Annotated in this window: 53 protein-coding genes and 1 pseudogene (2 of these 54 cut by a window edge); 35 read left to right on the top strand and 19 right to left on the bottom strand. The window is 59.7% G+C overall.

The features are described 5' to 3' along the window. Positions 1-831 carry the 5' portion of an MBL fold metallo-hydrolase gene (locus ACF8R4_RS04230; protein WP_060499870.1) on the bottom strand. It extends 54 nt beyond the left edge of the window, so only the first 831 of its 885 coding nucleotides appear in the window; its start codon is at positions 829-831; the stop codon falls past the left edge of the window. Between the two features lie 222 nt (positions 832-1053). Here ACF8R4_RS04230 and ACF8R4_RS04225 point away from each other — a divergent pair, with 222 nt between their 5' ends. Together ACF8R4_RS04225 and ACF8R4_RS04220 are read left to right on the top strand one after the other, a co-directional pair. Further along, positions 1054-2346 (top strand): sigma-54-dependent Fis family transcriptional regulator, encoded by a 1293-nt coding sequence (locus ACF8R4_RS04225; RefSeq protein WP_060499871.1) that lies wholly within the window; start codon positions 1054-1056, stop codon positions 2344-2346. Positions 2347-2475: 129 nt separating this feature from the next. Continuing rightward, complete coding sequence (locus ACF8R4_RS04220; protein ID WP_060499872.1) at positions 2476-2883, top strand: RcnB family protein; 408 nt, start codon at positions 2476-2478, stop codon at positions 2881-2883. A 61-nt stretch (positions 2884-2944) separates the two neighbouring features. On the opposite strand, the gene gyrB is transcribed toward ACF8R4_RS04220, so the two are convergent. From gyrB to dnaA, 4 genes are read right to left on the bottom strand one after another with little or no spacing between them, the layout of a single operon-like run. After that, entirely contained in the window at positions 2945-5365 is a 2421-nt protein-coding gene (gene gyrB / locus ACF8R4_RS04215; RefSeq protein WP_060499730.1) for a DNA topoisomerase (ATP-hydrolyzing) subunit B, read from the bottom strand. Between the two features lie 4 nt (positions 5366-5369). Then, positions 5370-6473: a DNA replication/repair protein RecF gene (gene recF / locus ACF8R4_RS04210; RefSeq protein WP_060499729.1), complete on the bottom strand. Its 1104-nt coding sequence runs from the start codon at positions 6471-6473 to the stop codon at positions 5370-5372. A 15-nt stretch (positions 6474-6488) separates the two neighbouring features. Continuing rightward, positions 6489-7592, bottom strand: coding sequence for a DNA polymerase III subunit beta (dnaN, locus tag ACF8R4_RS04205; RefSeq protein ID WP_016712777.1), 1104 nt, complete (start codon positions 7590-7592; stop codon positions 6489-6491). A 40-nt stretch (positions 7593-7632) separates the two neighbouring features. Then, a complete protein-coding gene (gene dnaA / locus ACF8R4_RS04200; protein ID WP_060499728.1) occupies positions 7633-9162 on the bottom strand; it encodes a chromosomal replication initiator protein DnaA in 1530 nt (509 codons plus the stop codon). Between the two features lie 594 nt (positions 9163-9756). Between dnaA and rpmH the strand changes: the two genes are divergently transcribed. The 21 genes from rpmH to glmS all read left to right on the top strand — a co-directional run bounded on the left by rpmH (position 9757) and on the right by glmS (position 30029). Continuing rightward, complete coding sequence (gene rpmH, locus ACF8R4_RS04195) at positions 9757-9891, top strand: 50S ribosomal protein L34 (protein ID WP_003253163.1); 135 nt, start codon at positions 9757-9759, stop codon at positions 9889-9891. Between the two features lie 13 nt (positions 9892-9904). Beyond that, positions 9905-10309, top strand: coding sequence for a ribonuclease P protein component (gene rnpA / locus ACF8R4_RS04190; protein WP_016712775.1), 405 nt, complete (start codon positions 9905-9907; stop codon positions 10307-10309). Further along, the gene (yidD, locus tag ACF8R4_RS04185; RefSeq protein WP_082426416.1) at positions 10302-10547 is read left to right on the top strand and encodes a membrane protein insertion efficiency factor YidD; all 246 of its coding nucleotides are present in this window, start codon (positions 10302-10304) and stop codon (positions 10545-10547) included. Before rnpA ends, yidD begins: the two co-directional genes overlap by 8 nt. Before the next feature lie 2 nt (positions 10548-10549). After that, positions 10550-12232 (top strand): membrane protein insertase YidC, encoded by a 1683-nt coding sequence (gene yidC, locus ACF8R4_RS04180; protein WP_060499726.1) that lies wholly within the window; start codon positions 10550-10552, stop codon positions 12230-12232. 87 nt (positions 12233-12319) lie between these two features. Next, positions 12320-13690: a tRNA uridine-5-carboxymethylaminomethyl(34) synthesis GTPase MnmE gene (mnmE, locus tag ACF8R4_RS04175; protein ID WP_060499725.1), complete on the top strand. Its 1371-nt coding sequence runs from the start codon at positions 12320-12322 to the stop codon at positions 13688-13690. A gap of 546 nt (positions 13691-14236) precedes the next feature. After that, entirely contained in the window at positions 14237-16129 is a 1893-nt protein-coding gene (mnmG, locus tag ACF8R4_RS04170) for a tRNA uridine-5-carboxymethylaminomethyl(34) synthesis enzyme MnmG (RefSeq protein WP_060499724.1), read from the top strand. Further along, positions 16126-16776 carry a 16S rRNA (guanine(527)-N(7))-methyltransferase RsmG gene (gene rsmG, locus ACF8R4_RS04165; protein WP_104833712.1) on the top strand — a complete coding sequence of 217 codons (651 nt, stop codon included), beginning with the start codon at positions 16126-16128 and terminating at the stop codon, positions 16774-16776. Before mnmG ends, rsmG begins: the two co-directional genes overlap by 4 nt. A gap of 18 nt (positions 16777-16794) precedes the next feature. Continuing rightward, positions 16795-17586 (top strand): ParA family protein, encoded by a 792-nt coding sequence (locus ACF8R4_RS04160; protein WP_060499722.1) that lies wholly within the window; start codon positions 16795-16797, stop codon positions 17584-17586. Positions 17587-17595: 9 nt separating this feature from the next. Further along, positions 17596-18468, top strand: coding sequence for a ParB/RepB/Spo0J family partition protein (locus ACF8R4_RS04155; RefSeq protein WP_060499721.1), 873 nt, complete (start codon positions 17596-17598; stop codon positions 18466-18468). 149 nt (positions 18469-18617) lie between these two features. Then, positions 18618-19025 (top strand): F0F1 ATP synthase subunit I, encoded by a 408-nt coding sequence (locus tag ACF8R4_RS04150; RefSeq protein ID WP_008092225.1) that lies wholly within the window; start codon positions 18618-18620, stop codon positions 19023-19025. 16 nt (positions 19026-19041) lie between these two features. After that, a complete protein-coding gene (gene atpB, locus ACF8R4_RS04145; RefSeq protein WP_003260030.1) occupies positions 19042-19911 on the top strand; it encodes a F0F1 ATP synthase subunit A in 870 nt (289 codons plus the stop codon). 142 nt (positions 19912-20053) lie between these two features. Further along, a complete protein-coding gene (gene atpE / locus ACF8R4_RS04140) occupies positions 20054-20311 on the top strand; it encodes a F0F1 ATP synthase subunit C (RefSeq protein WP_003097235.1) in 258 nt (85 codons plus the stop codon). Between the two features lie 56 nt (positions 20312-20367). Continuing rightward, positions 20368-20838 carry a F0F1 ATP synthase subunit B gene (locus ACF8R4_RS04135; RefSeq protein WP_010955888.1) on the top strand — a complete coding sequence of 157 codons (471 nt, stop codon included), beginning with the start codon at positions 20368-20370 and terminating at the stop codon, positions 20836-20838. 12 nt (positions 20839-20850) lie between these two features. Next, positions 20851-21387: a F0F1 ATP synthase subunit delta gene (locus ACF8R4_RS04130; protein WP_003253191.1), complete on the top strand. Its 537-nt coding sequence runs from the start codon at positions 20851-20853 to the stop codon at positions 21385-21387. Between the two features lie 21 nt (positions 21388-21408). Continuing rightward, entirely contained in the window at positions 21409-22953 is a 1545-nt protein-coding gene (gene atpA / locus ACF8R4_RS04125; RefSeq protein ID WP_060499720.1) for a F0F1 ATP synthase subunit alpha, read from the top strand. A 48-nt stretch (positions 22954-23001) separates the two neighbouring features. Beyond that, positions 23002-23862 (top strand): F0F1 ATP synthase subunit gamma, encoded by an 861-nt coding sequence (atpG, locus tag ACF8R4_RS04120; RefSeq protein ID WP_003253195.1) that lies wholly within the window; start codon positions 23002-23004, stop codon positions 23860-23862. 27 nt (positions 23863-23889) lie between these two features. Beyond that, a complete protein-coding gene (gene atpD, locus ACF8R4_RS04115) occupies positions 23890-25266 on the top strand; it encodes a F0F1 ATP synthase subunit beta (RefSeq protein ID WP_016502294.1) in 1377 nt (458 codons plus the stop codon). Positions 25267-25309: 43 nt separating this feature from the next. Continuing rightward, complete coding sequence (locus ACF8R4_RS04110; protein ID WP_010955886.1) at positions 25310-25729, top strand: F0F1 ATP synthase subunit epsilon; 420 nt, start codon at positions 25310-25312, stop codon at positions 25727-25729. 127 nt (positions 25730-25856) lie between these two features. Continuing rightward, positions 25857-27224: a bifunctional UDP-N-acetylglucosamine diphosphorylase/glucosamine-1-phosphate N-acetyltransferase GlmU gene (gene glmU, locus ACF8R4_RS04105; protein WP_392491729.1), complete on the top strand. Its 1368-nt coding sequence runs from the start codon at positions 25857-25859 to the stop codon at positions 27222-27224. Between the two features lie 189 nt (positions 27225-27413). After that, entirely contained in the window at positions 27414-28190 is a 777-nt protein-coding gene (locus ACF8R4_RS04100; RefSeq protein WP_016712766.1) for a DeoR/GlpR family DNA-binding transcription regulator, read from the top strand. A 3-nt stretch (positions 28191-28193) separates the two neighbouring features. After that, positions 28194-30029, top strand: a complete 1836-nt coding sequence (gene glmS / locus ACF8R4_RS04095) for a glutamine--fructose-6-phosphate transaminase (isomerizing) (RefSeq protein ID WP_060499717.1) — start codon at positions 28194-28196, stop codon at positions 30027-30029. A 54-nt stretch (positions 30030-30083) separates the two neighbouring features. On the opposite strand, the gene lpdA is transcribed toward glmS, so the two are convergent. Next, positions 30084-31484 (bottom strand): dihydrolipoyl dehydrogenase, encoded by a 1401-nt coding sequence (lpdA, locus tag ACF8R4_RS04090; RefSeq protein WP_156866886.1) that lies wholly within the window; start codon positions 31482-31484, stop codon positions 30084-30086. A gap of 207 nt (positions 31485-31691) precedes the next feature. Here lpdA and cfaB point away from each other — a divergent pair, with 207 nt between their 5' ends. Further along, positions 31692-32876, top strand: coding sequence for a C17 cyclopropane fatty acid synthase CfaB (gene cfaB / locus ACF8R4_RS04085; RefSeq protein ID WP_156866885.1), 1185 nt, complete (start codon positions 31692-31694; stop codon positions 32874-32876). 36 nt (positions 32877-32912) lie between these two features. Here cfaB and cls read toward each other — a convergent pair whose 3' ends face one another. Next, entirely contained in the window at positions 32913-34352 is a 1440-nt protein-coding gene (gene cls, locus ACF8R4_RS04080) for a cardiolipin synthase (protein WP_392491727.1), read from the bottom strand. 132 nt (positions 34353-34484) lie between these two features. Here cls and ACF8R4_RS04075 point away from each other — a divergent pair, with 132 nt between their 5' ends. Continuing rightward, complete coding sequence (locus ACF8R4_RS04075; RefSeq protein ID WP_016712761.1) at positions 34485-35012, top strand: DUF3617 domain-containing protein; 528 nt, start codon at positions 34485-34487, stop codon at positions 35010-35012. On the opposite strand, the pseudogene folE2 reads toward ACF8R4_RS04075, so the two are convergent. Together folE2 and ACF8R4_RS04065 are read right to left on the bottom strand one after the other, a co-directional pair. Beyond that, positions 34996-35900 (bottom strand): annotated as a pseudogene (gene folE2, locus ACF8R4_RS04070) (GTP cyclohydrolase FolE2). The gene ACF8R4_RS04075 and the pseudogene folE2 overlap by 17 nt on opposite strands. A gap of 25 nt (positions 35901-35925) precedes the next feature. Further along, a complete protein-coding gene (locus ACF8R4_RS04065) occupies positions 35926-36306 on the bottom strand; it encodes a hypothetical protein (protein ID WP_060499713.1) in 381 nt (126 codons plus the stop codon). 114 nt (positions 36307-36420) lie between these two features. Here ACF8R4_RS04065 and zigA point away from each other — a divergent pair, with 114 nt between their 5' ends. The 3 genes from zigA to ACF8R4_RS04050 are packed head-to-tail and all read left to right on the top strand — an operon-like array spanning position 36421 to position 39264. Continuing rightward, positions 36421-37629: a zinc metallochaperone GTPase ZigA gene (gene zigA, locus ACF8R4_RS04060; RefSeq protein WP_164525212.1), complete on the top strand. Its 1209-nt coding sequence runs from the start codon at positions 36421-36423 to the stop codon at positions 37627-37629. Then, positions 37626-38252 (top strand): DUF1826 domain-containing protein, encoded by a 627-nt coding sequence (locus ACF8R4_RS04055; RefSeq protein WP_060499711.1) that lies wholly within the window; start codon positions 37626-37628, stop codon positions 38250-38252. The genes zigA and ACF8R4_RS04055 overlap by 4 nt, the downstream gene beginning before the upstream one ends. A gap of 40 nt (positions 38253-38292) precedes the next feature. Further along, positions 38293-39264 (top strand): CobW family GTP-binding protein, encoded by a 972-nt coding sequence (locus ACF8R4_RS04050; protein ID WP_392491725.1) that lies wholly within the window; start codon positions 38293-38295, stop codon positions 39262-39264. Here the strand turns inward: ACF8R4_RS04050 and ACF8R4_RS04045 are convergent, their stop codons facing one another. Next, entirely contained in the window at positions 39265-39657 is a 393-nt protein-coding gene (locus ACF8R4_RS04045; RefSeq protein ID WP_104833727.1) for a DUF3301 domain-containing protein, read from the bottom strand. 120 nt (positions 39658-39777) lie between these two features. Between ACF8R4_RS04045 and pdxY the strand changes: the two genes are divergently transcribed. Then, on the top strand, positions 39778-40650 hold the full coding sequence (gene pdxY / locus ACF8R4_RS04040; protein ID WP_392491724.1) for a pyridoxal kinase PdxY: 873 nt from the start codon (positions 39778-39780) through the stop codon (positions 40648-40650). Here the strand turns inward: pdxY and ACF8R4_RS04035 are convergent. Beyond that, positions 40647-41132 carry an acyl-CoA thioesterase gene (locus tag ACF8R4_RS04035; protein WP_016712753.1) on the bottom strand — a complete coding sequence of 162 codons (486 nt, stop codon included), beginning with the start codon at positions 41130-41132 and terminating at the stop codon, positions 40647-40649. The two genes, pdxY and ACF8R4_RS04035, sit on opposite strands and share 4 nt — an antisense overlap. Before the next feature lie 342 nt (positions 41133-41474). Between ACF8R4_RS04035 and ACF8R4_RS04030 the strand changes: the two genes are divergently transcribed. Continuing rightward, entirely contained in the window at positions 41475-43235 is a 1761-nt protein-coding gene (locus ACF8R4_RS04030) for a cation:proton antiporter (protein WP_060499708.1), read from the top strand. Positions 43236-43390: 155 nt separating this feature from the next. Here the strand turns inward: ACF8R4_RS04030 and ACF8R4_RS04025 are convergent, their stop codons facing one another. The 4 genes from ACF8R4_RS04025 to zwf form a co-directional block, all read right to left on the bottom strand. Then, a complete protein-coding gene (locus ACF8R4_RS04025) occupies positions 43391-43798 on the bottom strand; it encodes an SMI1/KNR4 family protein (RefSeq protein ID WP_060499707.1) in 408 nt (135 codons plus the stop codon). Between the two features lie 115 nt (positions 43799-43913). Continuing rightward, positions 43914-44768 carry a Tim44 domain-containing protein gene (locus tag ACF8R4_RS04020; protein WP_104833728.1) on the bottom strand — a complete coding sequence of 285 codons (855 nt, stop codon included), beginning with the start codon at positions 44766-44768 and terminating at the stop codon, positions 43914-43916. Positions 44769-44878: 110 nt separating this feature from the next. Beyond that, complete coding sequence (gene uvrD, locus ACF8R4_RS04015) at positions 44879-47065, bottom strand: DNA helicase II (RefSeq protein ID WP_060499705.1); 2187 nt, start codon at positions 47063-47065, stop codon at positions 44879-44881. A gap of 96 nt (positions 47066-47161) precedes the next feature. Then, positions 47162-48604, bottom strand: a complete 1443-nt coding sequence (gene zwf / locus ACF8R4_RS04010; protein WP_060499704.1) for a glucose-6-phosphate dehydrogenase — start codon at positions 48602-48604, stop codon at positions 47162-47164. Positions 48605-48707: 103 nt separating this feature from the next. Here zwf and hexR point away from each other — a divergent pair, with 103 nt between their 5' ends. Next, positions 48708-49574, top strand: a complete 867-nt coding sequence (gene hexR / locus ACF8R4_RS04005; RefSeq protein ID WP_003253273.1) for a transcriptional regulator HexR — start codon at positions 48708-48710, stop codon at positions 49572-49574. Positions 49575-49767: 193 nt separating this feature from the next. Then, entirely contained in the window at positions 49768-49986 is a 219-nt protein-coding gene (locus ACF8R4_RS04000; RefSeq protein WP_082426415.1) for a PA3496 family putative envelope integrity protein, read from the top strand. Here the strand turns inward: ACF8R4_RS04000 and ACF8R4_RS03995 are convergent. Further along, on the bottom strand, positions 49928-50890 hold the full coding sequence (locus tag ACF8R4_RS03995) for a LysR family transcriptional regulator (RefSeq protein ID WP_060499703.1): 963 nt from the start codon (positions 50888-50890) through the stop codon (positions 49928-49930). The two genes, ACF8R4_RS04000 and ACF8R4_RS03995, sit on opposite strands and share 59 nt — an antisense overlap. A gap of 189 nt (positions 50891-51079) precedes the next feature. On the opposite strand from ACF8R4_RS03995, the gene ACF8R4_RS03990 reads away from it, so the two are divergent. Both ACF8R4_RS03990 and oadA read left to right on the top strand, forming a co-directional pair. Then, positions 51080-52495, top strand: a complete 1416-nt coding sequence (locus tag ACF8R4_RS03990) for an acetyl-CoA carboxylase biotin carboxylase subunit (RefSeq protein ID WP_016712746.1) — start codon at positions 51080-51082, stop codon at positions 52493-52495. 11 nt (positions 52496-52506) lie between these two features. Continuing rightward, positions 52507-54315, top strand: coding sequence for a sodium-extruding oxaloacetate decarboxylase subunit alpha (gene oadA / locus ACF8R4_RS03985; RefSeq protein WP_060499702.1), 1809 nt, complete (start codon positions 52507-52509; stop codon positions 54313-54315). A gap of 122 nt (positions 54316-54437) precedes the next feature. Here the strand turns inward: oadA and ACF8R4_RS03980 are convergent, their stop codons facing one another. Genes ACF8R4_RS03980 through ACF8R4_RS03970 form a run of 3 tightly spaced genes read right to left on the bottom strand, consistent with a single transcriptional unit; the run spans position 54438 to position 56205 of the window. After that, positions 54438-55109 carry a GNAT family N-acetyltransferase gene (locus ACF8R4_RS03980; protein ID WP_060499701.1) on the bottom strand — a complete coding sequence of 224 codons (672 nt, stop codon included), beginning with the start codon at positions 55107-55109 and terminating at the stop codon, positions 54438-54440. 7 nt (positions 55110-55116) lie between these two features. After that, positions 55117-55563 carry a GNAT family N-acetyltransferase gene (locus tag ACF8R4_RS03975; RefSeq protein ID WP_104833729.1) on the bottom strand — a complete coding sequence of 149 codons (447 nt, stop codon included), beginning with the start codon at positions 55561-55563 and terminating at the stop codon, positions 55117-55119. A gap of 12 nt (positions 55564-55575) precedes the next feature. After that, positions 55576-56205 carry an FMN-binding negative transcriptional regulator gene (locus ACF8R4_RS03970; RefSeq protein WP_060499699.1) on the bottom strand — a complete coding sequence of 210 codons (630 nt, stop codon included), beginning with the start codon at positions 56203-56205 and terminating at the stop codon, positions 55576-55578. Between the two features lie 91 nt (positions 56206-56296). On the opposite strand from ACF8R4_RS03970, the gene ACF8R4_RS03965 reads away from it, so the two are divergent. Further along, a protein-coding gene (locus ACF8R4_RS03965; protein ID WP_104833730.1) for a PLP-dependent aminotransferase family protein crosses the window boundary here: on the top strand, positions 56297-57061 show its start. 765 nt of this gene lie beyond the right edge of the window; only the first 765 of its 1530 coding nucleotides appear in the window; it begins with the start codon at positions 56297-56299; its stop codon lies off the right edge, out of view.

Here is a 57061-nt window from a genome sequence, read left to right as displayed (position 1 = left end):
GGGGAAATGGCCGCTGCGCATATTCACCTGCACCGAAGGCAGGATCAGCACCGGCATGTCGAGGGTCTTGTCGCGCGCTTCACGCATGGCGACAAAACTGTCTTCGTCGATGCCCTGATGAATGTGGATGTTGCTGGCACGCTGTTCGGCCACGGTAGTGACATACTGCATGTCGCGGCCACCCGGTAGGTAGTCGTGGCACATGAACAGCCGTGTCTGGTCGGGGAACGCCAGCAGACGACGGATCGAGCGGTAGAGGGTGCGGGCATCAGCCCCCGGGAAGTCGCAACGGGCGGTGCCGTAGTCGGGCATGAACAGGGTATCGCCGACGAACACCGCAATTTCACCCGCGTCTTCGATCATGAAACTCATGCACGCCGGCGTGTGCCCTGGGGTGTGCAGTGCACGGGCATGCAGGTTGCCAATACGGAAACCTTCCTCGTCTACCAACAGTACATCGAACTGGCTGCCATCCCGCGCAAAGCCAGGCTCAGCGTTGAACAGCGCACCGAACACTTTCTGCACCTGGGTGATGTGAGCACCGATAGCGGTGTGGCCACCCAGCTTTTCCTTCAGGTAGGCAGCCGCCGAGAGATGGTCGGCGTGCACATGGGTTTCCAGCACCCACTGAACGTCAGCGCCAAGCGCCTTCACCCGGTCGATCAACTGGTCCGCCGAGACGGTACAGGTACGCCCTGACTTGGGATCATAGTCGAGGACACTGTCGATTAATGCACACTTGCGCGTTTCGCCATCCATGACCAGGTAGCTAATGGTTGAGGTCGCCTTGTCGAAGAAGGCTTCCACGTGAAGGTTGTTGCCGATGATCATCACGTTCTCCAGATTATCCACCGCGCCTTGTACAGGCGTAGGCAGTGAAAGGAGGTTTATCAAGATGCATGCCAGGCTTTTTACTGCGTATGGGCCAATGAAATCGGCCAGGTACCGATAACTGACAGCAATACTGACAACCCATATGGCAGTCGACTGACAGCCAATGGCAGTGTTTGGCAGTCCTTGTTACCCTGCGCCGGTAATCCATACGGTGTCGTCATGCCCCAAACCCATCCCCTCATCCTAGCGCTGGTTTCCTACCTTGAGCACGATGCCCTGCCGACCATCGTGCTGGACACCGACTACAACATCCTGGCCGCCAACGCCGCCTATCGCCGCCAGTTCGGTCACCACGAGCAGGCCCCGCTGGGCGAAAAATGCCACAAGGTATCGCACCACTACGCCGTGCCCTGCGACCAGGCCGGCGAGCATTGCCCGATGCGCAAAGCCTGGGACAGCAAGGTGCCGGAGCGGGTATTGCACATTCATCACACACCACGTGGCCCCGAGCATGTCGATGTCGAACTGCGCCCGATCCTGGATGAGCAGGGTAGGGTGGTGGCCTTTGTCGAGCGCCTGACCACCATCGCCCTCGCATCGGCTCAGCCTCAGGAACAAGGCCTGGTCGGCCGGGCACCCGCATTCAAAGTTGCCTTGTCCAGCCTGCAGCGCGCAGCGCCGGCGCAGATCCCGGTTTTATTGCAGGGTGAGTCAGGTACCGGTAAAGAGCTGTTCGCGCGCGCGCTACACATGGGCAGCCCCAGAGCCAACGGCCCATTGGTGGTGGTCGATTGCACCGGCTTGACCGAGTCGTTGTTCGAGAGTGAGTTGTTCGGCTATGAGAAGGGCGCATTCACCGGCGCCAATCAGCGCAAGATCGGCCTGGCTGAGGCCGCGCATGGCGGTACCCTGTTCCTCGATGAAATCGGCGAAGTACCGTTAGCGATGCAAGTGAAACTGTTACGCCTTATCGAGTCCGGCAGCTTCCGTCCGGTGGGCAGCTTGCGCACGGTGCACTCGGACTTCCGCCTGGTTTCTGCCACACACAAACCGCTCAAGCAAATGGTCGCGCAGGGCACCTTCCGTGAAGACCTGTATTACCGCATCAGCGGTTTCCCCATTCGCCTGCCTGCGCTGCGCGAGCGGGTTGAAGATCTGCCGCTGCTCGCGCAAAGCCTGTTACAGCGAATGGCTGGCAAGCCTACGCCCAGCCTGAGTAAGGATGCCTTGCAGCAGCTTGGGTTACATCCATTTCCGGGCAACATCCGCGAGTTGCGTAACATTCTGGAGCGCGCCCGTTTGTTTGCCGATGACGGGCTTATTCGGCCGGAGCATTTGCCGGAAGATATCGGGCCTACCCAGGTGGTCAAGGGACAAGGCCGTCGCAATGGCTTGGGTGAACTTGCGCAGGCGCTTGAGCAGTTCAAAGGCTCACGCAGCGAATTGGCCAGTCATCTTGGCATGAGCGAACGCACGCTCTATCGCCGTTTGAAGGCGCTCGGGCTGAATTGAAAGGGCGGCAGACTTTACCGGACCTTTACCTGCGCCCTGACATTAAACGTAAAAAATCGTGGTCTGATCAGTTAACCGAACCTGGCAGTCAGCACTGGCCAGGCGATAACAGGCAGAGGACCGTCTCAAATGAAGAAAACCCTAAGCGTGATCTGCGCCGCGCTCATGCTCAGCGCACCGTTGGCCAGCTTCGCACAACCGGGCCCACCCGACCGGCACGATGATGGCCCATCGCACCAAGGCAACCCGCCGCATGGCCAGCCAAAGCAGCAAGGCCGCCATGACAACGGCCGTGCACCCGATTACCGCAACCCCAACTTCCGCCCGCAACCAGGCATGCCGGTGCCTCACCAGCAGTGGCAACGAGGGCATGTGGTTGACCCCCACTACCGTGGCGACCGCTACTGGGTGACTGACTGGAAAGCACGCCACTTGTATGCGCCACCGCGTGACCATCGCTGGTTGTATGTAAATGGCGACTACGTGCTGGTGGCTATTGCCAGTGGGGTGATCGTTAACATTCTCAGCGGTTACTGATTTTCAGGCACTAAAAAGCCCGCATCAGCGGGCTTTTTAGTGCCTGGCGGATCACACCTGATCAGAAGTCCAGGTTCGACACCGACAGCGCGTTGCTTTCGATGAAGTCACGGCGCGGCTCGACCGCATCACCCATCAGGGTGTTGAAGATCTGGTCAGCTGCGATCGCATCCTCGATGGTGACCTTGAGCATACGGCGGACGGTCGGGTCCATGGTAGTTTCCCACAGCTGCTCAGGGTTCATCTCACCCAGCCCTTTGTAGCGCTGGATGGTGTGGCGCTTGGTGGTTTCGTTCATCAGCCAGTCCAGGCCTTCCTTGAACTCGACGATTGCCTTACGGCGCTCACCGCGCTGAACGTAAGCACCTTCGCCCAACAAGCTGGACAGCTTGGCACCAATGTTGACTACGGTACGGTAGTCATTGCTGCCGAAGAAGTCCCGGTTGAAGGTGACATAGCTGGCCAGGCCGTGGGAGGTAACTTCCACTTCCGGCAACCATACGTTGCGCTCTTTGTCTTCGCGCAGGCTGGCTTTGTAAACCAGGCCGGACTTCTGGCTGTTGCTCAGGCGCTCTTGGAACTTGGCCAGCCAGGCTTGCATCAGAGCGTGGTCACCCAACTGCTCCACAGCCACTTCCGGCAGGTAGATGAAGTGCTCGGTGATATCTTCCGGATACAAGCGCGACAGGCGCTTGAGTGTTTTCATCACGCCGCGGAATTCATTCACCAGGCTTTCCAGCTGCACACCGGAAACCGCTGGCGCCGACTCGTCCAGGTGCAGGCTGGCATCTTCCAGGGCCGACTGGGTCATGTACTCTTCCATGGCCTCGTCGTCCTTGATGTACTGCTCCTGCTTGCCTTTCTTCACCTTGTACAGTGGTGGCTGGGCAATGTAGATGTAGCCGCGCTCGACCAGCTCCGGCAGCTGACGGAAGAAGAAGGTCAGCAGCAGAGTGCGGATGTGCGAACCGTCAACGTCAGCATCGGTCATGATGATGATGTTGTGATAACGCAGCTTGTCGATGTTGTACTCCTCGCGGCCGATACCGCAGCCCAGTGCGGTGATCAGCGTGCCCACTTCCTGGGACGAGATCATCTTGTCGAAGCGGGCTTTCTCAACGTTGAGGATTTTACCCTTCAGCGGCAAGATCGCCTGGGTACGACGGTTACGGCCTTGCTTGGCCGAGCCACCGGCGGAGTCACCCTCCACCAGGTACAGTTCGGAAAGGGCAGGGTCCTTCTCCTGGCAGTCCGCCAGCTTGCCTGGCAGGCCGGCGATGTCCAGCGCACCTTTGCGGCGAGTCATCTCACGGGCTTTACGTGCTGCTTCACGGGCACGGGCGGCGTCGATCATCTTGCCAACGACAGCCTTGGCCTCGTTCGGGTTCTCCAGCAGGAAGTCGGCGAAGTACTTGTTCATCTCCTGTTCCACGGCGGTTTTCACCTCCGAGGAGACCAGCTTGTCTTTGGTCTGCGAGCTGAACTTGGGGTCCGGCACCTTCACCGAGATGATTGCGGTCAGGCCTTCACGGGCATCATCGCCAGTGGTTGCCACCTTGTTCTTCTTGGCCAGGCCTTCCTGCTCGATGTAGCTGTTCAGGCTACGGGTCAGCGAGGAACGGAAGCCCACCAGGTGAGTGCCGCCGTCACGCTGCGGAATGTTGTTGGTGAAGCACAGCAGGTTTTCGTTGAAGCTGTCGTTCCATTGCAGAGCAACTTCAACACCCACACCATCGTCACGCTGGACGTTGAAGTGGAACACCTGGGAGTTGACCGGAGTCTTGTTGGTGTTCAGGTACTCGACGAATGCGCGCAGGCCGCCTTCATACTTGAAGAACTCTTCCTTACCGCTGCGCTCATCCTTCAGCAGAATGCCAACGCCCGAATTGAGGAACGACAACTCGCGAATACGCTTGGCCAGGATGTCCCAGCTGAAGTGAATGTTCTTGAAGGTTTCAGCTGAAGGCTTGAAGTGGATGTGGGTACCGGTGGTTTCACTGTCACCGACAACCGCCATAGGCGCTTGAGGAACACCGTGAACGTAAGTCTGTTCCCAGATTTTTCCGCTACGGCGAACGGTCAGCACCAGCTTCTCGGACAGCGCGTTCACGACCGAAACCCCTACGCCGTGCAGGCCGCCGGATACCTTGTAGGAGTTATCGTCGAACTTACCGCCGGCGTGCAGCACAGTCATGATGACCTCGGCTGCGGAAACGCCTTCTTCTTTATGCACGTCGACCGGAATGCCGCGACCGTTGTCGCGCACACTGATGGATTCGTCCGGATGGATAATGACAGTGATGTCATCGCAGTGACCGGCGAGGGCTTCGTCGATGGAGTTGTCGACCACCTCGAAGACCATGTGGTGCAGGCCGCTACCATCATCGGTGTCGCCAATGTACATGCCGGGACGCTTGCGTACGGCATCCAAACCTTTCAGCACCTTGATGCTGGAGGAGTCGTACGTTTGATTTTCGCTCATGCCTTCACTCCCGATGGTCGTGGGTCTGGGTGATACGGCCTTGTTCCACGTGGAACAAAGCAACTGGCGTTTCCGTCTGCCAGCCTTCCCTCAGTAATTCGTGATCTACACAGGTGATGAACACCTGGCAGCGTAATTCTTCAAGCAAGCCGCACAGCGCGCGGCGATGCTGGTCGTCCAGTTCGGACGGCAAGTCATCCACGAGATAAATACAATGACCGCGGCGAGCCTGACTAACGAGGTGGCCCTGGGCAATGCGCAATGCACACACCACCAGCTTTTGCTGACCACGCGACAGGATGTCGGCTGCATTGTTGGCAGCCAGACGAAGACGCAGATCAGCACGCTGCGGACCGGCCTGGGTATGGCCCATCTGCTGATCGCGAAGGAGAGAGGAGGCGAGTACTTCTTGCAGTTCCCGGTCCTTGTCCCAGCCTCGGTAGTAGCTCAGGGTCAACCCGTCCAGCTCGACCAGTTCGCTCAGGGTTCGCTCGAAGACGGGCTTCAAGGCCTTGATGTAGTTGCGACGGTATTCATCTATTTCCGCGCTGGCCAGGCACAGTTCCCGGTCCCAGGCGGCTTGCGAAGCTGGGTCAAGTGTACCATGACGCAACCATGAGTTCCGCTGCCGCAGCGCCTTCTGCAGCCGCTGCCAGGCTGGCAAGAAGCGAGGTTCCACGTGGAACACCCCCCAATCCAGAAACTGGCGACGAATTTTCGGGGCACCTTCCAAAAGGCGGAAACTGTCGGGGTTGATGAGCTGAAGCGGTAACAACTCCGCCAGTTGCGCCGCGCTGCGCGCATTCTGCCCATCGATGCGAATAGTAAACTCCCCCTGGCGCTCCCGGGAGACGCCCAGGTTGCTGGTGCCACCCTCGGTCAACTGCACTTCACCAAACACGGTACAGGCAGCCTGTTCGTACTGGATAACCGGGTTCAGGCGTGTGCTACGGAAAGAGCGCGCCAGCCCCAGCAAATGCACGGCTTCAAGCACGCTGGTCTTGCCGCTGCCGTTGGCGCCATAAAGTATGTTGATACGGGGGGAGGGTAAGAGAGTCACCGGGTGCAAATTGCGCACCGCGGTGACCATGATACGTCGAAGGGACATGTCGCCTGCTATGGGTTACAGGCGCATCGGCATGACAACATAGGAAGAATCGTCATTGCCCGCTTCCTGCAGCAGGGCACTGCTGTTGGAATCCGAGAGGATCAGACGAACTTGCTCAGTAGTCATTACGCCCAGCACGTCGAGCAGGTAGCTGACGTTGAAGCCGATTTCCAGCGAGCTACCTTCGTAGTCCACGCTGATCTCTTCCTCTGCTTCTTCCTGCTCCGGGTTGTTGGCCTGGATTTTCAGTTGGCCAGCAGCCAGTTGCAGGCGAATGCCGCGGTACTTTTCGTTGGAAAGAATCGCGGTACGGCTGAAGGCTTCACGCAAGGCCTGGCGGTCACCGACCACCAGCTTGTCGCCGCCCTTGGGCAGTACGCGCTCATAGTCCGGGAACTTGCCGTCCACCAGCTTGGAGGTGAAAGTGAATTCACCGGTGGTGGCACGGATGTGATGCTGGCCCAGCACGATGCTGACCATGCCTTCCGGGTCCGTGAGCAAACGCGCGAGCTCCAGGATACCTTTGCGTGGCACGATGACCTGATGGCGGTCATCCTGCTCGATCGGCGCGGTCATGGAGCACAACGCCAGCCGGTGACCATCGGTGGACACTGCGCGCAGGGTGTTGCGGGACACCTCCAGCAGCATGCCGTTCAGGTAGTAGCGCACATCCTGCTGGGCCATGGCGAAGCTGGTGCGCTCGATCAGCCGGCGCAGCTTGCTCTGTTCCAGGTTGCAGGTCAGCGAGCCCGGGCCTTCTTCCACCGTCGGGAAGTCATTGGCTGGCAGAGTGGACAGGGTGAAGCGGCTACGGCCGGCCTTGACCAACAGTTTCTGCTCGTCGACCTTGATATCGATCAGGGCGTCGTTTGGCAGGCTTTTGCAGATGTCCATCAGCTTGCGTGCCGGGACAGTGATTTCGCCGGGTTCAGCCGGCTCTTCCAGTTGCACGCGGCCTACCAGTTCGACTTCCAGGTCGGTACCGGTCAACGACAGTTGCTGGCCTTGCACAACCAGCAATACGTTGGACAGGACCGGCAAGGTCTGACGGCGCTCGACGACACCGGCGACCAGTTGCAGGGGTTTCAACAGGGCTTCGCGTTGAATGGTGAAATGCATGGTCTAGTCCCTTGCCTTCAATTAGCTGCGCAGACGGCCATCAGGTCGTCAGCGTCCGCAGCAGGTTCTTGTAGTCCTCGCGGATGTCCGCGTCGGATTCCTTCAGTTCGTTGATCTTGCGGCAGGCGTGCAGCACGGTCGTGTGGTCGCGACCACCAAACATGTCGCCGATTTCCGGCAGGCTGTGGTTAGTCAGCTCCTTTGACAGGGCCATGGCCACCTGGCGTGGACGAGCGACAGAACGTGAACGCCGCTTGGACAACAGATCAGATATCTTGATCTTGTAGTACTCGGCGACGGTTCGCTGAATGTTGTCCACACTGACCAGTTTGTCCTGCAGTGCCAGCAGGTCTTTCAGCGACTCACGGATCAGCTCGATGGTGATATCACGGCCCATGAAGTGCGAGTGGGCGATCACCCGCTTCAGGGCACCTTCCAGCTCACGCACATTGGAGCGGATGCGCTGGGCAATAAAGAAGGCCGCATCATGCGGCAGCTCGACCTTGGCCTGGTCGGCCTTCTTCATCAGGATGGCCACACGGGTTTCCAGCTCGGGTGGCTCGACGGCCACCGTCAGGCCCCAGCCAAAGCGCGACTTCAAGCGCTCTTCCAGGCCTTCGATCTCCTTGGGGTAACGGTCAGAGGTCAGGATTACCTGCTGGCCGCCCTCAAGCAGGGCGTTGAAGGTGTGGAAAAACTCTTCTTGCGAGCGCTCTTTACGGGCAAAGAACTGGATATCGTCGATCAACAACGCATCCACCGAGCGGTAGAAACGTTTGAACTCGTTGATAGCGTTCAGCTGCAGAGCCTTGACCATGTCCGCGACGAAGCGCTCCGAATGCAGGTAGACGACCTTGGCGTTCGGGTTCTTCTTCAGCAGGTGGTTACCCACAGCATGCATAAGGTGGGTTTTACCCAGGCCCACACCGCCATAAAGGAAAAGCGGGTTGTAACCATGCTTGGGGTTGTCCGCGACCTGCCAGGCAGCCGCACGCGCCAACTGGTTCGACTTACCTTCGACGAAGGTTTCGAAGGTGAAGGTACGGTTCAGGTAACTGGTGTGCTTGAGCGCACCTTCAACCTGCACGGTGCGCTGTTCGGCCCGACCACCAACGGCGGGTGCCGCAGCCGTTTCGGCCATGGCATCGAAGCTGTCGCGTGCGGACGGTTCGGCAAGATCCTCGACCAATACCGGCTCGGTCACCGGCACTGCAACAGGTTCGACCGCTGCCACCGGAGCAGGCTTGTGCGCCTGGCCTTGAGCCAGCGAGGCAGCCACGGCCGCACTGACCGGTGCGTTGGGCGCGGCACGCGGAGCCGAGCTGCGACGGCTGCCTATCAACAAGGAAAGGGCAGGCGCAATACCGCTGCCGTTTTCACCTAGCAGCTCGAGCAAGCGACCCAGGTACTTTTCATTGACCCAATCGAGAACGAAACGGTTGGGCGCATAGACGCGCAACTCGTCGCCTTCGGCTTCGACCTGTAGCGGACGGATCCAGGTGTTGAATTGCTGGGCAGGCAGTTCATCGCGCAGAAGCTCCACGCACTGCTGCCAAAGTTCCACTGACACGGATATCCCCTGAGTTTGAAAGCCGGATGAGGCAAAAACAAACCGCCATTGTACCGGTCGGGCGCCCAGTTATCCACATGTGGACACGTTAGGAGCCATGACAAAACAGCCATTTATCGACCAAAACGACCTTTACGCGTTGTGAATAAGGTCTGTGGATAACCGCCCACGAGGGCTATGCACAACCCTGAGGTCAGTCCTGTTGATAACTTATCTGTGGGTAAGTAGCATTTTAATCCACAGCTTGCCCGCACGAATAAAACAGGTGCAGCACCGGTTGAGAACACGGTTGTAAAACGCTGTACATGGCGTGAATTATGGCCTTGAGTAGGTTATCCACAGAAGGTTACCCACATAAGATTTATAAGTTCTTCAGAAAAGCTTTTTATATGTCTCTTCTTTTTTTCATGTTGTCCCTGATTCGTGTGTCCGATCAAGCACCCCCTTGGGATGAATCGCCAGGCACCGTCCATCCTGTGCTCTATAGGGAAAGACTGGTTGGAAATTGACCTATGGGCTTGCTTTCTCTAGAATCGCCGGTCTCTTAAAAAGGGGGCCATCCCGGCCCGTCGTCGACAAACCAGGTAACACGCCATGAAACGTACTTTCCAACCAAGCACCATCAAGCGCGCCCGCACCCACGGTTTCCGTGCCCGTATGGCTACCAAGAACGGCCGCGCTGTTCTGTCGCGTCGTCGTGCCAAAGGCCGTAAGCGTCTGGCCATTTGATTTTTCGGCACAGGTGGTGAGTCAGGACTTCAGTCGGGAAAAGCGACTGCTTACACCCCGACACTTCAAAGCGGTCTTCGACTCCCCAACCGGCAAGGTTCCAGGGAAAAACCTGCTGATCCTTGCTCGCGAGAACGGCCTTGATCACCCACGGCTCGGCCTGGTGATTGGCAAGAAGAGCGTCAAGCTCGCCGTTCAACGCAATCGCCTCAAGCGCTTGATGCGCGATTCCTTTCGTCTGAACCAGCAAATGCTCGCCGGGCTGGACATCGTGATCGTCGCGCGCAAGGGATTGGGTGAAGTAGAAAACCCGGAATTGCACCAACACTTTGGCAAACTCTGGAAACGTCTGGCGCGCAGCCGGCCAACACCAGCAGTCACCGCCAATTCCGCAGGGGTAGACAGCCAAGATGCGTAAACTGGCCCTCGTTCCGATCCAGTTTTACCGTTATGCCATCAGCCCCCTGATGGCTAATCACTGTCGTTTTTTCCCCAGTTGCTCCTGTTACGCTCAAGAAGCCATTGAAAACCATGGCCTATGGCGTGGTGGGTGGCTAGCCGTTCGTCGCCTGGGGCGTTGTCATCCGTGGAATGACGGCGGTTTCGACCCCGTTCCCCCCGCTCCTTCCTCCCGAACTTCTTCGATAGCCGAGTAATCATGGATATTAAACGCACGATCCTGATCGCCGCGCTGGCAGTCGTGTCCTACGTCATGGTCCTGAAGTGGAACGATGACTACGGCCAGGCTGCCCTGCCGACTCAGAATACTGCTGCCAGCACCGTTGCTCCGGGCCTGCCCGATGGCGTGCCGGCCGGTAACAACGGTGCCAGCGCCGATGTACCGAGCGCCAACGCCGAATCGAGCCCTGCCGAACTGGCACCGGTCGCACTGAGCAAGGACCTGATCCGAGTCAAGACCGACGTCCTGGAACTGGCTATCGATCCGGTCGGTGGTGACATCGTCCAGTTGAACCTGCCTAAGTACCCACGCCGTCAGGACCACCCGAACATTCCATTCCAGTTGTTCGACAATGGTGGTGAGCGTGTTTACCTGGCACAAAGCGGTCTGACCGGCGCCAATGGCCCGGATGCCCGCGCCAGCGGTCGCCCGTTGTATGCTGCCGAGCAGAGGAGCTACCAGCTGGCCGACGGCCAGGAACAACTGGTGGTCGACCTGAAGTTCAGCGACAACGGTGTCAACTACATCAAGCGCTTCAGCTTCAAGCGTGGTGAGTACGACCTGAATGTCACCTACCTGATCGACAACCAGAGTGGCCAGGCCTGGAGCGGCAACATGTTTGCCCAGCTCAAGCGCGACGCCAGCGGCGATCCGTCCTCGAGTACCGCAACCGGCACCGCAACCTACCTGGGTGCTGCTCTGTGGACAGCTTCTGAGCCTTACAAAAAGGTCTCGATGAAGGACATCGACAAAGGTAGTTTGAAAGAAAATGTGTCCGGCGGTTGGGTTGCCTGGCTGCAGCACTACTTCGTGACCGCCTGGATTCCGGCAAAAACGGACAACAACGTTGTCCAGACCCGCAAGGACAGCCAGGGCAACTACATCATCGGCTACACCGGCCCAGTCCTCAGCGTTCCTGCTGGCGGCAAGGTCGAAACCAGCGCCATGCTGTACGCCGGTCCGAAAATCCAGTCCAAGCTGAAAGAGTTGTCCCCAGGTCTGGAACTGACCGTCGACTACGGCTTCCTGTGGTTCATCGCCCAGCCGATCTTCTGGCTGCTGCAACATATCCACAGCCTGCTGGGTAACTGGGGCTGGTCGATCATCGTACTGACCATGCTGATCAAAGGCCTGTTCTTCCCGCTGTCGGCTGCCAGCTACCGTTCGATGGCACGTATGCGTGCTGTTGCGCCGAAGCTCGCCGCACTGAAGGAACGCTTCGGTGACGATCGCCAGAAGATGTCCCAGGCGATGATGGAGCTGTACAAGAAAGAGAAGATCAACCCGCTGGGCGGCTGCCTGCCGATCCTGGTACAAATGCCGGTATTCCTGGCCCTGTACTGGGTACTGCTGGAAAGCGTTGAAATGCGCCAGGCCCCATGGATGCTGTGGATTACCGACCTGTCGATCAAGGATCCGTTCTTCATCCTGCCGATCATCATGGGCGCCACCATGTTCATCCAGCAGCGCCTGAACCCGACCCCACCGGATCCGATGCAGGCCAAGGTGATGAAAATGATGCCGATCATCTTCACCTTCTTCTTCCTGTGGTTCCCGGCTGGTCTGGTGCTGTACTGGGTTGTGAACAACTGCCTGTCGATCACTCAGCAGTGGTACATCACCCGCAGCATCGAGGCAGCCAGCAAAAAAGCTGCTGCTTGACAGGCTACTGCGCTAGCCTGTGAATAAAAAACGCCCCCTAGTGGGGCGTTTTTGCTATCTGTCGTTTTGTCGTAGAGGCTTTCGAGCATGAACACTGTGCGTGAAACCATCGCCGCCATCGCTACCGCCCAAGGTCGCGGGGGTGTGGGTATTGTCAGGTTGTCCGGCCCTCTGGCTGCCAAGGCCGGCCAGTTGATCACCGGCCGTACACTCACCCCTCGGCATGCCCATTACGGCCCGTTCCGCGACGATGAAGGGCTTGTACTGGATGAGGGGATCGCGCTGTTCTTCCCAGGGCCGAATTCGTTCACAGGCGAGGATGTGCTCGAACTGCAGGGCCACGGCGGACCGGTGGTCCTGGATATGTTGCTGCAGCGCTGTGTACAAGTCGGGTGCCGCCTGGCCCGCCCAGGCGAATTCAGCGAGCGCGCGTTCCTCAATGACAAACTTGACCTCGCCCAGGCCGAAGCGATTGCCGACCTGATCGAGGCCAGTTCCAGCCAGGCGGCGCGCAACGCCCTGCGTTCGCTGCAGGGGGAGTTCTCGAAACGTGTGCACAGCCTTACCGAAGCGTTGATTGCCCTGCGCATCTACGTCGAGGCGGCTATCGACTTCCCGGAAGAAGAAATCGACTTCCTCGCCGATGGCCACGTGCTGTCGATGCTCGATGCCGTACGCAGCGAGTTGTCCACTGTGCAACGCGAGGCCGGGCAAGGCGCCTTGCTGCGTGACGGCATGACGGTGGTCATCGCCGGCCGGCCGAATGCGGGCAAGTCGAGCCTGCTGAACCAGCTTGCTGGCCGGGAAGCGGCGATTGTCACCGACATTGCCGGTACCACCCGGGACATCCTGCGGGAACATATCCACATCGACGGCATGCCACTGCACGTCGTCGATACGGCCGGTTTGCGCGATACCGACGACCATGTGGAAAAGATCGGCGTGGAGCGCGCCCTGAAGGCCATTGGCGAGGCTGACCGTGTGTTGCTGGTGGTCGACTCCACCGCGCCCGAGGCCAGCGACCCGTTCGCTTTGTGGCCGGAATTTCTCGACCAGCGGCCAGACCCAGCCAAGGTCACGCTCATCCGTAACAAGGCCGACCTGAGTGGTGAACGGGTCGCGCTGGAGCAGTGTGATGACGGCCATGTGACGATCACCCTCAGCGCCAAAGGCGACGATGCAGGGCTGAAACTGCTGCGCGACCATCTGAAGGCCTGCATGGGTTACGAACAGACTGCAGAGAGTGGTTTCAGTGCCCGTAGGCGCCATCTGGATGCCTTGCGCCAAGCCAGCGAACACCTTGAGCACGGCCGTGCTCAGTTGACCCTGGCGGGTGCAGGAGAGCTGCTGGCTGAGGACTTGCGCCAGGCACAACATGCCCTGGGCGAAATTACCGGGGCATTCAGCTCGGATGATTTGTTGGGGCGGATTTTCTCCAGCTTCTGCATCGGCAAATAATCCACAGCAGGCGAGATCAAGAGCCGCTCCCTCGGGAGCGGCTTTATTTTGCCTGCAATTTCTCATCTCATGCCTTGAACAGATGGCTGTGGGAGCGGGTTTACCCGTGACGAGGCCCTCGAAACTGACACATCACTCATCCACAGAAGGCAATCTGGGCTCAGGAGCCCTGTGGAAAACCCGCCTTCAGCTCCGTTGATAAGCAGGCTTTTTTTCTGAGGAAAATCTGGCCTGTGGGTAAAGAGCCATTTAATCCACAGGCTAAATCGTGTTATCCATACCCCTCATGGCACTCCAACCACAGGGTTTAATTTCTCTCTACACACCATGAACAAAGGGCTACAGAACCTTATCCACAGACAAGGCTGTGTATAAGAATAAACATAAAAACAAAGCTTTTTTAAATTTCTCCTCTTTGTTTTCTGTTGTTTGCCACTCATCCACAGACTGGTCAAAATTTGCTCAGACGGTTTCTTTAAAGGGGGTGAAGTCCCTATACTTGTCCGCTTACCTTCTCTATTCGCAAAAACAGGCACGAGGTGCGTGGTGGATTTCCCTTCCCGTTTTGAAGTGATCGTCATCGGCGGCGGCCATGCCGGTACCGAGGCTGCGCTTGCGTCTGCACGCATGGGTGTGAAAACCCTGCTGTTGACCCATAACGTGGAAACCCTCGGTCACATGAGCTGCAACCCCGCCATCGGCGGTATCGGCAAAAGCCATCTGGTCAAAGAGATCGATGCCCTCGGTGGCGCCATGGCGCTGGCCACCGACAAGAGCGGCATCCAGTTCCGCGTTCTGAACAACCGCAAGGGCCCGGCCGTACGTGCCACCCGAGCACAGGCCGACCGCGCCATCTACAAGGCAGTGGTGCGTGAAATCCTGGAAAACCAGCCGAACCTGTGGATATTCCAGCAGTCCTGCGACGACCTGATCGTCGAGCAGGACCAGGTCAAAGGCGTGGTGACCCAGATGGGCCTGCGTTTCTTCGCCGAATCGGTGGTACTGACCACCGGTACCTTCCTCGGCGGCCTTATCCACATTGGTTTGCAAAACCATTCCGGCGGCCGCGCCGGTGATCCGCCTTCGATCGCCCTGGCCCACCGCATGCGTGAGCTGCCGCTGCGCGTCGGCCGCCTGAAAACCGGTACGCCGCCACGCATCGATGGCCGCTCGGTGGACTTCTCGGTGATGACCGAGCAGCCAGGCGATACGCCGATCCCGGTGATGTCGTTCATGGGCAATGCCGAAATGCACCCGCGTCAGGTGAGCTGCTGGATTACCCACACCAATGCGCGCACCCACGAGATCATCGCCTCGAACCTCGACCGTTCGCCGATGTACTCGGGTGTGATCGAAGGTGTCGGTCCGCGCTACTGCCCGTCGATCGAAGACAAGATCCACCGCTTCGCCGACAAGGAAAGCCACCAGGTGTTCATTGAGCCGGAAGGCCTGACCACCCATGAGCTGTACCCCAACGGTATTTCCACATCGCTGCCGTTCGACGTGCAGCTGGAACTGGTGCGTTCGATCCGTGGCATGGAAAACGCCCACATCGTGCGCCCGGGCTATGCCATCGAATACGACTACTTCGACCCGCGCGACCTCAAGTACAGCCTCGAAACCAAAGTCATCGGCGGCCTGTTCTTCGCCGGGCAGATCAACGGCACCACCGGTTACGAAGAAGCCGGCGCCCAAGGCCTGCTGGCCGGTACCAACGCCGCACTGCGAGCGCAGGGCCGTGACAGCTGGTGCCCGCGCCGCGACGAGGCGTACATCGGCGTACTGGTCGACGACCTGATTACCCTGGGTACCCAGGAGCCGTACCGCATGTTCACTTCGCGTGCCGAGTACCGACTGATCCTGCGAGAAGACAACGCCGACCTGCGCCTGACCGAAAAGGGCCGCGAACTCGGCCTGATCGACGACCAACGCTGGGCCGCCTTCTGCACCAAGCGCGACGGCATCGAACGCGAGGAGCAGCGCCTGAAGTCGACCTGGGTGCGCCCGAACACCGAGCAAGGCCAAGCCATTGTGGATAAGTTCGGTACCCCGCTCAGCCATGAGTACAGCCTGCTCAACCTGTTGGCGCGCCCCGAAATCGACTACGCCGGGCTGATCGAGGCAACCGGCGGCGAAGCGATCGATCCACAGGTCGCCGAGCAGGTCGAAATCCGCACCAAATACGCCGGTTACATCGATCGCCAGCAAGACGAAATCGCCCGCTTGCGTGCCAGCGAAGATACCCGCCTGCCTGTGGATATCGACTACTCGACCATTTCCGGCCTGTCCAAGGAGATCCAGGGCAAGCTTGGCCAGACCCGTCCGGAAACGTTGGGCCAGGCTTCGCGCATCCCGGGCGTGACCCCGGCGGCGATTTCCCTGTTGCTGATTCACTTGAAAAAACGCGGCGCTGGCCGCGAATTGGAGCAAAGCGCTTGAGTTCCCTGGTCACCCCGCAACACGCAGAAGAGTTGTCCACAGGTGCCCGCCAGCTTGGTGTCGAGCTGAGCACCGAGCATCACGAAAAGCTGCTCGGCTACCTGGCCCTGTTGATCAAATGGAACAAAGCCTACAATCTCACCGCCGTGCGCGACCCCGACGAGATGGTGTCGCGCCACCTGCTGGACAGCCTCAGCGTCATGCCGTTTATCCACAGCGAGTGTGTCAACTGGCTGGATGTGGGCAGTGGCGGTGGCATGCCCGGCATTCCCTTGGCTATCTTGCATCCGGACAAGCGGGTGACTGTGCTGGACGCCAATGGCAAGAAGACCCGCTTCCTGACCCAGGTGAAAATGGAGCTCAAGCTGGACAACCTCACGGTTATCCACAGCCGGGTCGAGGCCTTCCAGCCAGCGCAGCCGTTCGACGGCATCATCTCCCGTGCCTTCAGCAGCATGGAGAACTTCACCAACTGGACCCGCCACCTGGGCGACACCGGGACGCAATGGCTTGCAATGAAGGGGCTGCATCCTGCCGATGAACTGGTAGCATTGCCCGCAGACTTCACAGTGGAAAGCGAACAGGCCCTGACCGTTCCGGGTTGCCAGGGCCAGCGCCATCTGCTGATACTGCGCCGCAAGGCATGACTGGGAACACACGCAACAATGGCTAAGGTATTCGCAATCGCGAACCAGAAAGGTGGTGTGGGCAAGACAACCACCTGTATCAATCTCGCCGCCTCGCTGGCGGCGACCAAGCGTCGTGTGCTGCTGATCGACCTCGATCCGCAGGGCAACGCCACCATGGGCAGCGGTGTGGACAAGCACGAGCTCGAGCACTCGGTGTACGACCTGCTGATCGGGGAATGCGATCTGGCCCAGGCCATGCATTACTCCGAGCACGGCGGTTTCCAGTTGCTGCCGGCCAACCGCGACCTGACCGCCGCCGAGGTGGTGCTGCTGGAAATGCAGGTCAAGGAAAGCCGTCTGCGCAACGCGCTGGCGCCCATCCGCGATAACTACGACTACATCCTCATCGACTGCCCACCGTCGCTGTCGATGCTGACGCTTAACGCCCTGGTTGCTTCCGATGGCGTGATCATCCCCATGCAGTGCGAGTACTACGCACTGGAAGGGCTCAGTGACCTTGTGGATAACATCAAGCGCATCGCCGCCCGGTTGAACCCGGAGCTGAAGATCGAAGGCCTGCTGCGGACCATGTACGATCCGCGCCTGAGCCTGAACAACGATGTTTCGGCGCAGCTGAAGGAGCACTTTGGCCCGCAGCTGTACGACACGGTCATTCCGCGCAACATTCGCTTGGCCGAGGCCCCGAGCTTCGGCATGCCGGCACTGGCTTACGACAAGCAATCGCGAGGCGCGCTGGCTTATCTGGCCCTGGCCGGGGAACTGGTACGCCGCCAACGCCGTCAATCACGCACTGCACAAACAACTTAAGGAATCCGTATGGCCGTCAAGAAACGGGGTCTCGGACGTGGGTTGGATGCACTGCTCAGTGGTCCTTCCGTCAGCGCGCTCGAAGAGCAGGCTGTGAAGATCGACCAGAAAGAACTGCAACACCTGCCGGTCGAGCTGATCCAGCGTGGCAAGTACCAGCCGCGCCGGGACATGGACCCGGAGGCGCTGGAAGAGCTTGCGCACTCGATTCGTAACCATGGTGTGATGCAGCCGATCGTGGTGCGCCCGATCGGCGACAACCGCTACGAGATCATCGCCGGTGAACGCCGCTGGCGCGCCACGCAGCAGGCCGGCCTGGACACGATCCCGGCCATGGTCCGCGAAGTGGCCGATGAGGCGGCCATTGCCATGGCGCTGATCGAGAACATCCAGCGCGAAGACCTCAACCCGCTGGAAGAGGCCCTGGCCCTTCAGCGCCTGCAGCAGGAATTCGAGCTCACCCAGCAGCAGGTAGCCGACGCCGTAGGCAAGTCGCGGGTGACCGTGGCCAACCTGCTGCGTCTGATCACGCTGCCTGAGGCGATCAAGACCATGCTCGCCCACGGCGACCTGGAGATGGGTCACGCCCGCGCATTGCTCGGTCTGGAAGAAAACCGTCAGGAGGAGGGGGCGCGTCATGTTGTCGCACGTGGCCTCACCGTGCGCCAAACTGAGGCACTGGTGCGTCAGTGGCTCAGTGACAAGCCTGATCCGGTCGAACCGAGCAAACCTGATCCGGATATCGCACGCCTTGAACAGCGGCTCGCAGAGCGCCTGGGCTCGGCTGTCCAGATCCGTCATGGCAACAAGGGCAAAGGCCAGTTGGTTATTCGTTACAACTCCCTTGACGAGTTGCAAGGCGTGCTTGCTCACATCCGCTGAAACAATTCCTGTTGTAGCGCGCAGTCGGAAATCACTACCGAAGAGTTGAATAGGGGTTAATCCACCCCTATACTCTGCGCGCATTTTGTCGGCACAAATTATGCCAAGTCATAACTGACTTGTTGGTCGACTTCCGAGGAGCAGTTGTGATGGAAATCCGCACGCCAAACCGCCTGCCTTTCCATCGCTGGGCGGTTTTTCCGGTACTGCTGGCTCAATTCGTCGTACTACTGCTGGCAACCTTGGTGTTGTGGCAGTGGAAAGGGGCGGTCAGTGGATATTCAGGCCTTTGCGGAGGTTTGATTGCCTGGCTGCCCAATGTGTATTTCGCCTGGAAGGCTTTTCGCTTCAGCGGAGCTCGGGCGGCACAAGCCATCGTCAAGTCGTTTTACGCTGGCGAGGCAGGCAAGATGATTTTGACGGCAGTGCTTTTTGCACTGACCTTTGCAGGAGTGAAGCCATTGGCGCCGTTAGCAGTATTCGGCGTCTTCGTGCTGACCCTTTTGGTCAGCTGGTTCGCGCCCCTGCTGATGAATAAAAGACTTTCGAGACCTTAGGGCGTTTGAGGCAACCATGGCAGCAGAAACCGCTTCGGGCTATATCCAGCACCACTTGCAGAACCTGACCTACGGTCAACTACCAGACGGCAGCTGGGGCTTCGCCCATTCGGCTGCAGAAGCCAAGGCAATGGGCTTCTGGGCGTTCCACCTGGACACCCTGGGTTGGTCCGTCGCGCTGGGTCTGATCTTCCTGTTCATCTTCCGCATGGCGGCCAAGAAGGCGACTTCCGGCCAACCTGGCGGTCTGCAGAACTTCGTTGAAGTGATGGTCGACTTCGTCAACGGCAGCGTGAAGGACTCCTTCCACGGCCGTAGCCCGGTAATCGCTCCGCTGGCGCTGACCATTTTCGTCTGGGTATTCCTGATGAACGCCGTCGACCTGGTACCGGTCGACTGGATTCCTCAGCTGGCCATCCTGATTTCCGGTGACCCGCACATTCCGTTCCGCGCCGTGTCGACCACCGACCCGAACGCGACCCTGGCCATGGCCTTCTGCGTGTTCGCCCTGATCATCTTCTACAGCATCAAGGTCAAGGGCCTGGGCGGCTTCATCGGTGAGCTGACCCTGCACCCGTTCGGCAGCAAGAACATCTTCGTTCAGATCCTGCTGATTCCGGTCAACTTCCTGCTGGAATTCGTCACCCTGATCGCCAAGCCGATCTCGCTGGCACTGCGTCTGTTCGGCAACATGTATGCCGGCGAACTGGTGTTCATCCTGATCGCAGTCATGTTCGGCTCCGGCCTGCTGTGGCTGAGCGGCCTGGGTGTGGTGCTGCAATGGGCGTGGGCTGTGTTCCACATCCTGATCATCACCCTGCAAGCTTTCATCTTCATGATGCTGACCATCGTCTACCTGTCGATGGCGCACGAAGATAACCATTAAGACCGCCTGGCGTGTCTGATAGCCTTCCTCGCCTGTTCGGGGGGAGGGCTTAAAAAGTCCGCAAGGGCAGCTGTACTCACGATTTGTTTTACCGCTTCAAACTAAAAACCTAACCAATACGACGTAAAAGTCGGGAGGAAAGATGGAAACTGTAGTTGGTCTGACCGCTATCGCTGTTGCTCTGCTGATCGGCCTGGGTGCTCTGGGTACCGCCATTGGTTTCGGCCTGCTGGGCGGCAAATTCCTGGAAGGCGCTGCTCGTCAACCAGAAATGGTTCCGATGCTGCAGGTTAAAATGTTCATCGTTGCCGGTCTGCTCGACGCCGTAACCATGATCGGTGTTGGTATCGCTCTGTTCTTCACCTTCGCGAATCCGTTCGTTGGTCAGATCGCCGGCTAATCACTCGTCACCACGAGTTGATGGCTGTATGAATTAAGACCGAGCGAGGTGTTGGCGTGAACATTAATGCAACCCTGATTGGCCAATCCGTTGCTTTTCTGATTTTTGTACTCTTCTGCATGAAGTATGTATGGCCTCCGGTCATCACTGCTCTGCAAGAGCGCCAAAAGAAGATTGCCGACGGCTTGGACGCTGCCAACCGCGCAGCTCGCGACCTGGAGCTGGCCCAAGAGAAAGCGGGTCAGCAACTGCGTGAAGCTAAAGCACAGGCAGCCGAAATCATTGAGCAAAGCAAGAAACGCGCTGCTCAGCTTGTCGACGAAGCCCGTGAACAGGCCCGCGTCGAAGCTGACCGTGTGAAGGCTCAGGCTCTGGCCGAGATCGAACAGGAACTGAACAGCGCTAAAGACGCCCTGCGTGCCCAAGTGGGTGCCCTGGCCGTTGGCGGTGCCGAAAAGATCCTTGGCGCCACAATCGATCAAAACGCGCATGCGGAGCTGGTTAACAAACTGGCCGCTGAAATTTAAGCGAGGGCGATCATGGCAGAACTGACCACGTTGGCCCGACCTTACGCTAAGGCTGCCTTTGAGCATGCCCAGGCCCATCAGCAACTGGCCAATTGGTCAGCCATGCTCGGCCTGGCTGCTGCGGTGTCGCAAGACGACACCATGCAGCGCCTGCTCAAGGCCCCGCGACTGACGAGCGCAGAAAAGGCCGCCACGTTCATTGACGTGTGCGGTGACAAGTTCAATGCACAGGCACAGAATTTCATTCATGTTGCCGCGGAAAACGACCGTCTCCTGCTTCTGCCGGAGATTGCCGCCCTGTTCGACCTGTACAAGGCCGAGCAAGAAAAATCCGTGGACGTGGAAGTCACCAGTGCCTTCGCGTTGAACCAAGAACAGCAAGACAAACTCGCCAAGGTTCTCAGTGCACGGTTAGGCCAGGAAGTGCGCCTGCACGCGTCGGAGGATGCCAGCCTGATTGGCGGCGTCGTCATCCGCGCTGGTGACCTGGTAATCGATGGCTCTGTTCGCGGCAAAATCGCGAAACTGGCCGAAGCATTGAAATCTTGAGTTTGAAGGGGCAGCAGAGCAATGCAGCAACTCAATCCTTCCGAAATTAGTGAAATCATCAAGGGCCGCATCGACAACCTCGATGTGAGCTCCCAAGCCCGTAACGAAGGTACCGTTGTTTCGGTATCCGACGGTATCGTGCGGATCCACGGTCTGGCCGACGTCATGTACGGCGAAATGATCGAGTTCCCTGGCAGCGTATTCGGCATGGCCCTGAACCTGGAGCAAGACTCCGTAGGTGCAGTGATCCTGGGTGCATACGACACCCTCGCCGAAGGCATGAGCGCCAAGTGCACCGGCCGCATCCTGGAAGTTCCTGTTGGTAAGGAACTGCTGGGCCGCGTCGTTGACGCACTGGGCAACCCGATCGACGGCAAAGGTCCTCTGGGCAACACCCAGACCGACGCAGTCGAGAAAGTGGCTCCAGGCGTGATCTGGCGTAAGTCGGTAGACCAGCCTGTACAGACTGGCTACAAGTCCGTCGACGCCATGATCCCTGTCGGCCGTGGCCAGCGCGAGCTGATCATCGGTGACCGTCAGATCGGCAAGACCGCCATGGCCATCGACGCCATCATCAACCAGAAAGACTCCGGTATTTTCTGTGTTTATGTTGCTGTCGGCCAGAAGCGTTCCACCGTTGCCAACATCGTTCGCAAGCTGGAAGAATCCGGCGCTCTGGCCAACACCATCGTGGTCGTTGCCAGTGCATCGGAATCCGCCGCACTGCAGTTCCTGGCGCCATACGCCGGCTGCACCATGGGCGAGTTCTTCCGTGACCGCGGTGAAGACGCCCTGATCGTTTACGATGACCTGTCCAAGCAGGCCGTTGCTTACCGTCAGATCTCCCTGCTGCTGCGCCGTCCACCAGGACGTGAAGCATACCCAGGCGACGTGTTCTATCTCCACTCCCGTCTGCTGGAGCGTGCTTCGCGCGTTTCGGAAGAGTACGTCGAGAAGTTCACCAACGGCGCAGTCACTGGCAAAACCGGTTCCCTGACCGCTCTGCCGATCATCGAAACCCAGGCTGGCGACGTTTCCGCGTTCGTTCCGACCAACGTGATTTCCATCACCGACGGTCAGATCTTCCTGGAATCGGCCATGTTCAACTCGGGCATCCGCCCTGCAGTGAACGCCGGTGTTTCGGTATCCCGCGTAGGTGGTGCCGCTCAGACCAAGATCATCAAGAAGCTGTCCGGTGGTATTCGTACCGCGCTGGCTCAGTACCGTGAACTGGCTGCATTCGCCCAGTTCGCGTCCGATCTGGACGAAGCGACCCGCAAGCAGCTGGAGCATGGTCAGCGCGTTACCGAGCTGATGAAGCAGAAGCAGTACGCGCCAATGTCCATCGCAGACATGGCCCTGTCGCTGTACGCCGCTGAGCGTGGCTTCCTGACTGACGTAGAAGTCTCCAAGATCGGCAGCTTCGAGCAAGCACTGATCGCCTTCTTCAACCGTGATCACGCCGAACTGATGGCGAAGATCAACGTGAAGGGTGACTTCAACGACGAAATCGACGCTGGCCTGAAAGCCGGTATCGAGAAGTTCAAGGCCACCCAGACCTGGTAAGCCGCAGCGGGGGCCGTGGCCCCCGCTTGCTAACCTGATAGGTGATACATGGCAGGCGCAAAAGAGATTCGCAGTAAGATTGCGAGCATCAAAAGCACGCAAAAAATTACCAGCGCCATGGAGAAAGTGGCGGTCAGCAAAATGCGCAAGGCACAAATGCGCATGGCTGCTAGCCGTCCTTACGCGGAGCGTATCCGCCAGGTGATCGGTCATCTGGCCAACGCCAACCCGGAATATCGCCACCCGTTCATGATCGAGCGCCCTGTAAAGCGCGCCGGTTATATCGTGGTGAGCAGTGACCGTGGTCTGTGCGGTGGCTTGAACACCAACCTGTTCAAGGCCCTGGTCAAGGACATGAGCGCAAACCGCGAACAGGGCGTGGAAATCGACCTGTGCGTGATCGGCAGCAAGGGTGCGACTTTCTTCCGCATCTTTGGCGGCAACGTCGTAGCCGCGATCAGCCACTTGGGCGAAGAGCCATCGATCAACGATCTGATCGGCTCCGTCAAAGTGATGCTGGACGCCTACCTGGACGGCCGTATCGATCGCCTCTCGGTGGTTTCGAACAAGTTCATCAACACCATGACCCAGAAGCCAACGGTCGAGCAATTGGTACCGTTGGTGGCAACCCCGGATCAGGATCTCAAGCATCACTGGGATTACCTGTACGAACCCGACGCAAAAGAGCTGCTGGACGGCTTGATGGTGCGTTACGTGGAGTCGCAGGTGTACCAGGCGGTGGTCGAGAACAACGCTGCTGAACAAGCGGCCCGGATGATCGCCATGAAGAACGCCACAGACAACGCCGGTGATTTGATCAAAGAGCTTCAGTTGATCTACAACAAGGCGCGTCAGGCTGCGATCACCCAGGAGATCTCGGAAATCGTCGGCGGCGCTGCCGCGGTTTAACGGTTCACATATTCAGAGGATCCAGCTATGAGTAGCGGACGTATCGTTCAAATCATCGGCGCCGTCATCGACGTGGAATTCCCACGTGACGTCGTGCCGAGTGTTTACAACGCGCTGAAAGTACAAGGCGCGGAAACCACCCTGGAAGTTCAGCAGCAGCTGGGCGACGGCGTGGTTCGTACCATTGCGATGGGCTCGACCGAAGGCCTGAAGCGCGGTCTGGAAGTCGTTGACTCCGGCGCTGCCATTTCCGTTCCTGTTGGTAAGGCCACCCTGGGCCGTATCATGGACGTACTGGGCAACCCGATCGACGAAGCCGGCCCGATCGGCGAAGAAGAGCGTCGCGGTATCCACCAGCCAGCGCCTTCGTTCGCTGACCAGGCAGGCGGCAACGACCTGCTGGAAACCGGCATCAAGGTTATCGACCTGGTTTGCCCGTTCGCCAAGGGTGGTAAAGTTGGTCTGTTCGGTGGTGCCGGTGTCGGCAAGACCGTAAACATGATGGAACTGATCCGTAACATCGCCATGGAACACAGCGGTTACTCCGTGTTCGCTGGTGTGGGTGAGCGTACTCGTGAGGGTAACGACTTCTACCACGAGATGAAGGACTCCAACGTTCTCGACAAGGTAGCGCTGGTCTACGGTCAGATGAACGAGCCACCAGGAAACCGTCTGCGCGTAGCGCTGACTGGCCTGACCATGGCTGAGAAGTTCCGTGACGAAGGTAACGACGTTCTGCTGTTCGTCGACAACATCTATCGTTACACCCTGGCCGGTACCGAAGTATCCGCACTGCTGGGCCGTATGCCTTCGGCAGTAGGTTACCAGCCGACCCTGGCTGAAGAGATGGGCGTTCTGCAAGAGCGCATCACTTCCACCAAGGAAGGTTCGATCACCTCCGTTCAGGCCGTATACGTACCTGCGGACGACTTGACCGACCCGTCGCCAGCGACCACCTTCGCCCACTTGGACGCCACCGTCGTTCTGTCCCGTGACATCGCCTCCCTGGGCATCTACCCAGCGGTCGACCCACTGGACTCGACTTCGCGCCAGCTGGACCCGAACGTGATCGGCAACGAGCACTACGACACCGCTCGTGGCGTTCAGTATGTTCTGCAGCGCTACAAAGAGCTGAAGGACATCATCGCGATCCTGGGTATGGACGAACTGTCCGAGACCGACAAGCAACTGGTAGCCCGCGCTCGTAAGATCCAGCGCTTCCTGTCGCAGCCGTTCTTCGTGGCCGAAGTCTTCACCGGTTCGCCAGGCAAGTACGTTTCCCTGAAAGACACCATCGCTGGCTTCAGCGGCATCCTCAAAGGTGACTACGACCACCTGCCAGAACAAGCGTTCTACATGGTCGGCAGCATCGACGAAGCGATCGAGAAAGCCAAGAAACTGTAATTCCTGCGCCCCGCAAGGGGCGCTATCAGGTTGAGGCAAGCAGATGGCTATGACAGTCCATTGCGATATCGTCAGCGCGGAAGGAGAGATTTTCTCCGGCCTGGTCGAGATGGTAGTTGCGCACGGTAACCTGGGTGATCTCGGTATCGCTCCAGGCCACGCGCCGCTGATCACCAATCTCAAGCCTGGTCCGATCACGCTGACCAAGCAGGGTGGCGCCCATGAGGTGTTCTACATCTCTGGTGGCTTCCTCGAGGTTCAGCCAAACATGGTCAAGGTGCTTGCCGATACCGTGCAACGTGCTGCAGACCTGGATGAAGCTCAGGCTCAGGAAGCCCTCAAGGCTGCTGAGAACGCCCTGAATCTGAAAGGCGCGGACTTCGACTACGGTGCCGCCGCCGCACGTCTGGCCGAGGCCGCAGCCCAGCTGCGTACCGTCCAGCAAATGCGCAAAGGCAAGTAATCGGCCTTTGGCTGATAACTTCTGTTGCGATTGAGTAAAAGGGTAGCCTCGGCTACCCTTTTTCTTTTTTTCTGATTTTTCCCCCCCCCCGGTCATTTCACTGACCGCCCAGGATTGGTAGCCAGTAATGTCACTCGATATCGTTATTCTCGCCGCCGGCCAAGGCACCCGCATGCGCTCGGCGCTGCCCAAGGTGCTGCACCCGGTAGCCGGCAACTCCATGCTCGGCCATGTTATCCACAGTGCGCGCCAACTGCAGCCGCAAGGTATTCATGTTGTGATTGGCCATGGTGCCGAGCTGGTTCGCGAGCGCCTGGCCGCTGACGACCTCAACTTCGTCATGCAGGATAAGCAGCTGGGTACCGGCCATGCTGTTGCCCAGGCTCTGCCGGCGCTGACTGCCGACACCGTGCTGGTGTTGTATGGTGACGTGCCGTTGATCGAAGTGGAGACCCTGCAGCGCCTGTTGGCCAAGGCCAACGACCAGCAGCTGGGCCTGCTCACGGTTACCCTGGACGACCCGACAGGTTATGGCCGTATCGTCCGTGACGAGCAGGGCAAGGTAACTGCCATCGTTGAGCACAAGGACGCCAACGACGTGCAGAAAGCGATCAAGGAAGGCAACACCGGTATCTTGGCATTGCCAGCTGCGCGCCTGGCTGACTGGATGGGCCGTCTGTCGAACAACAACGCCCAGGGCGAGTATTACCTGACCGACGTCATCGCCATGGCAGTGGCCGATGGCCTGGTGGTGGCTACCGAGTACCCGCACGACCCGATGGAAGTGCAGGGCGCCAATGACCGCCGCCAGCTGTCCGAGCTGGAGCGTCACTACCAGCTGCGTGAAGGCCGCCGCCTGATGGCCCAGGGTGTAACCCTGCGCGACCCGGCACGTTTCGATGTACGGGGCGAAGTGACCGTTGGCCGTGACGTGCTGATCGACATCAACGTGATTCTCGAAGGCAAGGTGGTCATCGAGGACGATGTGCAGATCGGCCCTAACTGCGTGATCAAGAACACCACCCTGCGCAAAGGCGCGGTGGTCAAGGCTAACAGCCACCTTGAAGGCGCCGTGATGGGCGAGGGTAGCGATGCCGGCCCGTTCGCCCGCCTGCGCCCAGGCAGCGTGCTGGATGCCAAAGCCCATGTGGGTAACTTCGTGGAACTGAAAAACGCCCACTTGGGCGAAGGCGCCAAGGCCGGTCACCTGACCTACCTGGGCGATGCCGAAATCGGTGCGCGCACCAATATTGGCGCCGGTACCATCACCTGCAACTACGATGGCGCCAACAAGTTCAAGACCGTGATGGGTGAGGACGTGTTCATCGGTTCGAACAACTCGCTGGTAGCGCCTGTGGAAATTCAGGCTGGCGCGACCACCGCAGCCGGTTCGACCATCACTCAGGCCGTCGAGGCCGGTGAGCTGGCGGTGGCCCGTGCGCGCCAGCGCAACATCTCGGGCTGGAAGCGCCCGGAGAAAATCAAGAAGAGCTGATTTGTTCACAGCTATTTCGATCGAAAGCCGACTTATGTGAGTAAGTCGGCTTTTTTATTGGCTTTTTGCGGTGCCTGTAGGACGGTATCGAACCGGCAAAACTATCCACAGGGCAGCGACAGCTTGACGAATCATTCATCTTAGGTTTTGATTGCAACCATTATCTTTCGAAACGAAACTTAAGCACTCATGTCGAAACGAAATACCCCGCAGCGGCGGCACAACATCCTGGCGTTGCTCAGTGAGCAGGGCGAGGTGAGCGTGGACGCTTTGGCCAAACGTTTCGAGACTTCGGAAGTCACCATTCGCAAAGATCTCGCCGCTCTCGAAACCAACGGCCTGCTGCTACGCCGCTACGGCGGAGCGGTACCCGTGCCGCAAGAACTGCTCGGTGAGCCGGCCCAGCCTGTGTCTTCCTACAAGAAGGCCATCGCCCGTGCCGCTGTTGGTCGAATCCGCGAACATGCGCGCATCATCATCGACAGCGGCAGCACCACGGCAGCCATGATCCCTGAGCTGGGGCGTCAGCCCGGCCTGGTGGTGATGACCAATTCGCTGAATGTGGCCCGTGCCATCAGCGACCTTGAACACGAGCCGGTGCTGCTGATGACCGGCGGTACCTGGGACCCGCATTCCGAGTCGTTCCAGGGCCAGGTGGCCGAGCAGGTTTTGCGCTCTTACGATTTCGACCAGCTGTTCATCGGTGCCGATGGCATTGACCTCGGCCGGGGGACCACCACCTTCAACGAACTGCTCGGGCTTAGCCGGGTCATGGCTGAAGTTGCCCGCGAAGTGATCGTGATGGTCGAGTCGGACAAGGTGGGGCGCAAGATCCCCAACCTCGAGCTGCCCTGGAGCAGCGTGCACACCCTTATTACAGACGAACGACTGCCCGCAGCGGCACGTGAACAAATTCAAGCCCGCGGCATCAACCTGATCTGCGCCGCGATCAGCCAGGAGCAATAAAACATGTGTGGAATCGTTGGTGCCATCGCCGAGCGCAATATCACTGCCATCCTGATCGAAGGCCTCAAGCGTCTGGAGTACCGCGGGTACGACAGCGCAGGCCTGGCCGTCCTTACCCAAGGCGGTGAATTGCAGCGCCGTCGCCGCATCGGCAAGGTCAGTGAGCTGCAAGCCGCTGTAGCGGCTGACCCACTGGCTGGCCAGCTGGGTATCGCCCATACCCGTTGGGCTACCCACGGTGCGCCGACCGAAGGCAACGCTCACCCGCACTTCTCGGGCAATGAAGTGGCGGTGGTGCACAACGGTATCATCGAGAACCACGAAGAGCTGCGTGAAGAGCTGAAAGGCCTGGGCTACACCTTCACTTCGCAGACCGACACCGAAGTGATCGTCCACCTTATCCACAACACCCTGAAGAGCACTCCAGACCTGGCCGATGCGCTGAAAGCCGCCGTCAAGCGTCTGCATGGCGCTTATGGCCTGGCACTGGTCAGCGCCAAGCAGCCCGACCGACTGGTAGCTGCACGCAGCGGCAGCCCTCTGGTCATTGGCCTGGGCCTTGGCGAAAACTTCCTGGCGTCCGACCAGTTGGCCCTGCGCCAGGTCACTGACCGCTTCATGTATCTGGAAGAAGGCGACATCGCTGAAATTCGCCGTGACCAGGTCACCATCTGGGACGAGAACGGTGACAAGGTCCAGCGCGAAACCGTGCAGTACCATGAAGGTGCCGAGGCTGCTGACAAGGGCAACTATCGCCACTTCATGCTCAAGGAAATCCACGAGCAGCCAAGCGTCGTTCAACGCACCCTGGAAGGCCGCCTGGGCAAGGACAACGTGATGGTCCAGGCTTTCGGCCCGAAGGCTGCCGAACTGTTCGCCAAGGTGCGCAATGTGCAGATCGTTGCCTGCGGAACCAGTTACCACGCAGGCATGGTCGCCCGTTACTGGCTGGAAAGCTTGGCCGGTATCCCCTGCCAGGTGGAAGTGGCCAGCGAGTTCCGTTACCGCAAGGTGGTGGTGCAACCGGATACCCTGTTCGTCTCGATCTCGCAGTCCGGCGAAACCGCCGATACCCTGGCTGCGCTGCGCAACGCCAAGGAGCTGGGCTTCCTCGGCAGCCTGGCAATCTGCAACGTGGGCATCAGCTCGCTGGTACGCGAGTCGGACCTGACCCTGTTGACCTTGGCTGGCCCGGAAATCGGTGTGGCCTCGACCAAAGCCTTCACCACCCAGCTGGTGTCGCTGATGCTGCTGACCTTGGCCCTAGGCCAGGTGCGCGGTACCCTGGAAGCCGGTGTCGAAGCCGAGCTGGTTGAAGAACTGCGTCGCCTGCCAACCCGCCTGGGCGAAGCACTGGCGATGGACGCCACTGTCGAGAAGATCGCCGAGCTGTTCGCTGATAAACACCACACCCTGTTCCTTGGCCGTGGTGCGCAATACCCGGTGGCGATGGAAGGTGCGCTCAAGCTCAAGGAAATCTCGTACATCCACGCTGAAGCCTACCCGGCAGGCGAGCTGAAGCACGGCCCGCTGGCGCTGGTGGACAATGACATGCCGGTGGTTACCGTTGCGCCGAACAACGAGCTGCTGGAGAAGTTGAAGTCCAACCTGCAGGAAGTGCGTGCCCGTGGTGGCGAGCTGGTCGTGTTCGCCGACGAGCAGGCGGGCATGACCAATGGTGAAGGCACCCATGTGATCAAGGTGCCGCACATTGCCGATGCCTTGGCGCCAATCCTGTACACCATTCCGCTGCAGCTGCTGTCCTACTATGTCGCCGTGCTCAAGGGTACCGACGTTGACCAGCCGCGTAACCTGGCCAAGTCGGTTACGGTTGAGTAAGTAGCGGACAGTCGCTGTTCAAGAGCCCTCCACACGGAGGGCTTTTTGTTCCTGTCAGATCTGCATTGCCATACCGTCCACATTCATCGCCGCCTGGCGCAATGCCTCGGAGCGCGTCGGGTGCGGGTGGCAGGTGAGGGCGATATCTTCCGCCGAGGCCGAGAACTCCATGGCCACGCAGATTTCGCCGATCATTTCACTGACACTTGGGCCTACCAGGTGCACACCCAGCACCTCATCGGTTTCGGCATCGGCGATAACCTTGGCGAAGCCTTCGGTCTCGTGGTTGATCTTGGCGCGGCTGTTGGCGGTGAAGGGGAACTTGCCGACCTTGTAGGCACGGCCTTCAGCCTTGAGCTGCTCTTCGGTCTTGCCCACGGTGGCCAGCTCCGGGCGGGTGTAGATCACGCCCGGGATGAGGTTGTAGTTGACCTCGTGCGGCTTGCCGGCGATGCGCTCGATACAGGCCACAGCTTCGTCTTCGGCTTTATGTGCCAGCATCGGGCCGGAGGTGACGTCGCCAATCACCCAGACACCCGGCACGGGTGTGCGGTGGTGTTCGTTGCCGAGCATGCCGCGCTTGTCGGTTTCCAGGCCTACGCTTTCCAGGTTCAGCCCTTTGGTATAAGGGCGGCGGCCGATAGCCACCAGCACATAGTCGGCCTGCAGTGATTCTGCCGTGCCACCGGCGGCAGGCTCCAGCATCAGGCTCACGCCGTCGGCACTGGCGGTGGCCTGGGTCACTTTGCTGCCCAGCTTGAACACCATGCCTTGCTTGGCCAGTGCTTTCTGCAAGGTCTTGGCGGTTTCCGTGTCGGTACCCGGGCAAATACGGTCGAGGTACTCGATGACCGTGACCTGGCTTCCCAGGCGGCGCCAGACCGAACCCAGCTCAAGGCCGATCACACCGGCACCGATCACGACCAGGTGCTTGGGCACTTGCGGCAGGGACAGCGCACCGGTCGAGTCGATGATGCGCTGGTTGTCGATGGTCACGCCCGGCAGCGGGGTGGGTTCGGAGCCGGTGGCAATGACAATGTCCTTGGCCTGCAGCACAGTTTCGCTGCCGTCTTCGGCCTTGACCACAACCTTGCCAACGCCATCCAGGCGGCCCCAGCCCTTGATCCAGTCCACTTTGTTTTTGCGGAACAGGTACTCAATGCCTTTGGTCAGTCCGGTTACGCTCTCGTCCTTCTGTTTCATCATCTGGGCGAGGTTGAGGGTGGGTTTCACTTCGATACCGAGGTGGGCGAACTCGTCGCCACTGGCGGCCTCGTACAGTTCGGAAGCGTGCAGCAACGCCTTGGACGGCATGCAGCCCACGTTCAGGCAGGTACCGCCCAAGGTCGAGCGGCCTTCCACACAGGCAACGGTCAGGCCCAGCTGGCCGGCGCGGATGGCTGCGTTGTAGCCACCAGGGCCACCGCCGATGATCACCACGTCATAGAATTTCATGGGTTCAACTCCAGGATGAAGAAGCGCGAGGGGGGCACAAGGTTAAGCTGAGACGTTAGAATTGTATACAATCCTCTGTGTGGATAAGATCAGTTGCTTCTAGACCATGGTCTCGTATAGAGGAAACCTCCTACGAATGAACTACTCTGATCCGACGGCGTTCGAAATATCAGGCGTCGTGGCCATATACGGACAGGGGGGTCGTTCATGCTTGCGCAACTTCCACCGGCACTGCAGAGCTTGCATCTGCCGCTGCGGCTGAAACTGTGGGACGGAAACCAGTTCGATCTGGGGCCCAGCCCGCAGGTCACAATCCTGGTCAAAGAGCCTCAGCTTATTGGCCAGTTGACCCACCCAAGCATGGAACAGCTGGGCACAGCATTCGTTGAGGGCAAGCTGGAACTGGAAGGCGATATCGGTGAAGCCATTCGTGTGTGCGATGAGCTGAGCGAAGCGCTGTTCACGGATGAGGATGAACAGCTGCCGCAACGCCGGTCTCATGACAAGCACACTGACGCCGAAGCCATCTCTTACCACTACGACGTATCCAACGCCTTCTACCAGTTGTGGCTGGATCAGGATATGGCCTATTCCTGTGCCTACTTCCGTGAACCGGACAACACCCTCGACCAGGCGCAGCAGGATAAATTCGATCACCTGTGCCGCAAACTGCGCCTGAATGCCGGTGACTACCTGCTAGACGTCGGGTGTGGTTGGGGTGGGCTTGCGCGTTTTGCAGCACGCGAATATGACGCCAAGGTGTTCGGTATCACCCTGAGCAAGGAGCAGCTCAAGCTCGGCCGGCAGCGTGTCAAAACCGAGGGCTTGGCCGACAGAGTGGAGCTGCAGATTCTCGATTATCGCGATTTGCCCCAAGATGGTCGCTTCGACAAAGTGGTCAGCGTGGGCATGTTCGAGCATGTCGGGCATGCCAACCTGGCGCTGTATTGCCAGAAGCTGTTCGGTGCTGTCAGGGAAGGCGGGCTGGTGATGAACCACGGTATCACCGCCAAACACGTCGATGGCCGTCCGGTGGGGCGTGGTGCAGGTGAGTTCATCGACCGTTATGTGTTCCCTCACGGTGAGCTCCCTCACTTGTCGATGATCAGCGCCAGTATCTGTGAAGCGGGGCTGGAGGTCGTTGACGTGGAAAGCCTGCGTCTGCACTACGCCAAGACGTTGCACCACTGGAGCGAAAACCTGGAGAACCAGTTGCACAAAGCCGCAGCGCTGGTGCCGGAAAAAACCCTGCGTATCTGGCGCCTCTACCTTGCAGGCTGTGCCTATGCGTTTGAGAAAGGCTGGATCAACCTGCACCAGATTTTGGCAGTGAAGCCTTATGCGGATGGCCACCACGACTTGCCATGGACGCGTGAGGACATGTATCGCTGAACCCCATGGCCGCCTCTGCAAGGGAGGCGGCCTTTCTCACAGAATGGGTGAAATCAGCCGCGCAATCCGCATCCCTAATTGCTGTAGCCGATGGGTATCGCGGCTGTCCTCCGCAGTAATCTCCCGCGCCTGTTCAAAGTCATTGATCAGCATGTGTTCGACCTGGTCGGCGAAGCTGCGGTCGACCGTCAGCAGGGTGATCTCGAAGTTCAGCCGGAACGAACGGTTGTCCAGGTTGGCACTGCCGATCGCGCTGACCTCATCATCTACCAGCACCACCTTCTGATGCAGGAAGCCTGGTTGGTAGCGGAACATGCGCACACCCGCGCGCACCGCTTCGAAGGCGAACAGGCTGGAGGCTGCATAGACGATGCGGTGGTCTGGCCGTGACGGGATAAGTACCCGCACATCGACGCCCCGTAACACCGCCAGGCGCAATGCAGCAAAGACCGCTTCGTCCGGGATGAAGTAAGGGCTGGTGATCCATACCCGCCGGGTGGCGGAATGGATCGCCTCGAGGAAGAACAACGAGCAGGTTTCCTGTGGGTCGGCGGGGCCGCTGGCCAACGCCTGGCACAGCACGCCGTTATCCGGGTAGGCATCCGGCAGAATCAGCGGCGGTAGTTGGCGCGTGGCCCAATACCAATCCTCGGCGAACGACTCCTGCAGGCAGGCCAGCACCGGCCCGCTGATCTGCACATGGGTGTCGCGCCAGGGCGACAGCTGAGGATGCTCACCGAGGTATTCGTCCCCCACGTTGTGGCCGCCGATGAAACCGACCAGGCCATCCACCACCACAATCTTGCGATGGTTACGGAAGTTCACCTGGAAGCGGTTGAACCAGCCGCGGCGGGTGGCGAAGGCATGGATCTGCACACCGCCGTCGCGCAGTTGCTGGCTGTAGCTGGCCGGCAAGGCATGGCTGCCGACGCGGTCATACAGTACGAACACCTGCACACCCTCGGCGGCCTTGCGCAACAGCAGTTGCTGCAGTGCCTTGCCGAGGGTGTCGTCATGAATGATGAAGAACTGCACCAGCACCACATCGCGTGCCTTTTCAATAGCCGCGAAGATGGCATCGAATGTGGCTTTGCCATTGACCAGTAGCTTCACTTGGTTATTCGCAAGGCAAGGCATGCGCCCGAGTTTGGGCATGGCGCGCAAGGCTGTGTAGCTTTCCGACTCGCGGGCGGTGAGGGCTTCTTCCACCCAAGGCCGCCAGTTGAGGTTGGCCATGGCCACGTGCATTTCCTGGTTGGCCTGGCGCCGGGCCTTGATGTAGGCATAGAACGAGCGGGCGCCGAAGATCAGGTAGGCGATCAAGGTGAGGTAAGGGATGAAGAACAGGGGCATGGCCCAGGCGATTGCGCCTTGGGCGGTGCGTACAGTGAACAGTGCGTGGAGCGCGGCGACGATACCCAACAGGTGGATAAGGCCGAGTAGGTAACCAAAAAAGTAGGGGCTGTGGTAATCCATATGCATCCTGCTTGCCGAGTACACTAGGGGTAACAGAACACGTTCCCGGCCCGCCTTGCAACCCGCAGGTGGATTTGGCGTCTAAGGCTCAGCCCGGCCCGCTTGGCCGGCTTTTCTCAGGAGCGTTCATCCATGAAGATTCGTCTGCCACTGTTGGCGTTGGCCCTAGGTATGAGCAGCCCGCTGGTGCATGCCCAGATGCTGCAACCCGGTTTGTGGGAGCTGACCACCAGCAACATGCAGGTCGATGGCAAGCCGTTACCTGACATGGCGTTCATGCTCGGCCAGCTGAAAAACCTGCCGCCCGAGCAGCGTGCCATGATGGAAGGGGTGTTGGCCAAACAGGGGGTGACCGTTGGAGGGAATGGCGTGCGTTCGTGCCTGACGCCAGAGCAGGTGGCGACCAATGACATCCCGCTGCAAGACCCGAAATCCGGCTGCACTCAGAAGATCACCGACCGTACCGGTAATGTGTGGAAGTTCCAGTTCAGCTGCCCGAAGGCTCAGGGCAGTGGCCAGGCGACTTTCCTCAGTGACCGTGAATTCACCACCCAGGTCAGTGGTACGTTCAACGCTTCAGGTGTGCAGCAGCAAGGCAGCATGAACACCCGTGCGGTGTGGTTAGGCAATGACTGCGGCGCGGTTAAACCGCGCAGCTGATATCCCATTGCCACTGGCTGGTGGCAACCGCGTCGTGGGCATGCAGGCTTTCTGCATGTTCCACACGCAGCTTGAAAGCGGTACTCCATTCAACTTGCCGTAGTGCCTTGTGCAGGCGTCGGGCGGCATCCTCACAGAACATCAAGTTTTGCCCGTTGGCCAAGGCGAAGGCTTGTTCGTCTGCGCGCTTCACTGCTGTCTGCACCGCTGTACCCAAGCTCGCCTCTATACGATCGATCAGTTCGGTAAACGGCAGCACCTGCTGATTGCTGTGCAGGCGCACCTGAATCTGAGCATTGCTTCGCTGGCTATGGGGTGTAGCCACAATTCCGTCAGCACTGCCAAGCCATTGCAGAACGGCAGATTGATCAACCTGCTGCTCGCTGAAATTCGCCTGAAACTGCTGTTGAATCAGCTGCCTTGCAAGTGCTGCCGAGCATGGGCAGGTCGAGGAGTAAGGCACGCAAACCGATAGTTCCACGTGGAACATTTCATTTTCAATGCGTGCATTGACGGTTACGGCATAGCTTTTCCAGCCTGCCAAGGGGCTGACCAAGGCGGGTCTTTTCAGCAGATGCTCGAAGCTGATTTGCAAGTAGGCAGCGGAAGACAGGCGTCATGGCTGGATAAAAAATCTGCCAGAAGCTGCCTCATTGCCAGCGCTGTGAGTGGTTGGTGTTCCAATGACTCCAGTGCAAGGTAAAGCCGCGACATATGGATGCCGCGTGAACTGCCATCCACCAGGCTTACCCCTGCATCGACTTTGGCAGCTGCAGTGCGCCCTTCGAACTGCACAGGCAGGGCAATTCCGCACATGCCAACCCAGCTCAATGGCAAGGTGTACTTCTGGGTTTGTGCGGCGATGTCGGGGAGCTTGAGCTGGGTCATTTGGCTTTCCAGATAAAAAGAGGCATCAACGGCAACCGCCGATCAAGCTGCAATGCAGGTTGAAGCGCTGCCCGCTGGAGCTGGATACGCGGTTCAAGGTGGTCCAGCCAACGCGGCGGCTGTAGCCCACCCAGGCCTCACCATCGCTGGCCAGGCCGGTGAAAAAGGTCAACGTGCCGTAGCGGCTGTTGGTTTGTGCCCATAGTCGCCGGGTGCCGTGGTCGTAGCCGCGCAGGTAGAACGTACTGCCGTCGGTGCGCACGCTGTAGTAACTACCTTTGCTGTCCTGGCAGGCGAGCAGTGTGGCGCTTCGCGTGCAAAGCGCCAGCGTACTGGCTTGTGGCATGGCCAACAGCACGTTGGGCACAGCGAGCAACAGCAACGCCATGGCGCGTGACAGATACATGTTTTATCCCCGGTAAGCATTCGTCCGTCGAGAACGGCTTGGCGAAATTGTATTGTTACTTTATAACATTGTGCAATGCATCGTTTCGAATGCGTCCGCCTGAAGAGGTTCGCCATGCCCAATCGTCTCCCCGTCACCGTGCTGTCCGGCTTTCTTGGCGCCGGCAAGAGCACTTTGCTCAACCATGTATTGCGTAACCGCGAGAACCTGCGGGTCGCGGTTATCGTCAACGACATGAGTGAAATCAACATCGATGCCAGCGAGGTGCAGCGCAATGTGAGCCTCAACCGCGCTGAAGAGAAACTGGTCGAAATGAGCAACGGCTGCATCTGCTGCACATTGCGTGAAGACTTGCTTGAGGAGGTGGCGCGGCTGGCCGAAGAAGGGCGTTTCGATTATTTGCTGATCGAGTCCACTGGCATCTCGGAGCCACTGCCGGTGGCAGAGACATTCACCTTTCGTGACGAGCAAGGCCGTAGCCTGTCCGACATGGCGCGCCTGGACACCATGGTTACGGTGGTCGATGGCTTGAATTTCTTGAGTGACTACCAGGCAGCAGACAGCCTGGCCAGCCGTGGCGAAACGTTGGGTGAAGAAGACGAGCGGTCGATCAGTGACCTGCTGATCGAACAGGTCGAGTTCGCCGATGTGCTGTTGCTGAGCAAGATCGACTTGATCAGCCAGCATGAGCGTGAAGAGCTCATCGCCATTCTGCGCAGCCTCAATGCACGGGCGCAGATCGTGCCCATGGTCATGGGTCAGGTACCGCTGGCACGTATCCTCGACACCGGCCTGTTCGACTTTGACCAGGCAGCCCAGGCGCCGGGCTGGCTGCAGGAGCTGCGCGGTGAGCATGTGCCGGAAACCGAAGAGTATGGAATCGCGGCCATGACCTGGCAGGCCCGACGTCCGCTTCATCCACAGCGCTTTTTCGACTTTATCCACACGCAATGGAGTAATGGGCGGCTTTTGCGTTCCAAAGGTTTTTTCTGGCTGGCCAGCAAGTACCAGGAAGCCGGTAGCTGGTCGCAGGCGGGCGGAATGATGCGCCACGGTCTGGCTGGACGCTGGTGGCGTTTCGTGCCTCGCGAGCAATGGCCGCAGGATGTGGATAACACTGGCGCGATCTTGAAACACTGGACGGCTGAGACCGGTGATTGCCGCCAGGAATTGGTGTTCATCGGGCAGAACATCGACTTCGAAAAATTATCCACAGACCTTGATGCCTGCCTGTTGACGGACCAGGAAATGGATTTGGGCCACATGGGCTGGGTGCGTTTGCCCGACCCGTTCGGCCCATGGCACGAAGAGGTGGCAGCATGAACTTGGCACACCGGCCTGTGGATATCTTTCAGGTGTTCGGCGAAACCCCGCAAGTGCTGACTGAAGTACTGCAGGATGGTGTGAACCTGGCCGTTTGGCGCCGACGGTTGCCGGCGCAGCTGGAAGACTTTGCGGACCTGTTGATAAGTCTTGGTCAGCCCTTGGCTGATCAACGGGTAATCGATGTGGATGAGCAGCAAACACCGGTATTGCCCGATCTGATGCATGAAGCGGCAGATTTACACGGCTATGAGGCGTTCGTTGCCGATGTGACCTGGCTGGTAGCGGCTTACACCTGCCTGGTCGGCGCTCGACGGGTTGGTTTGCGTCTGCGGGTACTGGCAGGCCCCATGTGCCCGCGTTTCCATGTGGATAACGTGCCGTTGCGGTTGCTCACCACTTACGTAGGTCCAGGCAGCGAGTGGTTGCGAGAACAGGAAAGCCCCCGTGGGGAGTTACACACAGCTCAAGTCGCTGTGGATAACATTCAGCATCTGCACGCTGGCGAAGTGGCCATACTCAAAGGTGAGAAGTGGCAAGGTAACGAAGGCGCAGGGCTGGTACATCGTTCACCTTCGGGCCAGCAGGGGCGTCTGTTGCTCAGCCTTGACTGGCTTGCCTGACAGCGCATAGTGAGGCATCGCCACCGCTTGAAGCCATGCCATGCTGCAGAACATACCCACCCACGTGATAGCCGGCCCGCTGGGTGCCGGCAAAACCACCCTGATCCGTCATCTGCTGGCTCAGCGCCCAGCCCATGAGCGCTGGGCTGTTTTAATCAATGAGTTCGGCCTGGTAGGCCTGGATGCGGCCTTGCTCAGCCGTGACGAAGATGGCATCGCCATCGGGGAAGTCGCAGGCGGCTGCCTGTGCTGCGTCAATGGCATGCCGTTCCAGGTGGGCTTGGGTCGGTTACTGCGCAAATCCCGGCCTGATCGGCTGTTTATCGAGCCTTCCGGGCTGGGTCACCCATTACAGTTGCTTGCTCAACTGCAGCAGGCTCCTTGGGCCGAAGTGCTGACAATCAACCCCTTCGTGATGGTTGTAGATGCGCAGTCCATGGCACGTGACGAGCCGCTTCCAGAGGCTCAACAGCAGGCTTTCGATGTGGCTGAAAGCGTGGTTTTCAACAAATCAGAAGCTGTGGATGAAATGTGTAAGTTGTTGATAACTAATAAATTTAAAGACAAGACAATCCTCTGGACCGTGCAGGGGAAGGTACCATTCTCAAGCCTTCCTGGCAGCCCTGAGCAGATTGTCGACAGCCCATTTGAGGAAAACCGGATTGTCGACAATCTTGAGGGTGGCCCAGCAATATTGTGGACAGACCCAAGTCAGCCTATCTGTCTTGCCCAGCAGGGGGTGGGAGGTTGGAGTATTGGCTGGCGCTGGCACCCGGGCCAACAGTTTTATCCACAGCGGCTACAGGCGTTCTTGCGCGCGTGGCCCTGGCGTCGCGCCAAGGGTGTTATCCACAGCGTGGATGGCTGGCAATCATTCAATGGGCTGAGGGGAAACATGCCCGCCTGGCAGCCTAGCGACTGGCGCAGGGATACCCGTATCGAGCTGATTTTCGACCAGCCGCAATCGCAACCCGCACTGCAAGCCGGGTTGAGCGATTGCCGCGTCAGTTGATCAGTTGCGCCAGCGGTTGTGCTCCTGGCGCCACTGCTGCATTTCGATGACGTTGTCGGTGCGCGGTGCTGTCTTGATTTCGAACGGATAGGGTGCGAGTTCGATCTGCACACTGTGGGCGCCGAACTGGGTCACCGTGCCGGGATGGCGCTGCTCGCCGGTAACGGTGAATTCGAAGGCGTAGATGCGCGCCAGGCGCTTGCGGCCGTTGGCATCGCGCACAAAGGCGATACGCTTGAGCGCGACGGCGTCGTCGAGCAATTCGAGGTCAAGCTTGGCGCAATGCTGTTTCACCCGTTCCAGGGCTTTTTCGCGCAACCCATGGTTGTGCCACAACCAGGCGCCTGCCGTGGCTACCAGCATCAGGACGAAGAGGTTCTCCAGGGTCAACATTTGCATATGCTCCAAACAGGTAGATCCAGCTTAACTGCGTCCCTGGCCTGTCGTACAGGTGGCAATCGAGTTCATACTGCGCTGCGCATAATCCTTGAAACAGCTTTGGAAACCTCCCGCATGAAACGTACCCCGCACCTGCTCGCCATTCAGTCCCATGTGGTGTTCGGCCACGCCGGCAACAGTGCCGCGGTATTTCCCATGCAGCGTATCGGAGTCAATGTCTGGCCGCTCAATACCGTGCAGTTCTCCAATCACACTCAGTATGGCCAGTGGGCCGGCGAAGTGCTTGCTCCGGCGCAAATTCCTGCGCTGGTGGAAGGCATTTCCAACATCGGCGAACTGGGTCACTGCGATGCGGTGCTTTCCGGATACCTGGGCAGTGCCGAGCAAGGGCGAGCGATACTGGCCGGCGTCGAGCGGATCAAGGCCGTAAACCCCAAAGCGTTGTACGTGTGCGACCCGGTCATGGGGCACCCGGAGAAGGGCTGCATCGTGCCGCCGGAAGTCAGCGAATTCCTGCTCGAGGAGGCGGTCGCCCGCGCGGATATCCTGTGCCCGAACCAGCTGGAGCTGGGCAGCTTCTGTGGGCGCCGTGCGCAGTCGCTGGAAGACTGCGTGAATATGGCGCGCAGCCTGCTGCAGCGTGGGCCGCAGGTGGTGGTGGTCAAGCACCTGGCTTATTCCGGGCGTGCCGAGGACCAGTTCGAGATGCTGCTGGTGACTGCCGAGCACAGCTGGCTCCTGCGCCGCCCGCTGCTGGCGTTTCCACGTCAGCCGGTGGGGGTGGGCGACCTGACCTCGGGCTTGTTCTTGGCCCGCGTGCTGCTCGGCGACAGCTGGGTACAGGCATTCGAGTTCACCGCGGCGGCGGTGCATGAAGTGCTACTGGAAACCCAGGCCTGCGCCAGCTACGAACTGCAACTGGTGCGGGCGCAGGACCGCATCGCCCACCCGCGGGTGCGCTTCGAGGCGCAATTGCTGGCGCTTTAAATAGCGTCGGTCTTCAGGTCCTGGTAGCGCTTTTCCAGCTCCTGACGGATCTGACGGCGCTGTTGGCCCTGCAGGAAGCGGCGTTTTTCTTCACTGCTTTGTGGCTGGCGCGGCGGCACCGCTACCGGGCGACGGTTGTCGTCGACCGCGACCATGGTAAAGAAGCAACTGTTGGAATGGCGCACCGAGCGCTCGCGGATGTTCTCGGTCACGACTTTGATGCCGACCTCCATCGACGTGTTGCCGGTGTAGTTGACCGACGCCAGGAAGGTAACCAGTTCACCCACGTGTACGGGTTCACGGAAGATTACCTGGTCGACCGACAGCGTCACCACATAGCTGCCGGCATAGCGGCTGGCGCACGCATAGGCCACTTCGTCGAGGTACTTGAGCAGGGTGCCGCCATGTACGTTGCCAGAAAAGTTGGCCATGTCCGGGGTCATCAGGACGGTCATGCTCAGCTGGGCGTTTCCAGGTTCCATAGTGTGCTCACGGTGAGGTTGCGCTAAATCGGGCGAATGGGGGGCGTTATCTGCTGACACTTCTGTTCCCCTCTTTTGAATTTGCCTTGCTGATACGGGACGTTGGCTGACGCCGCGCCGTCACGCTGATCATGCCATCAGCGGCGCTTTTCCAGCCGATCTGTTTCTGCATATTGCACCGGCTTCTTGCGGCGGGGTGCGATGTTAACCTGAGTACGCCCATGCAATATGGGCGTTCCTGCATTCAATACAGTATGTACTTGCTGCTCGCTCGGGTTTGCCTTGGCAGAGGAGCGGTCTGCCCAGGCATCCAGAAAAAGACGAGAAAAGGAGTATCACGCCATGCATGCCATCAGCTTCATCCAGGACCTGGCAGTCATCATGCTGGTCGCTGGCGTGGTCACCATTCTTTTTCATCGTCTCAAGCAGCCGGTGGTGCTGGGTTACATTGTCGCCGGCTTCATCATTGGCCCGCACACCCCGCCGTTCGGCCTGATCCATGATGAAGACACCATCAAGACCCTCGCCGAGCTGGGGGTGATTTTTCTGATGTTCTGCCTGGGCCTCGAGTTCAGCCTGCGCAAGCTGTTCAAGGTCGGCGCCACGGCGTTTATTGCGGCGTTTCTGGAAATCGTGCTGATGATCTGGATCGGCTTCGAGATCGGCCGCTGGTTCGGCTGGAGCACCATGGACTCGCTGTTCCTTGGCGCCATCCTGGCCATTTCCTCAACCACCATCATCGTGAAGGCGCTCAACGACCTGAAGATGAAAAACGAGCGTTTCGCACAGCTGATCTTCGGTGTGCTGATTGTGGAAGACATCCTCGGTATCGGCATCATCGCCCTGCTGTCGGGCATCGCTGTCAGCGGCACGGTCAGCTCCGGTGAAGTGTTTTCCACCGTCGGCAAGCTGTCGCTGTTCATGATCGTTGCCTTGGTCATCGGCATCCTGCTGGTGCCACGGCTGTTGGCCTATGTGGCCAAGTTCGAAAGCAACGAGATGCTGCTGATTACCGTGCTGGGCCTGTGCTTTGGCTTCTGCCTGCTGGTGGTAAAGCTGGAATACAGCATGGTGCTGGGTGCCTTCCTGATTGGCGCGATCATGGCTGAATCGCGCCAGTTGCTGAAGATCGAACGCTTGATCGAGCCGGTACGCGACCTGTTCAGCGCCATCTTCTTCGTAGCGATTGGCCTGATGATCGACCCGCAGGTGTTGATCGACTATGCCTGGCCAATCGTAGTCATTACCTTGGCGGTGGTATTAGGCAAGATGCTGTCTTGTGGCATGGGGGCGTTCATTGCCGGCAATGACGGCCGCACGTCATTGCGGGTGGGCATGGGGCTCTCGCAGATTGGCGAGTTCTCGTTCATCATCGCCGCGCTGGGCGTGACCCTGCAGGTGACCAGCGATTTCCTGTACCCGGTAGCGGTCGCGGTATCGGCAATCACCACGCTGCTGACCCCGTACCTGATTCGCGCGGCCGACCCCTTGTCGCAGAAGCTGGGCAATGTGGTGCCTGGCCGTCTGGCGCGGGTACTTTCCTTGTATGGCGAGTGGTTACGCAACATCCAGCCGCAGGGCGAGGGCGCCATGCTGGCGGCGATGATTCGGCGCATCCTGTTGCAGGTAGGGGTGAACCTGGCGCTGGTGATCGCCATTTTCTTCAGCGGTGGTTACTTCGCAGGGCGTATTGGCAACTGGCTCAGTGAGTGGGTCAGCGATGCCAGCCAACAGAAGGCGCTTATCTGGGGGGCGGCACTGTTGCTGTCGCTGCCCTTCCTGATCGCCGCCTATCGCAAGCTCAAGGCACTGTCGATGCTGCTGGCAGAGATGGGCGTTAAGCCGGAAATGGCCGGGCGGCATACCCAGCGGGTGCGGCGAGTGATCGCCGAGGTGATCCCGCTATTGTCGCTGTTGGTGATTTTCCTGCTGTTGTCGGCGCTTTCGGCAAGCATTCTGCCAACCAGCGAGTTGCTGCTGGTGATTGCCGTGGTGGCTGCGGTGGTGGTGGCCTTGCTGTGGCGCTGGTTCATCCGCGTGCACACGCGCATGCAGATTGCCTTGCTGGAAACACTGGAGAACAGCCGCGAGAATTCACATTGAGAGGGCCATGCTCCCTGCGCAAGATTTCACCGTCGTCCGAGGGGATGGAGCGGTAGCGATGTCGCCAGGCGCAGAAAGCCTGGCGATTTTAACTGCACCGATGGCGCTATGCCATTATTTTTCCTGTGCAGGTAGCATTCAAGCAACGGCTGGAATCAGCTCTCCAGCCAGACATCCCGCGCCCAGTGCCAAACGGATTCCCAGCTGTCTTCGCCGACAAGTTCCTCTTCGGCATCCCAGAGCACCACGGTGCCATCTTCTTCGACGCAGTAGTAGTTGTCGCCGTCCTGGCACAGAGGGATCAGCTCACGCGGTACGCCGGCGTCCCAGGCGTTGGCGGCAACTTCTGGCAGGTACGTGTGCGACTGCGGGTCGGTACAAGTGACTGGCTCAAGGGAGCCATAAACCACATCACTCACGGTCAGCAGAAATTCTTTGAACACGAATGGAATGTTGATGAACAGCTGCTCTTCGATCTCCACCAACTGGTCTTCATCGGGAAGCTCCAGAGGCACCGGTACCGGCTCATTGGCTTCACGGAGTTGTTCGATCACTTCTTCCACGGTTCACTTCCTCTGACCTAGATGACAACGCTGCGCGTTATACCCTAGTAGGCCACTCTGGCAAAAGCAAAAACCCCAGGACAGGGCCTGGGGTTTTTTGTGCAGCACGCAGCGGTTAGCCGTTTTGACGGATACCGGCAACCAGCCATGGCTGGTTTTCACCTTGGGCGCGAACCATGTGCCAGCTTTCGCTGAACACTTCGCCCTGGTCGAAGCGCGAGTTCTTCGACACGCCACGGAAGGTCAGGGTGGCATCGGTGCGATCGCTGCGATCGTCTACACCGTCGAGCTGCACTTCGAGGTTATCGATGTAGGTGGACTGGAAGCCGTCACCCAGTTCAGCACGTTCACGCTTGAGGAACTCGAGCATTTGCGGAGTAACGAACTCGGCAATCTTGTCCATCTCGTTGGCATCCCAGTGCTGCTGCAGCGACTGGAAGTGGTTACGGGCAGCAGACAGGAAGCTTTGCTCGTTGAACCAGGCCGGGGCATTGATCACCGGGGCAGCAGCAGCAGGTGCGGCCGAACCACCGAAGATCGAAGGCTGGGCAGGCTGAGCGTGAGCCTCACGCTGCATTGGCGCATGGCCTGGCATGGCCATTTGCGGCTGCTGCTGGCGGCGGCGAGCGGCGATGAAACGGAACACCAGGAAGGCGATAAGCGCCACGATCAGGAAGTCCATGATCTGGAAGCCTTCGAAACCGTCGCCCATGAACATGGACGCCAGCAGACCGCCGGCGGCCAGGCCGGCCAGTGGGCCCAACCAGCGCGAAGCACCGCTGGCGGCCGGGGCTGCACGGCCAGGTGCGGCGGTCGGCGCGGCGGCAGGCGTGGTTGGCGTAGCCTGACGGGTCTGGTGGATAGGCGCGGAGCCCGAGCTCTTGCCGCCGCCGAAACGCTTGGCGTTGGCGTCCAGGCTCAGCGTCAGGCCGACGCAGAGCGCCAGAGCGATGCTAAGAAAACGTTGCATAAGTGGGATATCCCCTGTTGTGGATTGCACGCGCGTCATGGTGCACAGGTTCCCGTGCACATGACCAGCGACAGAGTGTTTCGAGCTTTTGCCTGAATGTTACAAGGCTGCTACAGGGCCTCGAGCTTGGCATACCCCAGCATCAGCCACTTGCTGCCTTCGGCAAAGTTCACCTGTACCCGCGCCTGCGCGCCGGAACCCTCGAAGTTGAGGATCACGCCTTCCCCGAATACCGCATGTTGCACACGCTGGCCCAGGTTGAACGCGGTCTGCGGAATGCTGGCATTGGCGAACAGGTTGCTGTTGGTGGCCGTCTTGACCCCACCGAACGGGCGGCTGACGCTGTTGGACAGCCGCACTTCCTGGATCAGGCCCGCCGGAATTTCACGTACGAAACGCGACACCTTGTTGTAGGTCTCGCTGCCATACAGACGACGTGTTTCAGCGTAGGTCATGACCAACTGGCGCATGGCGCGGGTAATTCCCACATAGGCCAGGCGGCGTTCCTCTTCGAGGCGGCCGGGTTCTTCCAGGCTCATCTTGTGCGGGAACAAGCCTTCTTCCATGCCCACCAGGAACACGTAATGGAACTCAAGGCCCTTGGCGCTGTGCAGGGTCATCAGCTGGATGCTGTCTTCGTGCTCGTCGGCCTGGGCATCGCCGGCTTCGAGCGAGGCATGGCCGAGGAAGGCCGACAAGGGCGAAAGGTCGGCGTCTTCGTCGGTGGATTCGAAGTTGCGCGCCGCGCTGACCAGTTCCTCAAGGTTTTCTACCCGTGCCTGGCCCTTTTCACCTTTTTCTTCCTGGTGATAGATGATCAGCCCGGATTGTTCGATGGTGGTCTGGGTCATGGTATGCAGTGGCATGTCCACGACCTTGGCGGCCAACCCCTCGATCAGCTCGATGAAAGCCCCCAGCGCACTGGCGGCGCGGCCTTTGAGGGCCTTGGCGGCGAGCAGCTGACACATGGCGTCCCACATCGATGCCTGGCTGTGGCGGGCGTGCTCGCGGATGGCTTCGACGGTTTTCTCGCCAATGCCGCGTGGCGGCACGTTGATTACCCGCTCCAGGGCAGCATCGTTGCCGCGCCCTTCGATCAGCCGTAGGTAAGCCATGGCGTTCTTGATTTCAGCGCGTTCGAAGAAGCGCTGGCCGCCATAGATACGGTAGGGAATGCGCTCGCGCAGCAGGGCTTCTTCCAGCACGCGCGACTGGGCGTTGGAGCGGTACAGGATGGCGATTTCGTTGCGCGCATTGCCCTGCTTGACCAGGCTCTCGATGGTTTCAACCACGTAGCGCGCTTCGTCGTGCTCATTGTAGGCCGCGTACAGGGTCAGCGGTTCGCCTTCGCCCATGTCGGTCCACAGCTCTTTGCCCAGGCGCCCGCTGTTGTTGGCGATCAGGGCGTTGGCGGCCTTGAGGATGCCACCGGTGGAGCGGTAGTTCTGCTCCAGGCGGATCATTTCGGCGTCTGGGAAGTCGGCGGTGTACTGGTGAATGTTTTCGATCTTGGCACCGCGCCAGCCGTAGATCGACTGGTCGTCGTCGCCCACCGCCATCAGGCTGGCGCCCCCGCGTGCCAACAGGCGCAGCCAGGCGTACTGCACGGCGTTGGTGTCCTGGAACTCGTCGACCAGCACATGCTGGAAGCGCCGCTGGTAGTGCTCCAGCAGCCCCGGGTGGTCGCGCCACAGGTCCAGGGCGCGTAGCAGCAGCTCGGAGAAGTCGATGACTCCGGCACGCTCGCACGCCTGCTCGTAGGCGGTATAGACCTCACGCATGGTCGCCAGGAACAGGTCGCCACCGGCCTGGATATGCTGCGGGCGCAGGCCTTCGTCCTTCTGCCCGTTGATGAACCACTGTGCCTGGCGTGCTGGCCATTTCTGTTCGTCCAGACCCAGCTCGCGCATCACCCGCTTGACCAGGCGCTGCTGGTCGTCACTGTCGAGAATCTGGAAGTTCTGCACCAGCCGCGCTTCCTGCCAGTGGGCCCGCAGCAAGCGATGGGCCAGGCCGTGGAAGGTGCCGACCCACATGCCCGCCGGGTTGATCCCCAGCAGTTGCTCGATCCGCTGGCGCATTTCGGCTGCAGCCTTGTTGGTGAAGGTCACCGACAGGATCGAGTGCGGCGATGCCTGCTCCACCTGGATCAGCCAGGCGATGCGGTGCACCAGCACGCGGGTTTTACCGGAACCGGCGCCGGCAAGCACCAGTTGACGCCCAAGCGTGGCCGCTACGGCCTGGCGTTGGGCATCGTTGAGGGAATTCAGCAGGAGGGAGAGGTCGTCTGTGTGCATCGGGCCATTCTAGGGCGCGGCAGGAAATGGGGCAAACCTCCACTGTATAAATATTCACCTTGGCGCATGGCCGTTCATCGACCTGATGACAGTGGGTCAGCCATGCCAGTGCCTGCCATGACGCGCCAGCAGGCTGTTGGCTTGCTCTGGTCCGTTACTGCCCGCCGGGTAAGGGCGTGGCGCCTGAAAGTGCTCTTCGCAACCCTTGATGATCGGGTCGGTCCAGGCCCAGGCTGCTTCCACTTCATCGCGGCGCATGAACAGCGTCGAGTCGCCCTCCAGTACATCCAGCAGCAGGCGTTCGTAGGCTTCCCAGCGGCGGGTCTGGCTGAATACCTGAGCCAGGTTCAGGTCCAGGTCGACCGGTTCCAGGCGCATGCCCTTGCCCGGGCTTTTGGTCATCATGCGCAGGCTGATGCGTTCCTCCGGTTGCAGCTGGATCAGCAACTGGTTGACTTGGCCGCCGTTGAACAGCTCGTGGGGTACCGGTTTGAACTGAATGACGATTTGCGACGAGCGCCGTGCCATGCGCTTGCCGGTGCGCAGATAGAAAGGCACGCCCGCCCAGCGCCAATTGTCGATGTGGGCTTCGAGGGCAATGAAGGTTTCGGTGTCGCTGTCGTTGTCGACATCCTTTTCAAAGTAGTAGGCCGGCACTTCCTGGCCGCCGATGTGCCCGGCGCCATACTGGCCGCGCACGGTCTTGTCCTGCACATCCTGGCCGGTGATCGGCTTGAGGGCGCGCAGGATCTTCACTTTTTCGTCGCGTACCGCTTCGGCCTCGAACTGGGCGGGGGGCTCCATGGCCACCAGGCACAGCAGCTGCAGCAGGTGGTTCTGCAGCATGTCGCGGATGGCCCCGGCGCGGTCGTAGTAGGCGCCGCGGTTCTCTACACCCAGCGTCTCGCAAACGCTGATCTGTACGTGGTCGACCTGATTGTTGCGCCACACCGGCTCCAGCAGGGCATTGGCGAAGCGCAGGGCCATCAGGTTCTGCACGGTTTCCTTGCCCAGGTAGTGGTCGATGCGGAATACCTGGGTTTCCTCCAGCACTGCGCCAATTGCTTCGTTGATGGCGGTAGCCGATTCCAGCGAGTGGCCGATCGGCTTTTCCAGCACGATGCGCGCCTCGGCGTCGGCCAGGCCGGCGTTATGCAGATGCTTGGCAATCGGCACAAAGAGGTTGGGGGCGGTGGCCAGGTAGAAGATGCGCGTCAAGCCGCCAGGTTCGCCCAGGTAGCGCGCCAGGCGGCCGAAGTCGGCGCTTTGCGAAGCATCCATGGCGAAATAGTCGATCCGCGCGGAAAACCGCTGCCAGACCTCTTCTTCGAAGTCGTTGCGGGCGATCTGTGCCCGGCAATGGCGTTCGGCGAGCTTGAGATAATCGTTACGTGGCAAGTTGCGGCGCGCCAGCGCGATGATCCGCACAGCAGGGTCAAGACGGGCCTCGCGAAACAGGTGGTAGAGCGCCGGAAGCAACTTGTGCAGGGCCAGATCGCCGGTGCCGCCGAAGACCAGAATGTCGCAAGGAATAGTCAAACCGCCACTCTCCACGTTCGTTTAACTGGGCGGGTTGGCGTCCATGTAGTATAACTACAAGAAAGCTACAACCCGGCCAGCCGATCATAACCGAGTCCAGCCTGTGAATCTGTTGCAACATATCGCCCAATCGCGCCACCTGCTGCGCAAATCGGAACTCAAAGTGGCCGACCACGTGCTGCTCGACCCGGCTGCCGTCATGCACAGTTCCATGGCCGACCTGGCACACAGCGTGGGTATCAGCGAACCGACCATCGTGCGGTTCTGCCGGGCGATCGGTTGCTCGGGCTTTCAGGACTTGAAGCTGAAGCTGGCGCAGAGCCTGGCAGCGGGGGCCAGTTTCGGGCAGTTCGCTATCCATGAAGACGACTCGGTTGCCGACTACAGCCTGAAGATCTTCGACACCACACTGCATACCCTGATGGAGGTGCGTGAGCACCTCGACCCGCAGGCGCTGCAGCAGGCGGTGAGTGCCATGGCCCAGGCGCAACGTGTGGAGTTCTATGGCTTTGGCGCGTCCGGTGCGGTGGCGGCCGATGCCCAGCATAAGTTCTTCCGCCTGTTGCTCAGCGCCGCCGCGTATTCCGACCCGCACATGCAGGCGATGTCGGCGGTCACCCTGAAGCCGGGTGATGTCGCGGTGTGCATTTCCCAGTCGGGCCGCTCCAAGGACTTGCTGATCACCGCCAACCTGGTGCGTGAGAGCGGTGCCAACCTGATTACCCTGTGCCCCAGCCAGACACCTCTTGCCGAGCTGTCGACGGTCAACCTGGCGATCGACGTGCATGAAGACACCGAAATCTACACGCCGCTGACCTCGCGTATCGCTCACCTGGTCGTGATCGACGTGCTGGCCATGGGCGTGGCGATGGCGCGCGGGCCGAGCCTGGTCAACCACCTGAAAAGTGTGAAGCGCAGCTTGCGCAGCCTGCGTTTGTCGCCCAAGTCGATCAAGGCTACAGACGACTGAATTCAGCCTGTCCCGGCCCTTTCGCGGGTAATACACCGATCTTAAGGCTGGTGAGTATCCTGTGGGAGCGGGCTTGCCCGCGAAGAGGCCGGTACAGGCAGCGAAAATTCACGATTTTGTCACCATTCCACAGCCAAACCGTAAACCTTCCAGGCCAGTCTAAAACTCCCGCATCCTATCTGGGAGACAGGCAATGGCACGTGACCACGAAGGTACTTACCAACCCAACGCCAAGGCTCGCAAGCAGCAGGAAAAGGATCAGCGCCGCATGGAGTACCGCCGCGCGATCGAGGTCTATTGCGACCAACGCCAATTGCTCCGCGACCTGGCAGACTACCCCGAGCTGCAAGCGCTCACGGTCTGGCAGGCGTCGTCGGCAGCTTCCCCGAAAAACGCTCAACAAGCGCGCTGATCAACGCACGTTCGCTGCGGATGAACGCCAGAAACGCCAAGGCCACCGGCGACTGCCGCTTGGCCTTGGACTGCACCACGCACCAGCTGCGGTACAGCGGCAGTTCCTCCACCGGTAGCTCCTTCAGCACACCGGTGGCCAGCTCCAGGTTGACTGCATGGCGGGTCAGCAGGGCGATACCCAGGCCGGCGATCACGCACTCGCGTTGGGCATCGGCCGATGCCACTTCCAGCGTCTGGGTGAAGTGCACGCGCTTGTCCTTGAAGTACTCCTCGCATGCCTTGCGCGTGCCCGAACCTTGCTCGCGCACCAGCAGGGTATGAGGCTCCAGGTCCTGCAGGCGCAACTGCTCCAGCTTGCACAACGGGTGCTCGGGCGGTGCCACCGCCACGATCGGGTTGTTGAGGAATGGCAGAAACTCCAGGCCCATGTCCTGCGGCACCATCGACATGATGATCAGGTCGTCGCGGTTATCCGAAAGGCGGCGAATGGCCTGGGCGCGGTTGACCACCGTCAGGGTCAGGTTGACCTCCGGGTGACGCTGCTTGAAGGCGGCGAACAGGTGTGGCACGAAATACTTGGCACTGGACTCGATCGCCAGTTTCAACTGCCCCTGCAGTGAGCCCTGCATGTCCGACAGCTGCATGTCCAGGCTCTCCAGCCGCCCGAAGATGTCGCGGCTGGCGCGTTGCAAGGCTTCGGCCGCCTCGGTCAGGTACAGCTTCTTGCCGACGTACTCGAACAGTGGCTGGCCGATCAGCTCTTCGAGCTGGCGGATCTGTAGACTAACGGCGGGTTGCGTCAGTGCCATCTCCTCTGCCGCACGGCTGTACGAGCGCAAATCGCACACCTCGTTGAAGATCTGCAATTGACGCAAAGTCATACGCATCAAGGACTTACGCATTTTTATCGGCTCGTCGGCAACACCTTGTTACCGCACTATAAGCTTTTGCTAATACAGCCTCTAACAAATATTGATTTTTGTTTATCGACCTACAGCGCTAGGGTGAATGCGCGACTGGCCAGCAACGTCTGGTCACGCGCCGACCGGTAGAACCGGCTCGACTGTTCCTACGGCTTTGGGAAGACTCCAGTGATAAAAAAAATCCTGATCGCCAACCGAGGTGAAATCGCAGTTCGGATCGTGCGTGCCTGCGCCGAGATGGGCATTCGCTCGGTAGCGATCTATTCCGACGCCGACCGTCACGCCTTGCACGTCAAGCGCGCCGATGAGGCACACAGCATTGGTGCCGAGCCGCTGGCTGGCTACCTGAACCCGCGCAAGCTGGTAAACCTGGCTGTGGAAACCGGCTGCGATGCCCTGCACCCAGGCTATGGTTTCCTGTCGGAAAACGCCGAACTGGCAGAGATCTGCGCAGAGCGCGGGATCAAGTTCATCGGCCCGGCTGCCGACGTGATTCGCCGCATGGGCGACAAGACCGAAGCCCGCCGCACCATGATCGCCGCCGGTGTGCCGGTAACCCCGGGTACCGAAGGCAACGTTGCCGATATTCATGAAGCCCTGAGCGAAGGTGACCGCATCGGTTACCCGGTGATGCTCAAGGCCACTTCCGGTGGTGGCGGCCGTGGTATCCGCCGCTGCAACAGCCGTGAAGAACTGGAACAGAACTTCCCACGGGTCATTTCCGAGGCCACCAAGGCCTTTGGTTCGGCCGAAGTGTTCCTGGAAAAGTGCATCGTCAACCCCAAGCACATCGAGGCACAGATCCTCGGTGACAGCTTTGGCAACGTGGTGCACCTGTTCGAGCGCGACTGCTCGATCCAGCGCCGCAACCAGAAGCTCATCGAAATTGCCCCAAGCCCGCAGCTCACCCCCGAGCAGCGCGCCTATATCGGCGACCTGGCGGTGCGTGCGGCCAAGGCCGTGAACTACGAGAACGCCGGTACTGTGGAGTTTCTGCTCGCCGATGGCGAGGTGTACTTCATGGAAATGAACACCCGGGTGCAGGTGGAACACACCATCACCGAGGAAATCACCGGTATCGACATCGTCCGTGAGCAGATCCGCATTGCTTCGGGCCTGCCGCTGTCGGTCAAGCAGGAAGATATCCAGCACCGCGGATACGCGCTGCAGTTCCGCATCAACGCCGAAGACCCGAAAAACAACTTCCTGCCCAGCTTCGGCAAGATCACGCGTTACTACGCCCCCGGCGGCCCGGGCGTGCGTACCGACACGGCAATCTATACCGGCTACACCATTCCGCCGTTCTACGACTCCATGTGCCTGAAGCTGGTGGTGTGGGCGTTGACCTGGGAAGAAGCCATGGACCGCGGCCTGCGGGCCCTGGACGACATGCGCGTGCAAGGGGTGAAGACCACTGCCGCGTATTACCAGGAAATCCTGCGCAACCCGGAATTCCGTAGCGGCCAGTTCAATACCAGCTTCGTCGAAAGCCACCCTGAACTGACCAACTACTCGATCAAGCGCAAACCCGAAGAGCTGGCCCTGGCCATCGCCGCCGCCATCGCCGCCCACGCAGGCCTGTGAGGAACCCCATAATGTCCAAGAAAATCCACGTTACCGACACGATCCTGCGCGACGCCCACCAGTCCTTGCTGGCCACCCGCATGCGCACCGAAGACATGCTGCCGATCTGCGACAAGCTCGACAAAGTCGGCTACTGGTCGTTGGAAGTCTGGGGTGGCGCCACCTTCGACGCCTGCGTGCGCTTCCTGAAAGAAGACCCGTGGGAGCGCCTGCGCAAGCTGCGTGCCGCGCTGCCCAACACCCGCCTGCAAATGCTGCTGCGCGGCCAGAACCTGCTGGGCTACCGCCATTACAGCGACGACGTGGTCAAGGCCTTCGTCGCCAAGGCAGCGGTCAACGGCATCGACGTGTTCCGCATCTTCGACGCCATGAACGACGTGCGTAACCTGCGCGTGGCCATTGAAGCGGTCAAGGCCGCTGGCAAACACGCCCAGGGCACCATCGCCTACACCGTCAGCCCCGTGCACACCATCGAGGCCTTTGTAGCCCAGGCCAAACAGATGGAAGCCATGGGTTGCGACTCGATCGCGATCAAGGACATGGCCGGCCTGCTGACGCCGTTCGCTACCGGCGAGCTGGTCAGGGCGCTGAAGGCCGAGCAATCCCTGCCGGTATTCATCCACTCCCACGACACCGCCGGCCTGGCCGCCATGTGCCAGCTGAAGGCAGTTGAAAACGGCGCCGACCACATCGACACCGCCATCTCCAGCTTCGCCTGGGGCACCAGCCACCCGGGTACCGAGTCGATGGTTGCTGCACTCAAAGGCAGCGAATTCGACACTGGCCTGGACCTGGAGCTGCTGCAGGAAATCGGCCTGTACTTCTACGCCGTGCGCAAGAAGTACCACCAGTTCGAAAGCGAGTTCACCGCCGTGGACACCCGCGTGCAGGTCAACCAGGTGCCGGGCGGCATGATCTCCAACCTGGCCAACCAGCTGAAAGAGCAGGGCGCGCTTAACCGCATGAACGAAGTGCTGGCCGAGATCCCGCGTGTACGTGAAGACCTTGGCTTCCCGCCGCTGGTAACCCCGACCTCGCAGATCGTTGGCACCCAGGCATTCTTCAACGTGTTGGCTGGCGAGCGCTACAAGACCATCACCAACGAGGTGAAGCTGTACCTGCAAGGCGGTTACGGCAAGGCCCCAGGCGTGGTCAACGAGCAGCTGCGCCGCCAGGCAATCGGCAGTGAAGAAGTAATCGACGTACGCCCGGCTGACTTGCTCAAGCCGGAAATGGCCAAGCTGCGTGCCGACATCGGCGCCCTGGCTCGTTGTGAAGAAGACGTGCTGACGTTCGCCATGTTCCCGGACATTGGCCGCAAGTTCCTCGAAGAACGCGAAGCCGGCACCCTGACGCCAGAAGCCCTGCTGCCGATTCCGGAAGCCGGCGCCGTGGCCGCGCCGGGCGGTGAAGGTGTACCGACCGAGTTCGTCATCGACGTGCACGGCGAAACCTACCGCGTCGATATCACCGGCGTGGGCGTTAAGGCCGAAGGCAAGCGTCACTTCTACCTGTCGATCGACGGCATGCCGGAAGAAGTGGTATTCGAGCCATTGAACGAGTTCGTTGGCGGCGGCGGCAGCAAGCGCAAGCAAGCCACCGACCCAGGCCACGTCAGCACCACCATGCCAGGCAACATCGTCGATGTGCTGGTCAAGGAAGGCGACATGGTCAAGGCCGGCCAGGCCGTGCTGATCACCGAAGCCATGAAGATGGAAACCGAAGTGCAGGCGGCCATCGCCGGCAAGGTCGTCGCCATTCATGTGGCCAAGGGCGACCGTGTGACGCCGGGTGAAATCCTGATCGAGATCGAGGGCTGATTTAAGCCCTCATCTACAAGCGGTTTACCTCTGGGGAGCGGATGCTCCCCTTTTTTTGTGCTGGATTTACCGGTCTCTTCGCGGGTAAACCCGCGAAAAGGCCAGCTGGTCAAACACATTCTTCAGTTTTTACGGCATGCCTCAAGCGTTTCTACTTGGCCTCCCGGCTGCTGGTTTTCCTCTCCCAGCCACCGCTCGAACCCGCCAGCCACCGCCGGCCACTCATCATCGGTAATCGAATACCAGGCTGTATCGCGGTTATGGTCCTTGACCACCAGATGCTTGCGGAACACGCCTTCGTAAGTGAAGCCAAACCGCTCCGCCGCCCGCTTGGAGCGGGCGTTGGCGTTGTTGCACTTCCACTCCAGCCGGCGGTTGCCCAGTTCGAAGCCCAGTTTGCCCAGCAGGTACACCGCCTCGGTTCCTTTGGGCGTGCGCTGCATGGCGGCGCCGAAGGCGATATGCCCGATTTCGATACGCCCGTGGTCGGGCACGATGGACATCAGGCTGAGAATGCCCTGGGCCTGGCCACTGGGGCGGTCGATGACGGTGTAGAACAGCGGATCGCGGCCTGCGGCGTTGCCCTCCAGCCAGCGGTCGAAGGCGGCACGCTCGGTGAACGGCCCATAAGGCAGGTAGTCCCATAGCACCGGGTCGGATGCCGGGCCTTGCAGCACGTCCCAAAGATCGTCGCCATGGCGCGCCGGGTCGAGCTTTTCAAGGCGGATGAAGCGGCCTTCAATGGGTTCGGCCTGGGGCGTTGCGGCGGGTTTCCAGTTCAATGCGTCTGTCATGTTCGGCCTACAAACCTTTGCGGAATTGGATGAAGCCCGAGCGCTCGGCAACCTGCTGATACAGGCTGATGGCGGTGGCATTGGTTTCGTGGGTCAACCAGTGCACCTTGATGCACCCGTCGGCCTTGGCTGTGGCGTAGACGTGCTCGATCAACTGGCGACCGATGCCCAGGCCCCGCTGCGTGCTGTCCACGTACAGGTCCTGCAGGTAGCAGGAATTCTCGATGCTCCAGTTGGAACGATGGTAGATGAAGTTGACCATGCCTACCGCCTTGCCATCGATCCAGGCCAGGGTTGAATGAGTGGGCTCCTTCGGATCGAGCAGGCGTTGCCAGGTGCTCAGGCTGACTTCATCGGCCAGTTCGCTTTCGTAGAAGTGCAGGTAGGCCTGCCACAGGGCGAGCCAGGCCGCGTGATCTTGGGCAGTGACAGGGCGCAGGGTAACGCTAGGCATGGGGCTATTCCTTCAGAGTTGGCGCATGTGCGCCGCGAGTTGGTTGTCCAGCTGATCGGCGCTGGCGCTCAGGCCTTCGCGCACGCCAGCGATGTCTTGATCGGAACGGTTCTGGCTGAGCTTGCGTGCCCCTTGCAGACGGGCGACGGGCAGGCGGATGCCGACGATGGCGCGGAGCATGCCATCGAGGTAGTCGGCAGGGGCGTCAGTGACTTTCCACGGTTCACTGCGGCCCTGTTCATGGCGGTCGGTCAGGCGGCTGACCATCGCCAGCAGCGGCTCCGCGTCATGGATCACCTCGGCTGTGCCATAGGCGTGGACGGCCAGATAATTCCAGGTAGGCACGACTTTGGGGTTATCAGCCTTGCTCGGGTAGTAGCCAGGGCTGACATAGGCATCGGCGCCGGGGAATACCAGTAAGGCTTCGACACCCTGTGCCAGGTCCTGCCATTGGCGGTTGGCCCGGGCCAAGTGCGCATAGACAGTTCCGAATTCGCCTTCGGTGGTATCGACCAGCACGGGCAGGTGCGTGGCCAGCAGGCCCTGATCGCCGTGGCTGACCAGGACAGCCAGGCGGGTGTCGAGCATGTGCTGGTGCAGACGGCCGAGGTCGTTTTCCTGATGCGGCTTGCTGTTGTACATAGGGCGTGGTCCTTGTCGAATGGCTCCATCCTAGGCAGGCTATTGGTTCTGGGTAAGAGCCATTACCACCTGATTTGATAGGTCCAATGCCATGAGCGAGCGCCCCTTAACACTGCCATTCGACCCCGCCGGTATCGCCCTTGATCGACGCCGTGGGCTGAGTCAGCAGCTGTACCAGGCATTGCGGGCGCGGGTGCTGGATGGGCGGCTGAGCAGTGGTACACGGCTACCCGCCACTCGCGACCTGGCCGTCATGCTGGCACTTTCACGCAACAGTGTGGTGCGCGCCTATGACCAACTGTATGCCGAGGGCTACATCGAAAGCCGAGTTGGAGATGGTACTTACGTAAGTCAGCTGCCAAAAATATCCACACAAATATCCACAGGGTTATCCCGGGGTTTATCAACAGGGTTATCCACATTTTCTGCAGAAAATACTGAGGATTTATCCAGCGAACGGCATTTATCAGCACCTTTACAGCGCCTGAAAAGTAACCACTTACCTTCCCCAAGAAGTGGTGCGCCCCGTGCTTTTCGGGTCGGCATTCCGGCATTCGACTTGTTCCCTTTTGACGTCTGGGCCAAGCTGCAGGCCGGTTTCTGGCGTAAACCATCCCCTGCGCAGCTGGGTTACGGTGACCCGGCAGGCGAGCCGGCTTTGCGCGAGTTGATCGCGGCCTACCTTCGCCGTTCGCGTGGGCTAAGTTGTATGGCTGAACAAATTGTGATCACCAGTGGTGCACAACAAGCCATCAGCCTTTGTGCACAGCTGTTGTTGCAGCCGGGTGATGGTGTGGCTGTGGAAAACCCCGGCTACCGCGCGGCCGGGCATGCCTTTGCGCTGGCTGGCGCCTCA

This window comes from Pseudomonas sp. FYR_2, from assembly GCF_043106425.1.
Classification (GTDB): domain Bacteria; phylum Pseudomonadota; class Gammaproteobacteria; order Pseudomonadales; family Pseudomonadaceae; genus Aquipseudomonas; species Aquipseudomonas monteilii.
This window is presented reverse-complemented; position numbering and strand designations above follow the sequence as displayed.

Bases quoted from the DNA above. Each gene is read 5' to 3' on its own strand.
- oadA (WP_060499702.1), top strand. From the start codon at position 52,507: ATGTCCAAGAAAATCCACGTTACCGACACGATCCTGCGCGACGCCCAC.
- cls (WP_392491727.1), bottom strand. From the start codon at position 34,352: ATGGATTACCACAGCCCCTACTTTTTTGGTTACCTACTCGGCCTTATC.
- cfaB (WP_156866885.1), top strand. From the start codon at position 31,692: ATGCTTGCGCAACTTCCACCGGCACTGCAGAGCTTGCATCTGCCGCTG.
- atpA (WP_060499720.1), top strand. From the start codon at position 21,409: ATGCAGCAACTCAATCCTTCCGAAATTAGTGAAATCATCAAGGGCCGC.
- recF (WP_060499729.1), bottom strand. From the start codon at position 6,473: ATGTCCCTTCGACGTATCATGGTCACCGCGGTGCGCAATTTGCACCCG.
- ACF8R4_RS04035 (WP_016712753.1), bottom strand. From the start codon at position 41,132: ATGGAACCTGGAAACGCCCAGCTGAGCATGACCGTCCTGATGACCCCG.
- ACF8R4_RS03995 (WP_060499703.1), bottom strand. From the start codon at position 50,890: ATGCGTAAGTCCTTGATGCGTATGACTTTGCGTCAATTGCAGATCTTC.
- ACF8R4_RS04155 (WP_060499721.1), top strand. From the start codon at position 17,596: ATGGCCGTCAAGAAACGGGGTCTCGGACGTGGGTTGGATGCACTGCTC.
- ACF8R4_RS04160 (WP_060499722.1), top strand. From the start codon at position 16,795: ATGGCTAAGGTATTCGCAATCGCGAACCAGAAAGGTGGTGTGGGCAAG.
- mnmE (WP_060499725.1), top strand. From the start codon at position 12,320: ATGAACACTGTGCGTGAAACCATCGCCGCCATCGCTACCGCCCAAGGT.
- ACF8R4_RS04150 (WP_008092225.1), top strand. From the start codon at position 18,618: ATGGAAATCCGCACGCCAAACCGCCTGCCTTTCCATCGCTGGGCGGTT.
- ACF8R4_RS03970 (WP_060499699.1), bottom strand. From the start codon at position 56,205: ATGTACAACAGCAAGCCGCATCAGGAAAACGACCTCGGCCGTCTGCAC.
- yidC (WP_060499726.1), top strand. From the start codon at position 10,550: ATGGATATTAAACGCACGATCCTGATCGCCGCGCTGGCAGTCGTGTCC.
- ACF8R4_RS04225 (WP_060499871.1), top strand. From the start codon at position 1,054: ATGCCCCAAACCCATCCCCTCATCCTAGCGCTGGTTTCCTACCTTGAG.
- ACF8R4_RS04065 (WP_060499713.1), bottom strand. From the start codon at position 36,306: ATGTATCTGTCACGCGCCATGGCGTTGCTGTTGCTCGCTGTGCCCAAC.
- atpE (WP_003097235.1), top strand. From the start codon at position 20,054: ATGGAAACTGTAGTTGGTCTGACCGCTATCGCTGTTGCTCTGCTGATC.
- ACF8R4_RS04030 (WP_060499708.1), top strand. From the start codon at position 41,475: ATGCATGCCATCAGCTTCATCCAGGACCTGGCAGTCATCATGCTGGTC.
- atpG (WP_003253195.1), top strand. From the start codon at position 23,002: ATGGCAGGCGCAAAAGAGATTCGCAGTAAGATTGCGAGCATCAAAAGC.
- lpdA (WP_156866886.1), bottom strand. From the start codon at position 31,484: ATGAAATTCTATGACGTGGTGATCATCGGCGGTGGCCCTGGTGGCTAC.
- uvrD (WP_060499705.1), bottom strand. From the start codon at position 47,065: ATGCACACAGACGACCTCTCCCTCCTGCTGAATTCCCTCAACGATGCC.
- atpD (WP_016502294.1), top strand. From the start codon at position 23,890: ATGAGTAGCGGACGTATCGTTCAAATCATCGGCGCCGTCATCGACGTG.
- zigA (WP_164525212.1), top strand. From the start codon at position 36,421: ATGCCCAATCGTCTCCCCGTCACCGTGCTGTCCGGCTTTCTTGGCGCC.
- rpmH (WP_003253163.1), top strand. From the start codon at position 9,757: ATGAAACGTACTTTCCAACCAAGCACCATCAAGCGCGCCCGCACCCAC.
- ACF8R4_RS04045 (WP_104833727.1), bottom strand. From the start codon at position 39,657: ATGTTGACCCTGGAGAACCTCTTCGTCCTGATGCTGGTAGCCACGGCA.
- glmU (WP_392491729.1), top strand. From the start codon at position 25,857: ATGTCACTCGATATCGTTATTCTCGCCGCCGGCCAAGGCACCCGCATG.
- pdxY (WP_392491724.1), top strand. From the start codon at position 39,778: ATGAAACGTACCCCGCACCTGCTCGCCATTCAGTCCCATGTGGTGTTC.
- ACF8R4_RS04050 (WP_392491725.1), top strand. From the start codon at position 38,293: ATGCTGCAGAACATACCCACCCACGTGATAGCCGGCCCGCTGGGTGCC.
- ACF8R4_RS03980 (WP_060499701.1), bottom strand. From the start codon at position 55,109: ATGACAGACGCATTGAACTGGAAACCCGCCGCAACGCCCCAGGCCGAA.
- yidD (WP_082426416.1), top strand. From the start codon at position 10,302: ATGCGTAAACTGGCCCTCGTTCCGATCCAGTTTTACCGTTATGCCATC.
- ACF8R4_RS04075 (WP_016712761.1), top strand. From the start codon at position 34,485: ATGAAGATTCGTCTGCCACTGTTGGCGTTGGCCCTAGGTATGAGCAGC.
- glmS (WP_060499717.1), top strand. From the start codon at position 28,194: ATGTGTGGAATCGTTGGTGCCATCGCCGAGCGCAATATCACTGCCATC.
- ACF8R4_RS03975 (WP_104833729.1), bottom strand. From the start codon at position 55,563: ATGCCTAGCGTTACCCTGCGCCCTGTCACTGCCCAAGATCACGCGGCC.
- ACF8R4_RS04020 (WP_104833728.1), bottom strand. From the start codon at position 44,768: ATGCAACGTTTTCTTAGCATCGCTCTGGCGCTCTGCGTCGGCCTGACG.
- dnaN (WP_016712777.1), bottom strand. From the start codon at position 7,592: ATGCATTTCACCATTCAACGCGAAGCCCTGTTGAAACCCCTGCAACTG.
- ACF8R4_RS04055 (WP_060499711.1), top strand. From the start codon at position 37,626: ATGAACTTGGCACACCGGCCTGTGGATATCTTTCAGGTGTTCGGCGAA.
- ACF8R4_RS04000 (WP_082426415.1), top strand. From the start codon at position 49,768: ATGGCACGTGACCACGAAGGTACTTACCAACCCAACGCCAAGGCTCGC.
- ACF8R4_RS04100 (WP_016712766.1), top strand. From the start codon at position 27,414: ATGTCGAAACGAAATACCCCGCAGCGGCGGCACAACATCCTGGCGTTG.
- gyrB (WP_060499730.1), bottom strand. From the start codon at position 5,365: ATGAGCGAAAATCAAACGTACGACTCCTCCAGCATCAAGGTGCTGAAA.
- atpB (WP_003260030.1), top strand. From the start codon at position 19,042: ATGGCAGCAGAAACCGCTTCGGGCTATATCCAGCACCACTTGCAGAAC.
- ACF8R4_RS04220 (WP_060499872.1), top strand. From the start codon at position 2,476: ATGAAGAAAACCCTAAGCGTGATCTGCGCCGCGCTCATGCTCAGCGCA.
- ACF8R4_RS04130 (WP_003253191.1), top strand. From the start codon at position 20,851: ATGGCAGAACTGACCACGTTGGCCCGACCTTACGCTAAGGCTGCCTTT.
- ACF8R4_RS04110 (WP_010955886.1), top strand. From the start codon at position 25,310: ATGGCTATGACAGTCCATTGCGATATCGTCAGCGCGGAAGGAGAGATT.